Source organism: Bacillus sp. B1-b2 (assembly GCF_009183415.1).
Classification (GTDB): domain Bacteria; phylum Bacillota; class Bacilli; order Bacillales; family Cytobacillaceae; genus Niallia.
Window position 1 is genome coordinate 1 of the sequence record NZ_WEHU01000025.1, and the last position, 57671, is coordinate 57671.

The following is a 57671-nucleotide window of genomic DNA, read 5'->3' on the forward strand; positions in this document are numbered from 1 at the left end:
GACGAACTTTATCGAGGATAAAAGAAAAATCAATATGCTTATCTATTTTTCGTAAGAGATGATTAGCAGGAACAAGTTCATCTAAAAGAACAAATTCTACTTCATTTTGAGTATGAGAACGGGTATTTAACATCTAAATCACCAACCTATGTTTGATAATTATATTATATCAAATTAACGCGGTGAATAGATGTAGTTATCATTAAAAAGAATAGCTGTCGAGACTTTCTCGACAGCCTGAGGAGCCCTTTATAAAAGGACTCCTCCATCTAAGTTTCATTTGAATGATATTTATTATAGATAGTTACTTAATTTGGTAACTGTTCTTAATTGGCCAAAGCAATTATTTTTAATGAGGGTTCTTTTCGTAAATCAATATAAGAATCGTCAACTCGTATTAAAGGCAAGTGAGGTTCATTTTGATGGATGAAAATTATTTCCGCTGTTTGGCTATTATTTAATTGTACTTTTTGAAATAGTTGTTTTCTCATAATGTAATTAGTAAAAGGTATAACAATGGCTGGATTTAGGGAATTACTATATGCTTCGCCCACTAGTTCATAGATAGCTTCATAATAGGTTTTTTTCTTCTTGTATGTATAAGAGGTGCACATGCTGTTAAATGTATCAGCTACTGAAATAATCTGGATTAAAAATGGTATATCCTTTTCTGTTCGATTAGAGGGATACCCTTTTCCATTAATTTTTTCATGATGTAAAAGAGCGGTTCGGGACACTAATAAATCCAACTGTGATAGGCGGAATAAAATGCTTTTCCCGTAGGATGTATGTTTTTGAATTTCTTTATATTCATGATGAGTCAGTCTACTATCTTTTTGTAGTATTTCTGGGTCAATTTTTAACATTCCAATATCATGAAATAACCCCATTTGACTAAGTAGATGACATTGTTTATTGGTAAGACCTAAAATTTTTCCGATAATGGCAGAAAGAATTCCTACATTGATGCTATGTTGATATAGATAATCTTCTTGATCTATTTTCTGATGAATAATATCCATAATAGATATTTCATTTATCGAAGAGTCTATAACGCGTTTATAGTTTTGCAAAAGAATATCTACATCACTATCTTCTTCCTGGACTAATTGTTGAAACGTCTCTCTGACTTCATCTATTAAACTAGTATATTGTTTTTCTACAGGTATATTTACTTCTTTCTCTTCTTCTGTGTTCATAACTATTACGTCAAAAGGATTGATTTGATGCTTCATTAGTAACTCGATATTCTTCTTTGAGAGAATAGCTCCTTTTTTCATTAATAATAAGCCGTCCGTTATATTAGAATAAACATCTTCCTTTAATTGGTATCCACTTAGATTCATATTGATTTGCTCTGTTTTCATAACATTAGCTCCTTTACAAATGGTGAATACTATTATCTACATCTCTATAATAGTAAATATTACCTTATATTTAGAATTGGTAAAACCTACTTTAAGACCAGTTGTTATCCTGCAAATGACCTATTTTAATCTTTGGGTGGAAAATATCCTTGGGAATTAAGCCTATATAATGGAGAAATTTATTTATACTCTTTCATGATTATTACTTTTGGTAGAAGCTATTACTGAGAGCTTATTGCTCCATACCTGTAGGATCTCAATATGACTATATTCTAGAAACCAGTAGCTCTATGTCTTACTTGTATAGAAATTACTGCCACTATATAATAGTAGATAATCTTCTTACCTAAAATGATGAAATTGGTTTTATATTGGAGGAGTTACTATGGCAGAATGCATGAGAAAACTATATACATATTTAGATAACCATCTAGACGAAATGAGTAAAGATTGGATTGAGACTATAGATAATAGTTCTTCTAAATTTTATTCAACAAATGTAGCTGAATCTAGCTTTGATGAAATTATTAAGAGTCATAGAATTCTATTAACAAATGTTTTAAAAGTGTTTATAGAGGAAGAGTCCGTTTATATTACAAATATTAAAGACTGGGCCAATGCTGTGGCGGAAAAAAGAGCAAATGCTTTAGTTCCGATAACAGAGTCAATCCAACAACTCAATGCGGTGGAAGGGATACTACTACGATATGTAGAAAAATTTTCAGAAGAAACGACTGAAAAATTAACAGTATCAGAAATGTTTCAGTGGGTAAGACATACACATGATGCTTTTGACTTGTTTGTAGATATTTTTATTGAATCCTATGATAATTATAAACATAAGCAGTTATTAGCACAGCAGGAAACCATTTATGAATTAAGTAGTCCTATTATTCCTATTACAAAAAGGATTGGAGTTCTTCCCCTCGTTGGAGATATTGATACGAAAAGAGCTTATCTTATAATGGAGAATACGCTAAATGAGTGTAATGATAAGCATTTTAATCACATATTTATTGATTTATCTGGTGTATCGCTTATTGATACAATGGTGGCACATCAGCTATTTCAAGTTATCCATGCCTTAAAATTAATAGGGGTTAATGGCTATCTTTCAGGGTTAAGACCTGAGGTAGCTCAAACTGCTATACAGTTAGGGGTAGATTTTAGCAAAATACCAATCTATAATAACTTAGCAAGTGCATTAGAAAGACTAGGATTAGCGATAGATGAAGCAAAATATGTTTAATAGAAGTAAGGGGTAGGTGTTAATTGGATGCTAAAATATATAGCTGCACTATGTTTTCCATGTATATTGGTCATGCTATTTTCTAGAGTAACTTATTATCCAATTATTGGTCTGCTACTAACCATTGCATTAATAGCTGCTTCTGTTTACAAGGGGTATACTGATACATACTTACTCATTGTTATTGACTCTTTTTCGATGACACTAGGCTACTTTATAAGTAATCAACTGAAAATCAGAGCGAGTAATGCTCAAGAATAGATAAAACAAAAGAATAAAGGATAAAAATAATGACTAAACGAAACCTACATTTTTAAAGAGTTTTGTTTAGTCATTTTTTCTTTCGTTCTTTAAAGGTAATTAGGTAAGAATATATAAATTATGTAAAAACAGTCTTTCTTAACAAGAAATAGCTACAACATGATAATAAACGAATGTTTGTTCTCTTTTTTCTGGTTTGAAACAGAGTGTTTGTGGTAGAATGAAGGAAGAAGATTACATAGAATCGTTTTGTCCCATACTTATGTAAGATAGGATTGTAAGCAAAGAACGGAGGATGCTTTGGTGAATCATGAATTTGAGTTAGTTTCTAAATATACTCCTCAAGGAGATCAGCCAGCAGCGATAAAGGAACTAGTTGAAGGAATTAATTCGGGTAAAAGAATTCAAACTTTACTTGGAGCTACTGGAACTGGTAAGACATTTACAGTCAGTAATGTGATCAAGCAAATAAAAAAACCAACTTTAATTATTGCTCATAATAAAACATTAGCAGGACAATTATATAGTGAATTTAAAGAATTTTTTCCAAATAATTCAGTAGAGTATTTTGTAAGCTACTATGATTATTATCAACCAGAAGCTTATGTTCCACAAACGGATACTTTTATTGAGAAAGATGCAAGTATAAATGATGAAATTGATAAACTACGCCACTCCGCAACCTCTTCACTATTTGAAAGAGATGACGTTATCATCATAGCGAGTGTTTCTTGTATATATGGTTTAGGTTCGCCAGAAGAATACGGTGAAATGGTATTGTCGCTAAGAGTAGGCATGGAGCTAGAGAGAAATCAATTGCTCAGAAAATTAGTAGATATACAATATGATCGAAACGATATTGATTTTAAAAGGGGAACATTTCGAGTTAGAGGAGATGTAGTAGAAATCTTTCCAGCTTCTCGTGATGAACACTGTATTAGAGTAGAGTTTTTTGGTGATGAAATTGATCGAATTCGAGAAGTGGATGCTTTAACTGGAGAAATACTAGGAGATCGTAATCATATTGCCATATTCCCTGCTTCTCACTTTGTTACAAGAGAAGAAAAAATGCGCGTTGCCATTCAAAATATAGAAAAAGAATTGGAAGAACAGTTAGAAAAGTTGCGTGAAAATAATAAATTGCTAGAAGCTCAAAGGCTAGAGCAGCGATCACGATATGATTTAGAAATGATGAGAGAAATGGGCTTTTGTTCGGGAATAGAGAATTACTCTAGGCATTTAACCTTAAGACCAGCTGGATCAACTCCTTATACCTTACTAGATTATTTTCCGGAAGATTTCTTACTTGTTATAGATGAGTCTCATGTTACACTCCCTCAAATTAGAGGAATGTACAATGGGGACCAAGCTCGTAAAAATGTGTTGGTTGATCATGGTTTCCGTCTGCCATCTGCATTAGACAATAGACCATTAACTTTTGGTGAATTCGAGAAGCATATTCATCAAATGATTTGTGTATCAGCAACTCCTGGGCCATATGAAATAGAGCATACACCAAAAATGATTGAACAAATTATTCGTCCTACTGGTCTATTAGATCCTACAATTGATGTTAGACCAATTCAAGGGCAAATTGATGACATGATTGGGGAAATTCAGGAACGAATCAAACGCAATGAGAGAGTTCTAGTGACCACTTTAACGAAGAAAATGTCAGAGGACTTAACAGATTATTTAAAAGAGATTGGAATAAAGGTTCAATATTTACATTCAGAAGTAAAGACATTAGAGCGAATTGAGATAATAAGAGAACTTCGTCTTGGTAAGTATGACGTTTTAGTCGGAATAAATTTATTAAGAGAAGGTCTAGATATTCCCGAGGTTTCTCTTGTAACTATTTTAGATGCGGATAAAGAAGGATTTCTGCGTTCTGAGAGATCACTTATTCAAACAATTGGCCGTGCAGCGAGAAATGCCAATGGTCATGTTATTATGTATGCAGATAAAATGACTAAGTCTATGGAAATTGCCATAAGCGAAACAAAAAGACGGAGAGAAATGCAAGAAAAATATAATGAGGAGCATGGAATCACTCCTCAAACGATCCAAAAAGGAATACGTGATTCAATTCGAGCTACACAAGCTGCGGAGGACACTGAGGAATATAATACAACTGCTAAATTAGATAAACTAACGAAGAAAGAAAAAGAATCAATGATTGCTCAAATGGAAAATGAAATGAAAGAAGCAGCGAAAGCACTTAATTTCGAAAGAGCAGCGGAGCTTCGTGACTTATTACTAGAATTAAAAGCCGAGGGGTGAGGAGTACAGTGGCAAATGATAAGCTAATCGTTAAAGGAGCAAGAGCAAATAATTTAAAGAATATTGATATTACTATTCCAAGAGATCAATTAGTAGTGATTACAGGTTTATCAGGATCAGGAAAATCATCTCTTGCATTTGATACTATTTACGCAGAAGGACAAAGAAGATATGTAGAATCACTATCTGCATATGCACGACAATTCTTAGGTCAAATGGATAAGCCAGACGTGGACTCTATTGAGGGCTTATCACCAGCAATATCTATTGACCAAAAAACAACAAGCAAAAATCCACGATCAACCGTTGGAACAGTAACAGAAATATATGATTATTTAAGGTTACTATTTGCAAGAGTAGGAAGACCAACATGCCCAGAACATGGAATAGAAATTTCTTCTCAAACGATTGAACAAATGGTAGACAGAATCCTTGAATATCCTGAAAGAACAAAGATACAGGTGTTGGCTCCAGTAGTTTCGGGAAGAAAAGGTACCCATGTTAAGGTTTTAGAAGATGTTAAGAAACAAGGATATGTTCGAGTTCGAATTGATGGCGATATGCATGAAATAGATGAAGATATTTCTTTAGAAAAGAATAAAAAGCATAATATAGAATTAGTTATTGACCGTTTAGTAGTTAAAGAGGGAATAGAGTCTCGTTTAGCAGATTCTTTAGAATCTGCTCTTCAATTCGGAGATGGCAAAGTTATTATTGATGTAATTGGACAGGAAGAATTGTTATTTAGTGAGCATCATGCATGTCCAATTTGTGGTTTTTCCATCGGAGAGCTTGAGCCAAGACTGTTCTCCTTTAATAGCCCTTTTGGAGCTTGTCCAGATTGTGATGGATTGGGAAGTAAGTTAGAAGTGGATGTTGATTTAGTTATTCCAAATTGGGATTTATCACTGAAAGAAAATGCAATCGCTCCATGGGAATCCATTAGCTCCCAATATTACCCGCAATTATTGGAAAGTGTGTGTAATCATTATGGAATAGATATGAATATACCAGTAAAGGATATTCCTAAGAATTTAATGGATAAGATTTTGTATGGTTCTGGGAAAGAGAAGATTCATTTCAGATATGAAAATGATTTTGGACAAGTTAGGGAAAATGATATCCAATTTGAAGGTGTCATTCGAAATGTCGAAAGAAGATATAAAGAGACAAGTTCTGATTTTATAAGAGAACAAATGGAAAAGTATATGGCTCAACAGGATTGTCCAACATGTGATGGATACCGTTTGAAAAAAGAAGCATTAGCTGTACTTATAAATGGGAAGCATATTGGTAAAATTACTGAAAAATCCATTATTGAATCTCATCGATTTGCAGAAGATATTATCTTAACTGAAAAAGAGAGACAAATTGCTAATTTAATTCTTCGCGAAATTAAAGAGAGACTAGGCTTCTTAGTTAATGTAGGTTTAGACTATCTAACCTTAAGTAGAGCAGCCGGTACTCTTTCTGGTGGAGAGGCACAAAGAATTCGATTAGCTACTCAAATTGGTTCAAGATTAACAGGTGTATTATACATTCTTGATGAACCTTCTATCGGCCTTCATCAACGAGATAATGATAAATTAATTGATACATTGAAACATATGCGTGATATTGGAAACACTTTGATTGTTGTAGAGCATGATGAAGATACGATGATGGAAGCGGATTATCTCATTGATGTAGGGCCAGGCGCAGGTATTCATGGTGGAGAAATTATTTCTGTAGGATCTCCAGAAGAAGTCATGAATGATCCTAAGTCTATAACTGGACAATATTTGTCGGGTAAGAAGTTTATTCCGCTACCTTTAGAAAGAAAGCAAAGTGATGGTAGATTTGTTGAAATTATAGGAGCAAAGGCAAATAACCTGAAGAATGTAAGTGTAAAATTCCCATTAGGTATGTTTATTGCTGTTACTGGTGTATCAGGTTCAGGAAAGAGTACATTAATCAATGAAATCCTTCATAAAGCATTAGCTCAAAAGCTAAATCGTGCAAAAGCAAAGCCAGGAGAACATAAAGAGATTAAGGGAATAGAGCAATTAGAAAAAGTAATTGATATAGATCAATCACCAATTGGTCGAACTCCGAGATCCAATCCTGCTACATATACTGGTGTCTTTGATGATATAAGAGATGTATTTGCAACAACAAATGAAGCCAAGGTAAGAGGATACAAAAAAGGCCGCTTTAGTTTTAATGTGAAAGGCGGTAGATGTGAAGCTTGTAGAGGCGATGGTATCATTAAAATCGAAATGCATTTTCTTCCAGATGTGTATGTTCCTTGCGAGGTTTGTCATGGCAAACGCTATAATAGAGAAACATTAGAAGTGAAATATAAGGGGAAGAATATTTCAGATATTCTTGAAATGACTGTTGAGGATGGAGTTGCATTCTTCGAAAATATACCAAAGATACACCGAAAGCTACAAACAATTGTTGATGTTGGCTTAGGTTATGTAAAACTTGGACAACCAGCTACTACATTATCTGGTGGAGAAGCACAAAGAGTGAAGCTAGCTTCTGAATTGCATAAACGCTCATCAGGAAAAACTTTCTATATACTGGATGAGCCTACAACTGGTTTACATGTAGATGATATTTCAAGGCTACTGGTTGTTTTACAAAGATTGGTGGAAAATGGAGATACGGTTCTTGTTATAGAGCATAACCTTGATGTTATTAAAGCAACGGATTATATTATTGATATAGGTCCAGAGGGTGGAGACAAGGGTGGAACTATATTAGGTACTGGAACACCAGAAAAAATTGCAAATCTTAAAGGCTCCTATACAGGGAAGTACTTAAAGGGAATATTAGATAGAGATAAAAAAAGAATGAAAAGTATTATAGATCAAGCAGCTAAAATAGCAACAACGTAAGAGCATAAAAGGGTGGGATACTTTTAGAAGATAGTTTTTCAAAAAGTATTCCATCCTTTTTTACCTTTTTCTTTTTACATAACTTCTTCTGAATAGCAATAAAGATACATATGATTAATAGGAGTGTTTTAGAATAAATGTATATGCTGAAACTTTTTCAACTTGTTTAACGTATAGAAATATAGAACAAGATATTAATTATTCTAGATTAACTTTTGCGTATAAAAACTGAAAATGCTACTGCCATTAATTTAATTAGGGAATAAAGAAATGGAATTGTCTTTTGAAATCATAAACTATTGTTTACTATTCGGATGGAGGAATGAAAGATGGCTGATGAGAAAAAAAGAATTTTAAAATTAGTAGAGAGTGGCAAACTAAGTGTAGATGAAGCGTTAAAGCTAATGGAGAAGGTAGACGAGGAACATAGTAAACAACCAATTAAAGAATTTGAAAAAGTACAGTTTAATGAGAAAAAGAAAGAGCCTAATTTTAACTTTCAATCAGCGAAAGGTAAGCTTTTTGATTTAATGGATAGCACCATAAAAAAAGTAAAAGAAGTTGATCTTGATTTTAATTTCGGTCATTTTGAAGAAGTATCACATATTTTTCAATATAGTAGTATTGTCCCGAAGAAAATCGATATTGATATACCGAATGGGGAAGTAGAGTTAATACCATGGGATCAAGAAGAAGTAAGTATTGAATGTAAAGCTAAAGTGTATCGAGTGAATTCTGTAGAGGAAGCAAAGAACGTATTCTTGAAAGAAGTGCTTGTTAATGTGACAGAGGAATTATTAGAAGTTCAAACAAATCACAAGTGGATGAAAGTAATGACAAAAGTGTATATTCCTAAAACATCCTATTCCTCTGTTATTGTAAGACTTTTTAATGGTCCTATCACGACGTTTGACTTACATGCAGAAAAGCTCTATGCGAAAACGGCAAACGGCAAAATCTTGCTAAAGGCAGGTAATAATACAATGGTTGAAGCAGATGCTGCCAATGGAAGTATTACAATAGAGAACAGCAATATGAAAAAACTAGATGCCGAAACGATAAATGGTGCCATAACAGTGGATGGATATTTCCAAATAGTAGACTTACAATCTTTCAATGGTAACATAACATGTACAAATTATTCCGAGGAATGTGAAATACTTGATTTTCAAGCAACAACAGGTAGTATAGATGCCTTCTTACCACAAGCTTTATCAGTGAATGGGGCATTAAGAAGCAATTTTGGTGGATTTAATGTCGAATTAGAGGGTATACAAATAATTGACGAGAAAAATGATGTTTTGCAAAAAACATTGAATTTTAAATCGATTTTAGAAAGTGAGCAAAATACAAAGATTGAAGCAAACACAAAAACAGGTACCATTACTATTAAAAAGTTAGAAGAAAGAAGTGAATCATAATTGAAGCAATTAATACGTTCAAAGCACAATAGAAAACTAGCGGGTGTAATAGGTGGAATAGCACAACGAGTTAATATTAATGCTAACTTATTAAGACTTATCTTTATCATTGGGCTGTTTGCTACAGGTTTCTTCCCGTTAGTATTTATCTATCTCTTATTAATTTATGTAATGCCTAATGAGGTGTAATGATAAATGAGATGGATAATAGGTATACTTATCAATGCAGTGTTTTTTATAGCATTATCAGGGCTCTTTCAAGAATCCTTTTATATTTCAGGAGTAGAAGCAGCTATAGGAGCAAGTATTGTACTATCATTGTTAAATATTATAGTAAAGCCAATCTTGATTCTATTGACATTACCTGTCACAATCTTATCTCTAGGTCTGTTTCTCTTTGTAATCAATGCACTTACACTATCCTTAACCGACCACTTAATGGGAAATAATTTTGAGATTTCAAGTTTTGGCATGAGTTTATTCTTTAGTATACTACTATCACTTTGCAATCTAGTCATTCAAAGTACGCTACTTAAAAGTGATAAAAGATAATTTTGTATATAAGAAGTAAAACAGCTGTAACTCTTGTGTATTAAACTCCTGCTGTGGAGAATAACTCATATTGAGAGAAGCAATTAAAAAATACTATGACGAACTTCCAAGATACTATTTGAAGGTTATAGACAAAAATGATTTAGGAAGAATAAAAAAGATTTTTTACTGCTGATTGGAGTGGAAAGCGAACCCCTGTAACGGAAATCATCCTCCCATTCAGTGGAGTGTTTAAATATGCTACATTATATTCCCCCTCAACTCCATTGAGGGGTTTCTCGACAAGCTGAGGCTACCTATTTAGGTAGCCTTTTTACACTGTTTCTATAGTTATCGTATATTTTAAGATGGTTATATGGCATATATTAATCGAAAAATGCTAAAATAAGGTGAATGTGCAATTTTTTAAACAATTGCAACTTAAACAGCAGTGAACCTTGAAGGAGGAGCTCCATGGCTAAAGTATTAATCAAAGATGTTATTGAAGAATTCGAATTAGAAATTATAAGTGGTGAAGAGGGTATTAACAGACCGATAACGGTTAGTGATATATCAAGACCAGGATTAGAAATGGCTGGTTATTTTAATTTTTATCCAGCAGAGCGTGTTCAAGTATTAGGAAAAACCGAATTAACCTTTGCTGAAAGATTAACAGATGAAGATAGAAAAGAGAGATTGTATAAACTATGTAGTGATACTACACCAGGAATAATCATTACAAGAAATATGGAAGTACCTGCGGAATTATTAGAAGCATCAGAAGAGCTAGCAGTACCAGTGTTGCGTGCTAAGCACAAAACTTCCTTATTCTCTAGTCGATTAACTAATTTTCTTGAGAGAAAGCTAGCACCAACTACAGCCGTTCATGGTGTACTCGTAGATATTTATGGAGTAGGCGTTTTAATAACTGGTAAAAGCGGTGTAGGTAAAAGTGAAACAGCATTAGAATTAGTAAAGCGAGGACACCGATTAGTTGCTGACGATTGTGTAGAGATTCGCCAAGAGGATGAGGGACTAATAGTAGGAAGCTCTCCACAATTAATAGAACACTTACTAGAGATTCGTGGTTTAGGAATTATTAATGTTATGACTTTATTTGGTGCGGGAGCAGTACGAAGCCATAAGAAAATTTCAATGGTCATGTCGCTTGAATTATGGGAGCAAAATAAACAATATGACCGCTTAGGCTTAGATGAAGAAAAAATGAAAATTATTGATACAGAAGTAACAAAGCTGACAATACCTGTTCGACCTGGAAGAAACTTAGCCGTTATCATTGAAGTAGCAGCTATGAATTTCCGACTAAAACGAATGGGAGTAAATGCAGCAGAACAATTTACAAACAAATTAGCTAATGTAATTTCAGATGACAAACGGTAAATTATTTTTGAAAGCTACTTGAGCAAATAGAAACATTAGATAATAAAGGGTTGGCTACACGACTAGAGGGGACAGCCCTTTAATAAGGGAGGATAAATGAATGGGAGATGTTAAACCAATTGATCCAATAGCATTTTCGCTTGGACCAATTGATGTTCGTTGGTATGGAATTATTATTGGATCTGGACTTATTCTAGCGTTAATTCTTGCAATTAGAGAAGGTAATAGAAGAGGTCTAGGAAAAGATGATTTCCCTGACCTAATGCTTTGGGCTATTCCAATAGCCATCATAAGTGCAAGGATTTATTATGTATTATTTGAATGGTCTTATTATAAAGATCATTTAGGGGAAATTCCACAAATTTGGAATGGTGGGATTGCTATACACGGTGCTTTAATCGGTTCTGTCCTAACTGCATACATATTTACACAGAAAAAAGGGATTTCTTTTTGGAAAGTGGCAGATATAGCTGCACCAAGTATTATATTAGGTCAAGCAATTGGACGCTGGGGCAATTTTATGAACCAAGAAGCCCATGGTGGAGAAGTAACACGTTCATTCTTAGAAGGGTTACATTTACCAGATTTCATTATTAATCAAATGTATATTAACGGAACATACTATCATCCGACTTTTCTTTATGAATCGCTATGGAATATAGTAGGATTCATTATCCTTCTAGCTTTACGTAAGGTGAACTTGCGCAATGGTGAAATATTCTTATCCTATGTTATTTGGTATTCTATCGGGCGTTTCTTTATCGAAGGGATGAGAACAGATAGTTTAATGATAGGCGATCTTCGAATGGCTCAATTAATATCACTTGCTCTTATTATTATAGCTATTGTAGCAATGGTCTTTAGAAGAAAAAGTGGGATGGCTAATACTCATTATTTAGATACCAATACGGTCAAAAATAAATAGTCAGATTTATAAAATAGCAACTATACTAGATTTACCAATGATTAGTACGTTTGGGGAAATAGGAAAGGGATGTAGTCAAGTGAAGCAATCTATTAATACCGTATTGTTTGATTTAGATGGGACACTAATAGATACGAACGAATTAATTATCTCATCTTATTTACATACATTAAATCATTACTTTCCTGAAAAGTATGGAAGAGAAGATATTATTCCTTTTATGGGCCCAACACTGAGGGAAGTATTTGAATCGGTGGATCCATTAAAAGTCGATGATATGATAACAATGTATAGAACGTATAACCGTGCACAGCATGACAAAATGGTGACAATCTTTAATGGAGTATACGAGACAGTTAAGGAATTAAAGCAAAGAGGCTATAAATTAGGTATTGTAACTACAAAACGATTAGATGCTGTTCAGATGGGGTTAAAGCTAACCAAGTTAGATGAGTTCTTTTCTGTAATTGTGGCATTAGATCATGTGAAGAAAGCGAAGCCTGATCCAGAACCAGTATTCCTTGCTTTGAAAGAATTGGGAGCTTCTGCTAGTGAATCCATCATGGTAGGAGATAACAAACATGATATTCTAGCTGGGAAAAATGCTGGAACTTTAACTGCAGGAGTTTCATGGTCGCTTAAAGGGAGAGAATACTTAAAAGGATATAATCCAGATTATATTTTTGATAGTATGCTTGATTTACTTTCCATTCCGGAATTGAAGCCAGAATGAGAAAAACAGTAAGATTTCCTGTAAGTGGAGCAAACTCTTTATGGCATATTTATAAAACAGTACCTTTCTTAAAAGTCATGAAGAATTTTTCGGTTATTCAAATAGCAAGATATATGCCATTTCTTAAAATGAAAAACTGGATGTATAGAAAGCTACTTAAAATGAAGGTTGGAGAACAAACTTCTTTTGCCTTAATGGTGATGGTTGATATTATGTTTCCTGAGAAAATTAAAGTAGGAAAAAATAGTGTTATCGGATATAACACAACGATATTAGCACATGAATATTTAATTACGGAATACCGAATCGGTGAGATTGTTATCGGTGATGAAGTAATGATAGGAGCTAATTCAACTATCTTGCCTGGTATTACAATAGGAGATGGAGCAATTGTATCTGCATGTACACTAGTCCATAAGGATGTTCCAGCAGGAAGTTTTGTTGGAGGAAATCCAATGAGAGTTATTTATACAGCAGAAGAAATGGAACAAAGAAAGAAAAAGGAACCAGTATTTATTATAGACCAATAATCATTAGACCTATCATAATTAAATATGGATTTATGGTAGGTTCTTTTTATATACTCTTTTATCAGAAAATATAGAATGTTTATCTTTTTTCTTGACCTATTTAAGGTGGAAGAGTACACTAAAAACAACTTCTTTAATTTGTTAGCATATTAGCGAACTAAAGCATTTCGGAAAATTCAACTATTGAGGTGTAAAGATGAGTAGCCTATTTATGTTTGAAAAGCCACTAGGTATGAGAGATACTTTACCTGCAATATATGAGCAGAAAAATAGAGTAAAGCAAAAAATGGATACAGAAATAAAAAAGTGGGGTTATCAATTTATGGAGACCCCAACATTAGAATATTATGAAACTGTCGGATCTGCATCTGCAATCTTAGACCAGCAACTTTTCAAATTATTAGATCAGCAAGGACAGACATTGGTATTAAGACCAGATATGACAGCACCAATTGCTAGAGTTGCAGCATCCAAATTACTAACAGAAGAAATGCCTTTGCGTCTTGCTTATAATGCTTCTGTGTTTCGTGCACAGCAAAGAGAGGGCGGAAGACCAGCAGAGTTTGAACAGATTGGTGTGGAGTATATTGGAGATAAGACAATTAGTGCAGATGGAGAAGGTATATCTTTATTAATTTCTTCTTTAGGAGAAGCTGGTGTTCAACATTTTCAAGTTTCTGTTGGACATATTGGATTTGTACGAAATTTTTTTCATCAAGTATTAGGAACGCAAGAAAGAGTGGAAAGTCTAACAAAATATTTATATGAGAAAAACTATGTAGGATATCGAAATCATGTAGAACAATTAGCGTTATCTAGTATTGATAAACAGCGATTAAATGATTTCTTGAAGCTTAGAGGAACGAAAGAAATTATCTCTCTTGCTTCTCAGCTACTAGAAGGTGTGGAGGGTTCTGAAGCCATTGAAGAACTAAAACAGCTGTGGGATATACTGGTTGATTATGGAGTAGAAGACAAAGTGAAATTTGACCTTTCTCTTGTGAGCCATATGAGTTATTACACTGGTATTGTTTATGAGGTTTATGCAGAAAGAGTTGGATTCCCTCTAGGAAGTGGTGGAAGATATGATCTTTTACTAGAAAAATTCGGAAAAAAAACAGGTGCAACTGGCTTTGCCATACGTATGGACCGACTTTTAGAAGCGTTAGGAAGAGTAGAAGAATCTCAAGATATTCAATGTATTTTATTTAGTATGGAAAGAAGAAAAGAAGCCTTCCAATTAGCAGCAAAAATGAGATCAGCAGGTAAACAAGTTATTACACAAGATATTAATGGTGTAAAAGATGTAGATGCTTGTACAAAACAATATAATGAAATTATTTTATTAGTAGGTAAAGCAGGAATGGAGGTTGTCAAATGAGTAATATGTTAACAATCGCTATGCCAAAGGGAAGAATATTTGATGAAGCCGCTGACCTTTTACGAGAAGCTGGTTTTCAGTTACCTGCAGAATTTGATGATTCTAGAAAATTAATTATAAATGTAGAAGAGGAAAATTTTCGATTCATTTTAGCTAAGCCAATGGATGTTCCCACTTATGTGGAACACGGTGTAGCTGATTTAGGTATCGCTGGTAAGGACGTTATGTTAGAGGAAGAAAGAGATGTTTATGAGCTACTAGATTTGCATATTAGTGCTTGTTATTTAGCAGTGGCAGGTCTTCCGAATACTGAGTTGAATGAAATTGCACCAAGAATTGCAACCAAATATCCGAATCTAGCAGCAGCGTATTTCCGTGAGCAAGGATCACAAGTAGAAATTATTAAGTTAAATGGTTCTATTGAGCTTGCTCCTATTATTGGTTTATCAGACCGTATTGTAGATATTGTTTCTACAGGAAAAACACTTGTAGAAAATGGCTTAGTAGAATATGAAAGAATAGTAGACATCACTTCCAGATTAATTGTTAATCCAGCTAGCTATCGAATGAAAGATCAAAGAATTAGTGAGATAGTGGAGCGTTTGAATGAAGTGGTAAAGGATAAACAGTTTATAAAATGAGAGCACTAAAAAGATAATTATCGATTTCAATTTAGAAGATTTTGTAACTATTACTAATCATGTGGTGAGGCGTCTGGTCGACTCCTACGGGATTAAGAGATCGCTTGTAGATGAGTCCCTGGTTTGATATACATTCCAATAGTATTGCTTTTTTCAATCACTTCAAAATAATACGAAAGGAGTATTCTAATGAAGATAGTAACAGATATAAAAGGTGTTAATTTAAAACGCTCCGTTGATGCTGGCACAGCAGAGCAAAGAAATGCCGTGTTGGAAATTATTAGAAACGTTCAAAAAAATGGAGATATAGCATTAAAGGAATATACAGAGAAGTGGGATGGAGCAAAGCTTTCCACTCTTACTGTCAAGGAAGAAGAAATTAGGGAAGCTTATAAAGAAGTGGAAGAAGAAATGATTTCTATTTTAAAGGAAGCAGCAGAAAATATTAGAAATTATCACATCAAGCAGTTGAAAAGTTCTTGGAGTTTTTCTCAAGAAAATGGTTCCATACTTGGCCAAAGGATATTGCCTTTAGATTCAGTAGGCGTTTATGTACCAGGTGGCACTGCTGCTTATCCGTCCTCTGTTTTAATGAATGTTATTCCAGCAAAAGTTGCAGGTGTGGAGAGAATTGTAATGGTATCTCCTCCAAATGAAGATGGAAAATTACCAAGCGCTGTACTAGTAGCAGCAGACATTGCAGGTGTAAAGGAAATATATAAAGTTGGTGGAGCTCAGGCTGTTGCTGCTTTAGCATATGGTACGGAATCGATTAAAAGTGTAGATAAGATTGTTGGACCTGGAAATATTTTTGTTGCTCTTGCAAAAAGAGAAGTATTTGGAGATGTGGCAATTGATATGATTGCAGGTCCAAGTGAAATTGCTATTTTAGCAGATAGCACTGCTTTTACCCACGAAATAGCAGCAGATTTACTATCACAGGCTGAGCACGATGAAAGAGCTTCTTCTATCTTAGTAACGACCTCTAGCAAGTTAGCAGAAGAGGTATCAGAGGAAGTGGAGAAGCAATTACAGACTCTCCCTCGAAAAGAAATAGCTACAAAGTCTATTAATAACTATGGAATGATTCTAGTTGCTGAGACATTAGAAGAAGCAGCTGAAGCAATTAATGCAATGGCTCCAGAACATTTAGAAATTATGACAGAAGATCCTGAAGCGTTATTACCATTTATACGTCATGCAGGTTCTATCTTTCTAGGAAGATATAGTTCAGAGCCAGTTGGCGATTATTTTGCTGGGACCAACCATGTCTTGCCAACGAATGGAACAGCCAAATTTTCGAACCCTTTAAATGTGGATGATTTCCAAAAGAAATCAAGTGTTATTCATTATAGTAAAACTGCATTCGAGGAAAATGCCCATAAAATTGCGAAATTCGCCAGATTAGAAGGATTAGAAGCACATGCACGGGCAATTGAAGCAAGAAAAAATTAAATCTAACGCAAAAAGGAGGAGTACCCTATGGGAAGAACAGCAGCAATTAATCGTAAAACAGGAGAAACAAATATTCAGCTTTCCTTCAATGTAGACGGAGAAGGGGTTTCAGAAATAGATACAGGCGTGCCGTTTATGAATCACATGCTTGATCTTTTTACCAAGCACGGACAATTCAATTTAACTGTTCAAGCAAATGGTGATATAGAGGTAGATGATCATCATACAACAGAAGATATTGGGATTTGTTTAGGACTTGCATTAAAGGATGCATTAGGAGATAAAAGAGGGATTAAAAGATACGGAAATAGCTTTGTTCCAATGGACGAAACATTAGCACAAGTTGTTATTGATTTAAGCAATCGACCTCATTTAGAGTTTCGAGCAGAGTTCCCTAGTGATAAGGTGGGGACATTTGATACAGAGCTTGTTCATGAATTTTTATGGAAATTTGCATTAGAAGCGAGAATGAATTTACATGTGATTTTACACTATGGTAAAAATACGCATCATATGATTGAAGCCATTTTTAAAGCATTAGCACGTGCATTAGATGAAGCAACTACTATTGATCCTAGAATAAAAGGTATTCCTTCTACGAAAGGAATGCTATAAATGATCGGTATCATTGACTATGGAATGGGAAATTTATTCAGCGTTAGCAAGGCTTTGGAGCGTTTAGATGCAGCTTATTTTATTTCGGAGAATAAAGAAGAGCTTCTTCAAGCAGATGCACTAATTCTGCCTGGAGTGGGAGCATTTAAGGATGCAATGGAAAGACTAAATGAAACGGGTTTAACACAAATGATTCATGCTTTTGTAGAGAGTGGCAGGCCATTGTTAGGTATTTGCTTAGGAATGCAGCTTTTATTTGATGAAAGTGAAGAACATGGAATTAATCAAGGCTTAAAGCTACTTCCAGGAAAAATAGTGCGATTTTCTGGTATCTCTGAAGAGGGAGAGTCCTATAAAGTTCCTCATATGGGATGGAATAAGCTTTCCTTTAAGCAAAGTTCTTTCCTTACAGATAACCTAGTAGAAGATTATGCCTATTTTGTTCATTCTTACTATGCAGATACAGAAGATGAAATGATAATAGCGAGCTGTTCTTATTATAAAGAAGTACCTGCAGTTGTTGGAGCAGGGAATGTATATGGTATGCAATTTCACCCTGAAAAGAGTAGTAAATTGGGGATGCAATTATTAAGTAATTTTACAGATTTGATCAAGAAAGGATGAACAACATGGGGTTCACTTTATATCCAGCCATTGATATGAGAGGCGGAAAATGTGTTAGATTGCTACAAGGAGACTATGATAAAGAAACCGTTTATGGAGATTCTCCTTTTGAAATGGCAAAGAGCTTTGCAAGTCAAGGAGCAAGTTGGATTCATATGGTTGATCTTGATGGAGCGAAGGATGGAAGAAGGGTGAACGACGCATTTGTTATTAAGGCAGCAAAAGAGCTTGATGTTCCTATTCAGATAGGTGGAGGAATTAGAACAGAAGAAGATATTGCTCATTATTTAGATAACGGTGTATCAAGAGTTATTATTGGAAGCATTGCTGTTTCTCAACCAGAGTTTGCGATGGACATGATTAAAAAATACGGAAAAGCTATTGCTATAGGAATTGACGCGAAAAATGGGTTTGTAGCAACACATGGATGGATTTCCACTTCGGAAATAAAAGCAATTGAATTAGGAAAGAGATTCGCTGATGCTGGGTGTGAAACGTTTATTTTCACTGATATAGCAACAGATGGCATGTTAAGTGGTCCAAACCTTACTGCTATAGAAGAGATGGCAATTGTTACACAGAAAGAAGTAATTGCGTCTGGTGGAGTAAGTAGTATTAATGACCTTCAACTTCTTAAAGAGAAGCATGTTAATGGTGTCGTAGGTGCAATAATAGGTAAAGCCCTGTATGAAGGGCGTTTTAGTCTACAAGAAGCTTTATTACATATGTAATGATGTCGGCATACTAGGGGGATCAAGAAATGTTAACGAAAAGGATTATTCCATGTCTAGATGTGAAAGATGGCCGAGTGGTTAAAGGAATACAATTTGTTCAGTTAAGAGATGCAGGAGATCCAGTCGAATTAGCAAGATTTTATGATGAGCAAGGAGTGGATGAATTAGTATTTCTTGATATCTCTGCTTCTCATGAAGGTAGGAAGACAATGACAGATGTTGTTAAAGCCGTTGCATCTGAATTGGCTATTCCTTTTACCGTTGGTGGGGGAATCAATACATTAGAAGATATGAAGAGAATCTTAAGAGCTGGTGCCGATAAGGTATCCTTAAATACAGCCGCTGTATTGAACCCAGCTCTTATTCAAGAAGGATCCAACTTTTTTGGGGCACAATGTATTGTTGTTGCTATTGATGCTAAATATGATGAAGCATTAGGATCTTGGCGTGTCTACACACATGGTGGTAGAACGCCAGTGGATAAAGAAGTAGTGGAGTGGGCGAAAGAAGTGGTTTCATTAGGTGCAGGTGAAATCCTATTAACAAGCATGGATTCAGATGGAGAAAAACAAGGCTTTAATATAGCTCTTACAAAAGCTGTAAGTGAGGCTGTATCTGTACCAGTAATTGCTTCTGGTGGAGCAGGTAGTCATGAGCATTTTGAGGAAGCATTTCGAGAAGGAAAAGCAGATGCTGCACTTGCTGCTTCTATATTTCACTATAAAGAAACTTCAGTTCATGAAGTAAAGGAATACTTGAAAGAAAAGGGAGTGCCTGTTCGATGAATATAGATGACTTGAAGTTTGATGAAAAAGGACTAATTCCAGCGATAGTACAAGATGCTTCTACTAAAGAAGTACTTACTTTAGCATATATGAACAAGGAATCTTTAAAGAAAACATTAGATTCTGGTGAAACATGGTTTTTTAGCCGTTCTAGACAAGAGCTTTGGCATAAAGGAGCAACTAGTGGAAATACCCAATCAGTTCTCGAAATGAAGTATGATTGTGATCAAGACGCATTAGTGGTGATAGTTTCACCAACAGGTCCTGCTTGTCATAATGGGACTTCTAGTTGTTTTGTCGAAAGTATTTACGTAAATAAAGACAAGAGCTTAACAGAAAGCACGGATTATCAAATACTGGCTAATCTAGAGAGAGTCATTGCTGATAGAGAAATAAATCGCCCAGAAGGAGCTTATACTACGTATTTATTTGAGAATGGAGTAGATAAGATCTTGAAGAAAGTTGGGGAGGAAGCAGCAGAAGTTATTATTGCTGCTAAGAACAGAGATACAGAAGAGTTAAAATGGGAAGCATCTGATCTTATTTATCATTTATTCGTTCTTCTAAGAGAGCAAAAGCTTCCATTCACAGAAATATTAAAGGTTTTAGAAACAAGACACCAAGAAAAAGATACAAAATAATAAGTAGATGTCTATAAGCACGGTTCAGACCTTCTATATAGTAATCGGTGAAATTAAATTTTTCCCGGTTGTTAATAGATAAATGGTCAAGAAAAACCATTGCTTGAGACATCTTTTCTTATTATAATGAGAAATTATAAATGGATTTATATTTACATTTTTCTAAGTATCTTCACTGAAACCTTTACATTATGGTATACTAGTTTGGTTGAAGATATAATTTATCACTAACTAACATATTAATGGTTAAGAAGCTTATAAAGCTTATAGATTTTGGAGGATTTATGAATAATAACTCAAGAATAGTACAACCAGTGGGTAAACTTATTCCATTTAATCCTACAGGCGAATATTATTTTTCTAAAGGAATTAAAGCATATCATCAAAGAGATTACTATAAATCTCTAAAATATTTAAAAAGGGCACTCGCTTTAGAGCCAGGAGAGCCAATGATTGCTTGTCAACTTGCTATTGTCTATGCAGATATTGGAGAGTATCAAAAATCAAATGAATTGCTTCATCTGATCATAGAAGAATTAGATGAAAACATGGAAGAGTGTTATTATTTCTTAGCAAATAATTACGCTCATTTAGGCTTCTTTAAAGATGCCTATTATCATGCGAAATTATATTTGAGCCTAACGGAAGAAGATGGCGAATTTGTGGAAGAGACAGAAGATTTGATGGAAATCTTATCTTTAGAATCAGATGAGCTAGAAGAAGAGGATTATCATGAAGAGGATTTGATATCTAGACAAGATCAAGCAAGAACATTACTAGAATCAGGTAATTTTTCAGAAGCAGCAGATGCTTTAACTCGAGTAGTAAAGGATTACCCAGAATATTGGTCTGCTCATAATAATTTAGCTCTTGCTTATTTTTACTTAGGGGATACCAAAAAGGCAAATGATATACTAGACCAAGTATTACAAAAAAACATGGGGAATTTACATGCATTATGTAATAAGCTAGTATTTGCTTATTATGAAAATAATGTTACCTACCGAGATGAATTAGTGGGAATACTACGTAAGATTAATCCTATATCCATTGATCATCAATTTAAATTAGGTACCACTTTTGCTTTAATAAAAGAATATGATCTTGCTTATCATTGGTTAGGGAAGATTTATAAGCATGGATTTCAAGGCGATGGTTCTTTCTACTATTGGTTAGCATATTCTGCGTATTTCACTGGGAAAGAACAAACGGCAAAGAGAGCTTGGAAAATGGTTCTTCAGCATAATCCAGAAAAAGATGGGCAAGAGCCTTGGAGTGACCAAAAGAACCAGTTGGATGGATTTGAAAATCATCTATCTTCTATCCTAAAAAGGTTGGAGAGTGAGCATTTAGAAGAAAGATTATTTGCTGCTTTTCTAACCTATATTTCTAGTAAGAAGGAAGATATCCTTTCGTCTCTTAAGGAAAAAAACCTTAAACCACAATCTGGTCTAGAAAAGGAATATTTAGCGTATGTTCTGAACGGAGAAGAAATAAGTAATCCATATCTAGTTGCTGCACATCATACTGCTATGAATCTATATCATAATAATCAACCTATTGGAATCCAACAGGCGAGTATGTATTTAACTTTGTTCTCTGTTTTCACAGAGATGCAAGATAAAGGGATACTGATAAAAAACTATGATGCTAGTGCTGCAGCGATAGAATATCTTTGGTATCAATACAGACAGAAGAGAAAATCTCAACAGCAGCTTGCAAATCAATATGGTGTATCTACATCGACCATACAAAAATACGTGAAAATGATGAAGCCGTTCTTAACATCTGCACACTTGTAGTATTTTATACATTATCAAATAAGCCATTGGTTGAAGAATCATCCGATGGTTTTGTTACATATATGATTTATTTGAGCATAATTTTGGACGAAATTATTGGTCTCTTATAGGATAGTAATAGAAGGTCATACTTATAATACAGGAATAGGTAGTTTTTAATCAGTAACTAAAAGAATGGAATATTAGGGAGATGAAATAGATGTCAGAAGAAAAAATTTATGATGTGATTATTATTGGAGCAGGTCCTGCTGGAATGACGGCTGCAGTGTATACCTCTCGTGCAAATCTTTCTACATTAATGATTGAAAGAGGAATTCCTGGTGGACAAATGGCTAACACAGAGGAAGTAGAAAATTTCCCAGGGTTTGAAAGTATTTTAGGACCAGATTTATCGAATAAAATGTTTAACCATGCTAAGAAATTTGGCGCTGAATATGCGTATGGAGATATTAAAGAGATTATCGATGGTAAGGAATATAAAACGGTAAAAGCTGGTTCAAAGGAATACAAAGGAAGAGCTATCATTATTTCTACAGGTGCAGAATACAAGAAAGTAGGAGTTCCTGGGGAGAAAGAATTAGGCGGTAGAGGAGTATCTTATTGTGCCGTGTGTGATGGAGCATTCTTTAAGAATAAACGACTATTTGTAATTGGTGGGGGAGATTCTGCTGTAGAAGAAGGGGTTTATTTAACAAGATTTGCATCACAAGTTACGATTGTGCATAGAAGAGATGAATTACGTGCACAGAAAATTCTTCAACAAAGAGCATTTGACAATGAAAAAGTAGATTTTATATGGAATCATACGATTAAGGCAATTAATGACAAAGAAGGTAAGGTAGGAAGTGTTACGCTTGTTTCTACTGTGGATGACACAGAGCAAGAATTAGAGGCAGATGGAGTATTTATCTATATTGGAATGTTACCATTATCTAAGCCTTTCGGGAACTTAGGGATTACGAATGAAAATGGTTATATTGAGACTAATGATCAAATGGAAACAAAAGTGCCTGGTATTTTTGCAGCAGGAGATATTCGTGAGAAAACTTTACGCCAAATTGTCACAGCAACTGGTGATGGAAGTATCGCTGCTCAAAGTGCTCAACATTATATAGAAGAGCTAGCAGAATCTTTAAAGAAATAGTCGTTAAAGTGTCATTCGGTTTTAACTGGAATGTAACAGTAGTGAAACATATTTGGGGTATGATATAAGTAGAAATTGACCCCCTTTTAAGATATATATTTTTATCTCACATAGGCTGTTTATAGCCTATGTTTTTTTTTTGTTTGTGGTGAGAATTTTATTATCGCGAATACCCCTTTTATTTTCGAAAAATATCATTATTCTTTATATGGGTAATAAACTCTACCCCTTTTTCTCCTGAATAAGGTAAGTTCCTGGAATGAAGTAGCCTAGATGCAACATCTTTAAAAGAAGTTAGAAGGAAAGAACGAAACTCCTGATTGGTGATAGATGGTTTTATAAGAAGGAAATAATCTTTAAAGGCTTTTATATGTGCGAGGAGATTATAGATAGAGCAAGTGGGGCAGTATTATTGATGTATCTGTATAATCATGGAAAAACAGCTGCAGTTTGGATATTGTACATTAGTAATGATATCCTCTTCTTTTATGCCTAAGTAAAAATCTTTTTCTTCTTTATAGCCATTTAAATAGATATTGGTTCCTTGCATTAGTGATGGATAACTGGCATGTGATACTCTTAAAGAAGCAACTTCTAATTTTTGAAGTGTAATACTCTTTTTAACCTCATTTACATACACTAATAACACATCCCTTCTCTAAATAACTAATTCCACTTAACCTAATGAGACTCCTCTATAATTGGAAATGGCATTTTATTGTGGGGAATTCACAATAATAGTATAATAAAAGGAATGAATAAAGGATCAACCATACATAGAGTTCTAACATGGGGGTGAAAAGGTTTGCAACGTGTAACAAATTGTTTATTACTGAAAGATAATAAAGTATTACTTTTACAAAAACCAAGACGCGGATGGTGGGTAGCACCAGGAGGGAAAATGGAACCAGGTGAATCTGTCCGTGATTCTTGTATTAGAGAATATAGAGAAGAAACTGGGATTTATTTAAGAAATCCGAATATTAAAGGGATATTTACCTTTATTATTAAAGACGGAGATAAAATTACTTCAGAGTGGATGATGTTTACCTTTTTTGCAACAAATGCTGACGGAATAAATGTAGATGAATCAGAAGAAGGTAAATTATGTTGGCATGATCTTCAGGATATTAGGAATTTACCGATGGCAGAAGGAGATTATCACATATTAGATTATATGATCCATGGAAATGGCATTATATATGGAACCTTTACTTATACACCTGATTTTGAGTTAATTAGTTATCGATTAGATCCAAGCTAATAGGAGGAATAGAAAATGAGTACAAGTAGTACGGTGGTAGAGCCGCAGGTAGTAATTATCACAGGAATGTCTGGAGCAGGAAAAACGGTTGTGATTCAAAGCTTTGAGGACTTAGGATTTTTTTGTGTCGATAACTTGCCGCCGACACTTTTACCAAAGTTTCTCGAACTCATGAAAGAGTCAGAGAATAAGATGAATAAAGTAGCTCTTGGGATGGATCTGCGAGGTAGAGAATTTTTTGATGATTTGGTTGCTGCACTAGATAGTCTAGCTCAATCTTGGGTGGTCCCTAAGATTCTATTTCTTGATGCAGATGATAATGCTTTAGTAAGAAGATATAAAGAGACAAGAAGAGCTCATCCTCTAGCACCTTCTGGTTTACCACTTGAAGGAATTAAGTTAGAAAGAGAACTTTTAGAAGAATTAAAAGGTAGAGCGCAAATTATGTATAATACCTCCCAAAGCTCGCCAAGAGAACTTAGAGAGAAAATCCTAAAGGAGTTCTCAGAAGACAAAAAAACTATTTTTAATGTAAATGTAATGAGTTTTGGATTTAAACACGGAATTCCAATTGATGCAGATTTAGTTTTTGATGTACGCTTTTTACCAAACCCTCATTACGTTGAGCATATGAGACCAAAAACAGGACTGGACGTTGAGGTGTCTAGCTATGTATTGAAATGGACGGAGACAAGTCAATTCTTAGAAAAAGTCATAGACTTACTAGCATTTATGCTACCTCAATATAAACGTGAAGGAAAATCACAGCTTGTTGTTGCAATAGGCTGTACTGGTGGTCAACATCGCTCGGTAGCTTTATCAGAGTATATTGGTCATCACTTTGAAAAGGATTATAGTGTCGTCATAACTCATCGTGATATGGAGAGGAGAAAGGAAAACAAAGCATGAGTGAAGATATACAGCAAAAGATTGTCATCATTGGTGGGGGAACAGGACTTTCTGTACTGTTAAGAGGGTTAAAGAAATATCCTGTTGATATAACGGCTATAGTTACCGTTGCAGATGATGGAGGAAGTTCTGGTAGATTAAGAAATGCCCTCGATATTCCTGCACCAGGTGATATTCGTAATGTGTTAGCGGCATTATCGGATGTAGAACCACTTGTGGAGGAAATGTTTCAGCATCGCTTCTCCAATAGTAAGGATTTAGATGGTCATTCATTAGGAAATTTAATTCTAGCAGCAATGACTTCAATTACAGGAAGTTTTCCGTATGCCATTCAAGAAATGAGTAAAGTACTGAATGTAAGAGGAAAGGTTTTACCTGCAACAAGTCATAATGTTATATTGAATGCATTAATGGAGGATGGATCAATCGTTGTTGGAGAATCAAGTATTCCTGAAGCAGGGAAAAGGATAAAAGAGGTTTTTCTCACACCAAGAGATGCAACTCCTCTGCCAGAGACTATTCATGCAATCGAACAAGCGGATTTGATTGTAATTGGACCGGGAAGTTTATATACAAGTATTTTACCTAATTTAGTGGTTCCTCCAATAAGGGAGGCAGTTCGCCAAGCAAAAGCTAGAAAAATTTATGTGTGTAATATAATGACACAAGCTGGTGAAACTTCTAATTACACAGCTAGTGACCATGTAAAGGCACTATACCATCACATGAATAATGATCCGTTTATTGATACCATCTTAGTGAATAAAAAGAACATACCAGCAAATGTTCAAGAAAGATATGATGAAGAAAAGGCAAAACCAGTATACTTTGATTTTGAGAAGCTTCAATCATTAGGACTTGATGTAATAGCTGGAGATATTCTTCAACTAGATGAAGGGGCTATTCGCCACAATACATTAGAAGTTGCAAAAATTCTCTATTCCATTCTAGACTCTTCTTTTAAGGTTAAATAGATGGGTCCTTAGATTCTCTTGGAAAAGAGAATTTTTTCTCTGTTTAAAGTACAAACAATTTGTAAAGGGGGTGAGGGGTAATGTCGTTTGCTTCGGAGACAAAAAAAGAACTAACCAATATTGAAGTAAAGAATTGCTGTGGAAAAGCAGAACTATCTGCACTAATTCAAATGAATGGTACGCTTTCTTTTTCTAATCAAAAATTAGTTGTGAATATTCAAACAGAAAATGCAGCTATTGCTAGAAGAATTTATACTTTAATCAAAAGGTATTTTGATATATCAGTGGAATTACTAGTACGTAAAAAAATGCGCTTGAAAAAAAATAATGTATATATTGTTCGTATATCTAATTATGGAAAAGAAGTGCTTCAGGAACTTAGTATTCTTACAGAGGGATTTGTGTTTACTCATGAAATTTCCCCTGAATTAGTAAAGAAGAAGTGCTGTAAAAGATCGTATTTAAGAGGTGCTTTTTTAGCTGGAGGTTCTGTTAATAATCCAGAGACCTCTTCTTATCATTTGGAAATATCCTCTTTATATAAAGAGCATATACATGCACTAAGCGAGCTAATGAATACCTTTGGTTTAAATAGTAAAATTTTAGAACGTAAAAAAGGGTTTATCACGTACTTAAAAGAAGCAGAAAAAATTACAGAGTTTTTAAATATCATCGGAGCTCATTCAGCACTATTGCGCTTTGAAGATATAAGGATTGTAAGAGATATGCGAAATTCTGTTAATAGACTCGTAAATTGTGAAACCGCCAACTTAAATAAAACGATTGGCGCAGCACTGAGACAAGTGGAGAATATTCGCTTTATTGATAGGACGGTAGGGTTAGAAATATTACCAGACAAACTGAGAGAAATTGCAGAGCTTAGAGTAGCATATCAAGATGTTACTTTAAAAGAGTTAGGGGAAATGGTTTCCTCAGGAAATATAAGTAAATCTGGAATTAATCATCGATTAAGAAAAATAGATGAAATTGCAGAATCTCTTCGCCATGGCGAAGAGGCAAGATAAAGAAGATGGGTCGAATATTGATCCATCTTCTTTTGTTATCAGAAATTTTTTGGAATTCGAAAATTAATCCTTGTTGCTTACAGCCAAATGAACATTTTCCTTGTATAATAGAAGAATGACTACTTTGGTGAAGGGATGGATGACTGATGGTCGAAAAAGAGGTTACAGTAACACTAAAATCAGGATTGCAAGCTAGACCTGCGGCTCTCTTTGTACAAGAAGCTAGTAATTTTTCAGCAGAAGTATTTATTGAGAAAGATGGAAGAACTGTAAACGCGAAAAGTATTATGGGGATTATGGGATTAGCCATAAATTCAGGGAGCACGATTAAATTGCTTGTTGAAGGCAGTGATGAAGTGGAAGCGCTTGAATTATTGAGTGGTCTATTAGAATCATGATTTATTATCGTTCAATATCTTTTACGTAAAAAAGCACCTGGCGCTATTATTAGCCAGGTGCTTCTTGTGGATTATTTATTCTTAGGATCTACAGAATTACGACTGATAACATGATCTACTAAACCATATTCTTTCGCTCTGTCTGCAGTCATAAAGTTATCGCGTTCTGTATCTCTTGCAATTACTTCGATTGGTTGACCAGTACGCTCAGATAGAATACCGTTTAACTTTTCGCGTAAGAAGAGAATTCTTTTTGCAGCAATTTCAATTTCTGTTGCTTGACCTTGAGCACCACCTAATGGTTGGTGAATCATTACTTCACTGTTCGGAAGTGCATAACGTTTACCCTTTGTACCAGCAGCTAATAAGAAAGCACCCATTGATGCTGCCATACCGATACAAATTGTTTGTACATTTGGTTTAATGTATTGCATTGTATCATAAATCGCCATACCAGCTGTAATGCTTCCGCCAGGGCTGTTGATATAAATAGATACATCTTTTTCTGGGTTCTCTGTTTCTAGGAATAAAAGCTGCGATACGATAGAATTTGCTACATTATCGTCGATTGCACTTCCTAACATAATAATACGATCTTTTAATAGACGAGAATAAATATCGTAAGCACGCTCTCCTCTATTTGTTTGTTCAATAACTGTAGGAATTAAATTCATGTAAAATCCTCCTTTTAAGTTCCTTATAAAAATTAAGTATTTTCCTGCTTCAGTATAAATACTCTATACTGTATGTAATCCTAATGATACACGGAAAAGTCAATTAAGGTCAAACATTAACACTTGAAAATAAGAAATATCATTCGACAATCTTATGTAGATAAGATAATGCTTGATTCACATACTTCCATCTTATGTTTTCCTTCTTCCATGATTCCCATTTCTTTTCTTTTTAAACCTTTAGTTGCAATAGAGTAGAACATAGAATATAATATGTAGGCATAACTTTATGTTTTGTCCTTGTGGTGTAACGGATAGCACGTAAGATTCCGGTTCTTAAAATGGGGGTTCGATTCCCTCCAAGGGCGTTAAAAGATGCTAGCAATTCCCAATAGGATGCTAGCATCTTTTTTTATAGAATATAAAAATGATCAAATTTACACAGTCAATACAGTGACAATTATGTAAATAGCTTATGATAGCCACTAATTCGTCAAATTCCACAAAAAATAGACGTTTATTAGTTGAATTCATCGTTTACTGGTGTTAGAATGAGTCTGTAGCAAGAAGTTCTTTTTTTGATTCACCCGGGACGTAAAATGTCTATGTGGGACTTATATTGACCACTGTAAGTGAAGGAGCTTTCATCACATGATTTCTTTGATAGAGATACAAAAAAGATTATTACCTGATTTACTTACAGTTATGCAAAAAAGGTACTATATTCTTCAGTATATAAAAAATATGCAACCTGTAGGAAGAAGGAGCTTGTCTGTAAGCCTTGGTTTGACAGAAAGAGTCCTTCGTAGTGAAGTCGAAGTTTTAAAGGATCAACAGCTTATACATATTACAAACATCGGCATGACAGTCACAGCTATAGGAGAAGAGGTACTGGAAAGTCTTACTAGTGTTATGAGAGATGTAACGGGTATTAACGAAATGGAGACTAATTTGCAACATAAGTTAGGCATTAATAGGGTTATTATTGTCGCAGGTGATAGTGATACTTCTCCATGGGTTAAAAAAGAATTAGGACTTGCAACAGCATCTTGTATGAAATCTCTCCTTATAGGAAATAATATCATCGCAGTTAATGGTGGCACCACTATGTCTTCTGTTGCTGAAGTACTTACACCTGATATTGCAACGGGCGAATTACTATTCGTTCCTGCGAGAGGTGGAATAGGAGAAGATGTAAAAAATCAAGCTAATACTATTTGTTCTAGGATGGCAGACCAAACCAAAAGTAAGCACCGTGTATTATATGCACCTGATGAGGTAAGTAAAGAAGTGTATAAAAGCATACTTACAGATCCTCAGATTAGCGATGTGCTTAAATTGATACGTTCTGCAAATCTTTTATTACATGGTATTGGTGAGGCACTTAGTATGGCAAAACGTAGAAATACGAGTGCAAGTGACCTTGAAAAACTAGTTCAAGTAGAAGCGGTAGGCGAAGCTTTTGGGTATTATTTTAATGAAGACGGGGAAGTAGTTCATAAGGTTCAAACAATTGGATTACGGCTTGATGAGCTTCCAAATGTACCAAATATTATAGCAGTAGCTGGTGGCGCTTCTAAATCAAAGGCTATTCGTGCTTATTTAAAACAAGCACCAACTTCAACGATATTGATTACCGATGAAGGAGCCGCACAAAACTTGATATAATGGGGAATTCCCTTTTATATATTCAATACTCTTAAAATTAGAGGAGGAAATTATAATGACAGTAAAAGTTGGTATTAACGGTTTTGGACGTATCGGACGTTTAGCATTCAGAAAAATCATGGAAAACCCAGAATTAGAAGTGGTTGCAATCAATGATTTAACTGATACTAAAATGCTAGCACACCTTTTAAAATATGATTCATCTCAAGGAACTTTCCAAGGTGAAGTAGAAGTACACGAAGGTTACTTCTTAGTAAACGGTAAAAAAGTAGTTACAACTGCTGAAAGAAACCCAGCTGACCTTAAATGGGGAGAGCTTGGAGTAGATACAGTTATCGAATCTACTGGTTTCTTCACTACAAAAGAAAGTGCAGAAGCTCATCTTACAGCAGGAGCTAAAAACGTAGTTATTTCTGCTCCAGCTACTGGTGAAATGAAAACGATCGTTTACAACGTAAACCATGAAATCCTTGATGGAACTGAAACAGTTATCTCTGGTGCTTCTTGTACTACTAACTGTCTTGCTCCTATGGCTAAAGCTTTACAAGACAACTTTGGTATCGTAGAAGGTTTAATGACTACAATTCACGCTTACACTGGTGACCAAAATACGCTTGATGCTCCACATCCAAAAGGTGATTTCCGTCGTGCTCGTGCAGCTGCTGAAAACATCATTCCTAACTCAACTGGTGCTGCTAAAGCAATCGGTCTAGTATTACCAGAACTTAATGGTAAATTAGATGGTGCTGCTCAACGTGTACCTGTTAAAACTGGTTCTTTAACTGAGCTTGTAGTAGTTCTTGAGAAAAACGTAACTGTTGAAGAAGTTAACGCAGCTATGAAAGCAGCTTCTGATGAGTCTTTCGGTTATACTGAAGACGAAATCGTTTCTTCTGATGTTATCGGAATTAGCTATGGTTCATTATTCGATGCTACTCAAACTAAAGTATTAACTGTTGGTGACAAACAACTTGTTAAAGCAGTTTCTTGGTATGACAACGAAATGTCTTACACTAACCAATTAATCAGAACTGTTAAACACTTTGCACAATTAGCTACAAAATAATTGTAGATATTTGTTAAAGCAAAACCCTTAATCAAACAGCGGAAACATCTATGTTTCCGCTATTTTAAAAATGAAACAGTGGAGGGTATCGAACATGAACAAGAAAACAATCCATGATATCGATTTAAAAGGAAAAAAAACATTCGTTCGTGTGGACTTCAACGTACCAATGAAGGATCAAACGATTACAGATGAAACAAGAATTCAAGCTGCACTTCCAACTATTAAAGAACTAATTGGAGCAGGAGCAATTGTTATTCTTGCAAGTCATTTAGGCCGTCCAAATGGAGAAGTAGTTGAAGAATTACGTTTAACTCCAGTTGCAAATCGCCTTTCTGAGCTTCTTGGTAAAGAAGTAGTGAAAGCAGATGAGTCTTTCGGAAATGCTGTTAAAGAACAAATCAGCAAGCTTTCTGAAGGAGATGTTATTCTTCTTGAAAACGTACGTTTCAATGCTGGTGAAGAGAAAAACGATGCAGAACTTGCTAAAAGCTATGCAGAACTAGCAGATGTATTCGTAAATGATGCATTTGGTGCAGCTCACCGTGCACATGCTTCAACTGAAGGAATTGCACACCATATTCCTGCTGTATCTGGTTTATTAATGCAAAAAGAATTAGATGTTCTTGGAAAAGCATTATCAAATCCAGAGCGCCCATTCACAGCTATCATTGGTGGAGCGAAAGTTAAGGATAAAATCGGTGTTATCGATAATCTTTTAGATAAAGTAGATAACCTAATCATCGGTGGAGGGCTTGCTTACACATTCGTTAAAGCACTAGGCCACGAAATTGGTTTATCACTATTAGAAAAAGATAAAATTGACCTTGCTAAATCTTATATGGAAAAAGCAAAAGAAAAAGGCGTTAAATTCTATATGCCTGTTGATGTTACGATTGCAGACGATTTTTCTGAATCTGCTAACATTAAACAAGTATCAATTGAAGAAATACCAGCGGATTGGGAAGCTCTTGATATTGGACCAAAAACAGCTGAAATTTATGCAGATGTTATCAAAAACTCTAAATTAGTTATCTGGAATGGACCAATGGGAGTGTTTGAACTTGACACATTTGCTAAAGGTACAAAAGCTGTAGCTCAAGCACTAGCTGATTCTTCAGATACATATTCTGTAATCGGTGGTGGAGACTCTGCAGCAGCTGTAGAGAAATTTGACTTAGCAGATAAAATGAGTCATATTTCTACAGGTGGCGGTGCTTCACTTGAATTCATGGAAGGTAAAGAACTTCCAGGTGTAGTTGCATTAAACGATAAATAATATCTTTAAAGATAGGCATGAAAGGATGTTTACCCATGCGCAAACCAATTATTGCAGGAAACTGGAAAATGAACAAAACTCTTCCAGAAGCTGTAGATTTCATCCAAGAAGTTAAAGCTTCTGTTCCTTCAAGTGAAAATGTAGACACAGTAGTATGTGCACCTGCATTATTCATTGGACAATTAGTAGAGTTAACAGACGGTACTGATGTGAAAATCGCAGCACAAAATATGCATTATGAGAAAAATGGTGCATTTACTGGAGAAATCAGTCCAGTTGCATTAGAAAATATTGGTGCAAAATATGTAGTATTAGGCCATTCAGAGCGCCGTGAATTCTTTAATGAAACAGATGAGTCTGTTAATAAAAAGACTTTAGCAGCTTTTGAAAATGGTTTAACACCTATCGTTTGTTGTGGTGAAACGTTAGAGCAAAGAGAAAATGGCGAAACAAATGATTTCGTTGCTTCTCAAGTAACAAAAGCTTTAACTGGCTTAACTGCAGATCAAGCAAAAGCAACTGTTGTTGCATATGAGCCAATTTGGGCTATTGGAACTGGTAAATCTTCTACTTCTGCTGATGCAAATGAAGTATGTGCACACATCCGTAAAGTAGTGAGTGAACAATTCTCACCTGAAGTTGCAGAAAGTATTCGCATTCAGTACGGTGGAAGTGTAAAACCAGAAAACATTAAAGAATATATGGCACAGCCAGATATTGACGGAGCATTAGTAGGTGGAGCTAGCCTAGAAGCTCAAAGCTTTATAGCTTTATTGGAGGCAGGCAAGAATGAGTAAATCTCCAGTAGCTTTAATCATTTTAGATGGCTTTGCTTTAAGAGACGAACGTATGGGTAATGCGGTTGCTCAAGCGAAAAAACCTAATTTTGATAAATATTGGAACTCTTATCCTCACGCAACTTTAGTTGCTAGTGGAGAAGAAGTAGGTCTTCCAGTAGGACAAATGGGTAACTCAGAAGTTGGACATTTGAATATAGGTGCCGGCCGGATCGTATATCAAAGTTTAACAAGAGTAAATGTTGCAATTAGAGAAGGTGAGTTTTCCAAAAATGAAACCTTTGTTAATGCAATAAACCATGTAAAACAAAAAGGAAAAAATCTTCATCTTTTTGGACTTTTATCAGATGGTGGAGTACACAGTCATATTGAACACATGTTTGCTCTTCTTCATTTAGCTAAAGAAGAAGGTGTAGAAAATGTATATGTTCACGGTATTCTAGATGGTCGAGACGTCGGTCAAAAGACTGCTGAAAAATACATTAAAGCAACACAAGAGAAAATGGCTGAGTATGGAGTAGGAGAATTTGCTACTATTTCTGGTCGTTACTATTCTATGGATAGAGACAAGCGTTGGGATCGTGTAGAAAAGTCATACAGAGCAATGGTGTATGGTGAAGGTCCTTCTTACTCTAACCCATTAGATGTAGTAAGTGATAATTATAATAATGGAATCTTTGATGAATTCGTATTACCATCTGTTATTACTAAGGATAACGGTGAACCAGTTGCGACTATTCAAGATGAAGATGCAGTTATTTTCTATAACTTCCGTCCAGATCGTGCAATTCAAATCTCAAACACATTCACAAATGGGGACTTCCGTTCTTTCGATCGTGGAGAAAAACATCCTAAAGATCTTTACTTTGTATGTTTAACTCACTTTAGTGAAACAGTAAATGGGTATGTTGCATTTAAACCAACTAACCTAGATAATACGCTTGGTGAAGTACTTGCTCAAAATGGGAAAACGCAACTGCGTATCGCGGAAACAGAAAAGTATCCTCATGTTACTTTCTTTATGAGCGGTGGTCGTGAAGCAGAATTCCCAGGTGAAAAACGCATTTTAATCAATTCACCAAAAGTAGCAACTTATGACCTACAACCTGAAATGAGTGCATATGAAGTAACAGATGCACTATTGAAGGAAATTGAAGCTGATAACTTTGATGCTATCATTCTAAACTTTGCAAACCCTGATATGGTAGGGCACTCCGGAATGCTTGAACCAACAATCAAGGCGATTGAAACAGTGGATGAATGTTTAGGTAAAATTATCACTTTAATTGAGCAAAAAGGTGGTAAGGCAATTATCACTGCTGACCATGGAAACTCTGATGAAGTGGTAACACTTGATGGAAATCCAATGACAGCACATACAACTAATCCTGTACCAGTAATCGTAACAGATGCTAATGTAGAATTACGTACAGATGGTATTTTAGGAGATCTTGCTCCGACAATGTTAGATTTACTAGGACTTGATAAACCAGTTGAAATGACTGGAACTACTATTATTAAAAAATAATTTAACTTAAAAGGAGAGAATGAATATGCCATACATTCAACAAGTATATGCTCGTGAAGTATTAGACTCACGTGGTAACCCAACAGTAGAAGTAGAAGTTTTAACAGAATCAGGATTCTTCGGACGCGCTCTTGTTCCATCTGGAGCATCAACAGGTGAATACGAAGCAGTAGAATTACGCGATGGCGATAAGTCTCGTTACCTTGGTAAAGGTGTTCTTAAAGCAGTTGAAAACGTAAATGAAGTAATTGCTGAAGCAATTATCGGCATGGACGTTACTGATCAAGTTGGAATTGATAGAACAATGATCGAATTAGATGGTACAGAAAACAAAGGTAAATTAGGAGCTAATGCTATCCTTGGTGTATCTATGGCTGTTGCTCATGCTGCTGCTGAAGTAGTAGGTCTTCCGCTATACCGTTACCTTGGTGGATTCAACGCTAAGCAATTACCAACTCCAATGATGAACATCATCAACGGTGGTTCTCATGCTGATAACAACGTTGATTTCCAAGAATTCATGATCTTACCAGTAGGAGCTCCAACTTTCAAAGAAGCTCTACGTACTGGTGCTGAAGTATTCCATGCATTAAAATCAGTTCTTTCTGCTAAAGGTTTAAACACTGCTGTAGGTGACGAAGGTGGATTCGCTCCAAACCTTGGTTCTAACCGTGAAGCATTAGAAGTAATCATCGAAGCTATTAAAAATGCTGGATATGAGCCAGGTAAAGATGTTTACCTTGGAATGGATGTTGCTTCTTCTGAATTCTTTAACAAAGAAACTAAGAGATATGATCTTGCTGGAGAAGGCCGTACTGGTTTAACTTCTGAAGAATTAGTATCATTCTACGAAGAGTTAGTAAACGAATTCCCAATCATCTCTATTGAAGATGGTTTAGATGAAAACGACTGGGAAGGTCACAAATTATTAACAGACCGTATCGGTTCTAAAGTACAATTAGTTGGTGACGATTTATTCGTAACAAACACTAAAAAGTTAGCTGAAGGAATTGAAAAAGGTATTGCTAACTCAATCCTTATCAAAGTTAACCAAATCGGTACTTTAACTGAAACTTTCGAAGCTATCGAAATGGCTAAACGTGCAGGTTACACTGCAGTAGTTTCTCACCGTTCTGGTGAAACAGAAGATGCTACAATTGCTGACATCGCTGTTGCTACAAACGCTGGTCAAATCAAAACTGGTTCATTATCTCGTACAGACCGTATTGCTAAGTACAACCAACTTCTTCGCATTGAAGACGAGCTTGGCGAGTTAGCAGTATATGATGGTCTTAAATCTTTCTACAACTTAAAGAAATAATTAACTTTCTATAAGTGATAGACTGTAGCAAAGCCTCCTATTATTTTGATAGGAGGTTTTGTTTTTTCCAAGGATATAGCTAGAGTATATCTTGTAAATTCTGGTGAGCTTTTTGTCAAAAAAATAGACATACTATTGTGACATAGCTTAAAATATGATACATTTAGGATAAGTAGGTTCGTTTTAATGGAGGTGTTTAGATGTTACACACAGTATTGATTACGTTACTAATTATCGTTGCAATTGCATTAATCGTTGTTGTACTTCTTCAAAATGGTAAGAGTGCTGGTTTATCAGGTGCTATCTCCGGTGGGGCAGAACAGTTATTTGGTAAACAAAAAGCAAGAGGCTTAGAATTAATCCTTCACAATGCAACAATTGTGTTAGCGATATTATTTTTCGTTTTAACCGTTGCGGTTAGTTATTTCGACATTTAATATTATTTGGTATAGATGAAAAAACCTGACCAATATTGGTCAGGTTTTTTTGTGAAAGTTAGATTTTTATTTCTTAGTTGGCATATTTAATACTTTTCATTGGATTCTATCCATTCCTTTTTACTACAATAGAGAGAGTTCTAATTTCTTTCATACATAAGAAATGTTTTATTAAATATGGGAAAAACTAATAAAAAAAGGAGAGGAACCAGAGTGAAATTAGTGGAACAAAAACCTTTAATATTTGAAGGAGATAATAAAAGAGCCGTTCTTTTATTACACGGATTTACAGGGAATACTTCAGATGTTAGATTATTAGGTCGTTATTTAAATACAAAAGGATATACTTGCTATATACCATTGTATAAAGGTCATGGTGTGCCACCAGAACAATTAGTGGAATCAGGACCAAAAGATTGGTGGAAGGATGTACAAGAAGGTTATCAACAATTAAAAGATATGGGTTATGAGGAAATAGCAGTAGGTGGACTTTCTTTAGGTGGGGTATTTTCGTTAAAATTAGGTTACACTGTACCTGTAAAGGGTATCGTGACTATGTGTGCACCAACGAGTATTAAAAGTGAAGAAGTAATGTATGATGGTGTTTTAGAGTATGCACGTCAATATAAACAGCGTGAAAAAAAATCAGAAGAGGTTATTGAAGAGGAAATTTCTCAATTTAAACCTATGAGTACACTTAAAGAATTACAGCAACTTATTAAAGATGTTCGCAATTCTATTGATCTTATTTATTCTCCTGTTTTTGTTATACAAGCAAGGAATGACCACATGATTGATATAAATAGTGCTAATATTATATATAATGAAGTAGAATCACTTGAAAAAGATATAAAATGGTATGAAAAATCTGGACATGTTATTACGCATGATCAAGAAAAAGAACAAGTATTTGAAGATTTTTATCAATTTTTAGAGAAGCTAGATTGGAATCATTAGAAGGAGGGAATTTTGTTTGGAAGATAAATTTACAGGAAACATAGATAGACTTCTAACATATATGAAAGACGAAGCATACAAACCTTTAACCGTGCAAGAGCTGGAAGAGGCATTTGGAATTGAAGATTCATCAGACTTTAAAGACTTTGTTAAAGCACTTGTTTTAATGGAGGAAAAGGGCTTAGTTGTTCGAACTAGAAGTAATCGTTATGGACTTCCAGAAAAAATGAACCTTGTTAGAGGGAAGTTATCTGGTCACGCAAAAGGATTTGCATTTGTCATACCTGAAGAACAAGGAATGGATGATATCTTTATACCTCCAAATGAAGTGAAAACGGCTTTAAATGGAGATATTGTTTTAGCAAGAGTTACCTCTGAAAGCTCTGGCCAAAGAAGAGAAGGAACGATTGTCCGCATTATCGAAAGAGGTGTACAACAAGTAGTAGGTACATATTCTGAAAGCAAGCACTTTGGGTTTGTTATTCCAGATGACAAAAAAATTGCTACAGATATCTTCATTCCAAAAGGAAGTACAAAAGGTGCAGTAGAAGGTCATAAAGTAGTAGTGAAATTAACTGCTTATCCAGAAGGTAGAAAGAATGCAGAGGGAGAGGTAGTGAAAATACTAGGTCATAAGAATGATCCTGGTGTTGATATTTTATCCATTATACATAAACATGGATTACCATTAACTTTTCCTGATGAAGTGCTAGAGCAAGCTAATAACACACCAGATAGTATCGATGAAAAGGAAATTGCGAACAGACGTGATTTAAGAAATGAAACAATTGTAACTATCGATGGTGCAGATGCAAAGGATTTAGATGATGCGGTAACTGTTACAAAATTAGAAAATGGTAACTACAAATTAGGTGTCCATATTGCGGATGTTTCTTATTATGTTACAGAGAAGTCACCGATTGATAAAGAGGCGGAAGAAAGAGGGACAAGTGTTTACTTGGTAGATCGTGTAATCCCAATGATTCCTCATCGACTTTCAAACGGAATCTGTTCGTTAAATCCTAAGGTTGATCGTTTAACCCTTTCTTGTCATATGGAAATTTCCTCTACCGGAGAAGTGGTAAGTCATGAAATTTTTCAAAGTGTGATTAAAACGACGGAAAGAATGACTTATGGAGATGTAAATTCTATTCTACAAGAAAAAGATGAAGAGTTAAGAAAGAAATATGAAAATCTTGTGCCGATGTTTGAACTAATGGAAGAGTTAGCTCAAGTTCTTCGTACGAAAAGAATGACACGTGGTGCGATAGATTTTGATTTTAAAGAATCAAAGGTTGTTGTGGATCAAGAAGGAAAGCCAGAAGACGTTATTTTAAGAGAGCGTTCTGTTGCAGAGAGATTGATTGAAGAATTTATGCTTGTTGCGAATGAAACAGTGGCAGAGCATTTCCATTGGCTACAAGTACCATTTATTTATCGTATACATGAGGATCCAAAGGAAGAAAAGCTAAGAAGATTCTTTGAGTTTATTACTAACTTTGGATATATTGTAAAAGGTACTGCGAATTCCGTTCATCCAAGAGCTCTACAGGAAATTATTGAAGCTGTACAAGGATCTCCAGAGGAAATGGTTATCTCTACAATCATGCTGCGATCCATGCAACAAGCAAAATATAATCCTGAAAGTTTAGGACATTTTGGGTTATCAACCGAATTTTATACACATTTTACTTCTCCAATAAGAAGATATCCTGACTTAATCGTTCACCGTTTAATTCGAACATATTTAATTGAAGGGGATATTAGTGCAGAGACTCAAGAGAAATGGAAAAACCTTTTAAGTGAAATTGCAGAGCATTCTTCGAACATGGAAAGACGTTCAGTAGAAGCTGAGAGAGAAACTGATGAATTGAAGAAAGCAGAATATATGTTAGATAAAATTGGGGAAGAGTATGATGGTATCATTAGTTCAGTAACGAACTTTGGTATGTTTGTTGAACTTACCAATACCATTGAAGGTTTAGTTCATGTGAGTTATTTGACAGATGATTATTATCGTTATGATGAACGCCATTTTGCGATGATTGGGGAAAGAACAGGTAAGGTTTTCCGAATCGGTGACGAAATAACGATTCGTGTTGTAAACGTGAATAAAGAAGAGCGTGCTATTGATTTTGAGGTAGTTGGCATGAAAGGGACTCGCCGTAGAGATCCGAAGAGTGAGGGAAGAGTATTTTCCACAGGAAGTTCCTCACGTGCTCCTAGAAAGGGTAAATCAGATCGAGGAGACGTAGGTCGTAAAGAGAAACCAGGAGAGTCTAGAAGAAAAGGGAAGAAAGATAAAAAGCATTTTGAGAATGCTCCTAAAGCAAAGCGAAATAAAAAGAAGCGTTAATTCATTTTTTCCTATTAAAGGACCATTATTAGATGATCGAATATCTAATAATGGTCCTGTAGGGAGACTATTTGTGAACAAGTAGTTATTTTGGTAAAATAGTTGGCAAGAGTAGGGGGAAGAGAGAGATGCCAAAAGGTGAAGGCAAACTAGTTGCACAAAATAAAAAAGCAAACCACGATTATTTTATTGAAGAGACGTACGAGGCTGGAGTTGTCTTACAAGGAACAGAAATTAAGGCGATTCGTGCAGGTAGAGTGAACTTAAAAGAATCATATGCACGTATTATTAATGGAGAAGTTTTCTTGGTAGGGATGCATATAAGCCCATATGAACAAGGAAATCGTTATAATCATGATCCTTTACGAACAAGAAAGCTATTACTTCATAAAAAGCAAATTAACAAATTGATTGGTGATACAAAGGAAATAGGATATTCCCTAGTACCTTTAAAAATTTATTTTAAAAATGGCTTTGCTAAGGTTTTAATTGGACTTGGTAAGGGTAAGAAAAACTATGACAAGCGAGAAACATTAAAACGTAAAGAAGCAAATCGAAATATCGAACGTGCTTTACGTGATAGGCAAAAAATATAATCCAATACTTTACAATTGCATTATGCTTTCGTTATGTTATAATTACTTATGTCGCTAAGACAACATAACTTAAAGCTCCTATTTTTAGAGCTTCCGAACGTACGCTGTAAAAAGCGGAAATCCTGTAATGTAACAATTACTTGATTTTATCCTATATGGGGACGCTACGGATTCGACAGGGATAGTTCGAGCTTAGGTTGCGAGTCGAGGGGATCGGCCTCGTTAAAACGTCAAAGCCTATAACTGGCAAACAACAAAACAACTTCGCTTTAGCTGCTTAATAGCGCTTAGCGGTTCCTCCCTCCATTGCCCATGTGGTAGGGTAAGGGACTCACTTTAAGTGGGCTACGCCGGATTCCACCGTCTGAGGAAGAAGGAAGAGAACAACCAGACTAGCTTATCGGACGCCTGTCAACAGGCAGAAGAATAAGCGAAATGCGAATATGTTGACTACACTCGTAGAAGCTTAAGTGCCGATGTTTCTGGACGTGGGTTCGATTAATTATTAGTCGCCTTGTGTGGTAACATGCAAGTGAAAATCTGGCTTTATCGGTGAAACCTAAGTCACATAAGTGATAAGGCAATGCCGAGCGGTATGTGAAGTAATTCAACAGCCGTGTATCGACTGATAGGCTACCAAGATTGGTAGTACTAAGATAAGAGATAAATACTTCTGATAAGAAGTAAATCTAGATCTCTTATAATACGCCAGAGGACCTAATCAATAGGTTCAAGATATAGTCAGTGCCATGACGAAAGCATGGAATTGCACGTCCCACCGTCTCCACCAAATATATATTTGGTGGTTTTTATTTTGTAAAAATCCTACCTTAGATAAAAACATACTTGTTAGAGCTGGAAGAAAAAATCTTCAAAATCCTTTTCTTCCTTTTTTTTCTCCAATAAGCGATTGAAGATACGTTATTAATTCTAAATCTGTCGATGTAATGGACAAACAGGGACGACGAAATTCTTCCTTATGCATTCTAGTTAGAGTTATCCTACCTTCTCCATCCATAATACCTGCTAAATATGATGCTCCCCATTTTTCCATCAGTAAAGCTCCTTTTTAATGAATATTATATCTTGAAAAAGGAATATATGTTCTGTTTTTAAGTTGTTTGTTAACCAAAAAAATTCCTCTGCTTATGTAATATTATTGGAACACTAAGTCCCAATAATATTACTTGTTTTTCTAGTTTCCATTTAATTTTACTGGGACCTTGGAAAGAGTGGGGATGATAACACTTTATCCTTGTTTTGATGCAAATCTATTAAGTAATATAGAGGTCTATCTACCCATACGAATATTCTTAACTGTTTTTCTTTCTATTAGTAGATCTTCATAAATTCTCTTTCCACCACTCCCCAATGGAGCCTGTGCAAGTAGTCCTACTTTAACAACCTCATCAACAGGCAAATGGAAAAATCTCATCATATAATAATTTTCACCATCAGTAGAATAGTGAAACGCAAAAGAAGTTCCACTTCTGCAAATTTGAAGCCATACAGTATTATCTTCAATGTTACACCCATTAGCGTCATCAGATTCTTCTTTAGTTACAACACTAACAACTGCATGTGTATCAAAATCTGTTAATTCAAAACATGCTTTTGCCCAATAGGACATATCTTTCATAACCATTATGGAAGCAGAATCGTATATGTCATTAAAATCATGGGAAACTTTCACTCGCATAACAAAATTTCCTGCCACTTCTGTATAATAAAAGGGTGCATTACATAATGACTCTGGAGTGATACCTTCTTCTCCAATTGCACCATTGTTGCAGAAAAAGTCAGTTTCTTTAGGTGCATATATTTCTATTCTATTATGTTCTTTGTTGATAACGCTCTCATTTATCCAATTGAAATTATACATCATTATTCCTCCTCATATATTAAACATAATATTACCCATAGAAATAGGTTTCTTTCTTATCTATATTCTATAATATTATATTTGAGTACATAGTTAGTAAAGACAACTCGTTTAATTACTATGATTTTTACCTTGTAATTATAATTCGTTAGAGAACCACCTATTTTTTAACATGATACTAAGGCTTTGGTAAAAAAATGATAATGTAATTAATAAATCCTAGAGATAGGTTTCTTAAAGCACTGAAGTTTTTGGAATTATGTTAGGAAGTTTATTGTCACGAACAAAATCCGTATTTATCTAGTTACTATATTGATAACCTCACTAAAATACATCTTAAATTCTATACTTAACTGTCTTTATAATTGCTATTATACTAGCAAATAAAGACAATAGAGGTTTTTATAGAAAAATGTTTACAATTACTAGAGACGAGAAAGGAAATGTGATGGCCGATGAAAGATAAAACCATGTTAATACACCACAAAGAAGACCAAACAAATTATCAAGGTGCAGTAGTTCCACCAATCTATCAGAATTCACTCTTTGTTTTTGAGGATTGGGACGCTATAAATCAGGCATTTGAAGATCCTATTAATAATAGTATCTATTCCCGAGGAAAGAATCCAGGAGTCTCGATGGTGGAAGAAAAGCTAGCGAAATTGTGTCATGGAGAAAAAGCCAAAATGTTCTCTAGTGGAATGGGAGCAATATCGGCTTCTATTCTTCATTATGTGAAGGCAAACGATCATATCATCTCCATTAATAATATTTATGGTCCTACAAATAATTTTATCCGTCACTATCTAAAAGAGAAATGTAACATAGATTCTACCTTTGTCGAGGGAAAGAATATTCAAGATTTTGAGAATGCTATCCGTCCCAATACAAAGCTAATTTATTTAGAATCACCCTCTAGTGCTATATTTTCTCTTCAAGATATAGAAGCAGTTGCAAAGCTAGCTAGAAAACATAAAATTAAAACAGTAATTGATAATACTTGGGCAAGTCCTATTTTTCAAAAGCCTCTAGATTTGGGGATAGATTTAGAGGTACATTCATGTTCAAAATATATCGGTGGTCATAGTGATATTGTAGCAGGTGTAATAGTAGGGAAAGAGAATGATCTAGATGAGATATTTACTCATGAAGCAGCGTTATTAGGGGCGAAAATGGCACCATTTGAAGCTTGGTTAATTCTTCGTAGTCTACGTACTTTATCTATTAGAATGAAAGAACATCAAAGTAATACAAGGAAAGTAATTGAATTATTACAGAATCACGAAGCAGTGGAAAAAATTTATTATCCAGGAATACCAAGTTTTGATCAATACGAACTAGCAAAGTAACAAATGACTGGTTTTTCGGGACTTTTTGCTTTTGAATTAAAGTCAGATAATCTTGATAAAATTAAGAAATTTGTGAACAGCTTACAACTTTTCAAAATTGGGGTTAGCTGGGGAGGGCATGAAAGCTTAGTATATGCCCCTGCAATAAGTTATTTAAAGGAACTATCACCAGAACAATTTAAAGCCATGAATATTTCTCTAGGAACTATAAGAATGTCGATTGGCTTAGAGGATAGTGATGATTTAGTGAGGGATTTAGAGGAATGTTTAGCGTATGTACTATAGATATAAATGGTTAAATTTTCTTTGAGTGCTTATTTTTGTAGAGAGATAAGTTAATCGACTAGGTAAATAAAAATATAAACTAGGGGCTGTTCCGATGAAAAGACCCCTAATTTATAAACTATACCTATTTAATTTTATAACCAATAAGACTCCCCAATTCTTAATTTTTTTAAATGTGAAGGATCTAATTGCAAGCTTTCCCATTCTGCTTCTAACCTTGCTATAGCTTCTGGACCAGTATCATCTGCCAAATGATAGGTCCCATAATGCATAGGAATAAAAGTGCTTCCTTTTAACTCTAAGAATGCTTTTACAGCATCTTCTGGATTTATGTGACTTACTTTCATAAACCATTCTGGCTCATAGGCTCCAATTGGCATTAGTACTGTTTGGATGTTAAACTTCTCCGCTATATCTTGAAATCCTCTGAAATATCCTGTGTCACCAACAAAATAGATAGAATGCTCCTTATCTTTACTCTCTATAATCCAACCACCCCAATGGGAAGTGTTTGTATCAGTAAGGGTTCGTTTTGTCCAATGCTGTGCAGGTACAAAAGAAAAGGTCATGTTATGCTCTTCAAATGAGTCATACCAATTACTTTCCACTACTTTTTTATAACCTCTTTTTCTAAAGGCATAACCTAACCCAATTGGAACATAATAAGTTGGATTACCTTTCAATTTCTTTAAGGTAGGGAAGTTTAAATGATCATAATGACCATGAGAGATAAATACGATATCTATCTCAGGCATGTCATTTAGGGAAATACCTGGTGCTGTTATGCGCTTTTGAAATCCCATACGATTCGCCCAAACAGGATCTGTAATCATATTCAATCCATTCATTTGAATAAAAAAGGTAGAATGTCCAATCCAAGTGATGGATGCAGTAGTTCGATTACTATTTAGTTTGTTGATCTCTTTTAGCGGAGCTTGCTCAATTTGGAAGCTAAGATCTTTTTTGTTTTTCTTACGTTCCTTTTGCCAGCGATAAAAATCAGTGAATGTTGTAGAATTCTCTATATCATCCAAGTTGTTATAACGGTGTTTCTGTGCCATGTCTACCTCCAAAAGAATGTAATTTACTTTTTAAGACCAGCTGCAAATAATGGACCATTCACATTAATAGTTGTTAAGATTCGTGCCATTTCTTGTGGAGTCTCTTTTCTACCACTATTGAGCCATTCTTGAATTACCCCTATTTTGGCATTCCCCATATAAGCGGCTAAAAATTTTCCAGGAACAAGAAGATTTTCTTCTTTCACTAATGAGTCAGGATTATTTTCATAGAGTGTTTGCCACATAAACTCTTTTAATTTCGTTTGAAAAGACAAATCACCTTTTGGACCTAGTAAAGCTCTCATAATATCACTGTTTTCATTTAAGAATTCGAACAATGAAACAGTAAGTGGAAATGGTGGAACGGAAGAAGCATTTGTTTCAAGGGAATTAATAATGCTTGGAAAGTTTTGCATGGCGATTCTTGACATTTCATGTAAAATCTCATCTTCGCATTTAGTCATTAAATCAAATTTATCTAAATAATGGGCATAGAATGTCCCTCTATTAATATTTGCTCTTGTTGTTATGTCTTTTACTGTAATGGCTTCGAAACCCTTTTCTTCTATTAATTCTATTAATGCATCTCGAATAGATTGCTTTGTCCTAATAACTCTTAAATCAGTTTTACTATTATTCACAATAAACTATCTCCTTTTGTAAAATAAACACAATGATAAAAAATGTTGGTTATCCAACACATTTTTTGTTTTTGACCATTGTAGGAAATGCAAATAAAACATATAATTTTGAACGTAATAAAACAACACGGTGTGCATTTATTATAACTTATCAACTTGGAGGATCACAAATATGTTTAAAAATAAACTACTAATATTAGCACCTATCATTGCATTGGTCATTATATTTATCTTTTCTCTAACTCTTATTCCTTCGGTTCAACCAGAACCGAAAAATCTACCTATTGCTATTGTCAATGAGGATGAAGGATTAGAAATGCCAAATCAGACTAAGTTGAATATGGGTGAAACAATCGTCGAAATGATTAAAGAAAACTCAAAAGCAACTTCTGATCAAGAAGACCCTACTGTAAGATGGGTAGAAGTTAAAAATTCTACAGAAGTTCAAAAAGGTTTAGACAATCAAGAGTACTATGCAGCATTAGTTATTCCAAAGGATTTCAGTGCTAAACAGGCTTCTTTACAAACTGCAGCTCCTGCTTCTCCTGAAATTGATATATATGTAAACCAAGGGATGAACACAATGGCGTCAACTTTGGCAGGTCAAATATTAAATGGAGTAGTAGATAATATTAACAACAATGTTCGTGCAAATATACTAGATGGGCTAGAAAAACAAGGTGCAACATTAACTTCTAAGCAAGTGGAAAGTCTAGTAACACCTATTACAAAAAAAGTGACAAATGTTAATGAAACTGGTACAAATAGTGCAAATGGAAATGCACCTGTATCCTTATTTCAACCGCTATGGATGGGTAGTATAGCAAGTGCAGCTATCATATTTATTGCTCTTAGAAAAGTAGCTGTTACTAGTCGTAAGCAAAGCTTTATAGTTAAATTCGTGCAAATTTTAATGGGAGCAATCGCTACGCTTGTAGTTGGATTTGGTTTAACATTAATAGCAGATAAGGTAGTTGACATTCATATACCTGATTTTACTAGTACAGCGTTGTTCTTATCTATCACATCTTTCAGCTTCTTTCTGATGATATCAGCTGTCCTTTCCTTAATAGGGCTAAGAGGAATGCCTATTTTCATCTTAATGCTGTTCTTTGGTGCACCATTGCTTGCAATGGCTCCAGAAATGATGTCACCATTCTATCAGGACTGGGTGTATTCTTGGTTACCAATGCGTTATATGGTAGGAGGTTTACGAGAACTTCTATTCTTTGGCAATGAATTAAGTTGGGATATTGTCTCTACTCTTGTTTGGATCGGAATAGTGGGAATGGTAGTTATACTAGCTTCTGCAAAAAGATCTCAATCAACAGATAAACAATTACAAAATTAATAAATATAACAAGCCGTTTTCCTTCATTGGATAAACGGCTTGTTTTTGTTATAAGCGTATTATTTCTTTTTTTTTACTTATTTAAAAATGCAGCCCTAAATAGATAGAGTGGTTTAATAAGATAATAAAGCGTCCGCAATAAACTAATTAAAATATTTGCCTCAAATTGAATCTATTCCGAAATAGGTTCTAAATCCATCCTTTCCTAAGGGGGTAATTATAATCTCACGTGAATTAGGTTTAGATTCTATCCACTTCCATTCTAAATATTTTTCAAATAATGCATTACCTAATGCACCACCCAAATGATGGGTGCGTTCACTCCAATCGAGACATGCATGGGAGAAGGAACGGCGCTTTTTTGATAAGGCTACTAGGTCAATTTCTAAATCCTTAAAGAATAATTCTCCTTTAGAGGTAACGTTAAAATTTTTATCTTTTTTCTCTATGTATTCTAAGCTTTGCATCTTTTTTGTTAATGTAATACTAATTTGCCCAGCTAAATGATCATAACAGGTTCTTGCATGTTCTAGTCTTTTTAATTGACTAGATTGTTTTAGTGATCTAATTTCAGGTGGTGGTGAAATAGCCATTAATAATTCAAGTGTATGAGCAACTTCTTGATTTGCTAATTGAAAATATCGGAACCTACCACTGCTTTCGGTTTTTACAAGATTGTTATCGACTAATTTGCCAAGATGAAAGCTAGCAGTTTGAGGCGTAATGGCTGCCATATAGGCTAATTCACTCGCTGTATGAAATTTGCCGTCCATTAATCCAGCTAGAATAGTGACTCTTGATTTTTCACCTAATAAAGATGTAAGTGCAGATATATTGGGATTCATTCTAATCTTCCCCTCCTTGTAATCCACATTTCGATGAGCATCGTATCATCAAACGTTTAAACTAATTTTAAAGGATGTTTAGATGTATTCTCAAGAGAGAAGTAGTGTCTCTCCTTTCTATTAAATGAGTCATTTGAACAAATTTATCCATATTCATTTAAACTGGAGGAATAAAGGTGAAATCTTACATGTATTTTTTATTAATCATTTTAACAACGGCACTAATGGGCTCTTCTTTTGCAATCGGGAAAATAGGGTTACAATATTCTTCCCCACTTTTATTGGCGGGTTTACGTTTCTTATTGGCTGGTGTTATCATGGCTATTTTAGTAAAGATAACAAACCAACCTCACCCAGCTAGTAAGGAACAGTGGAGCAAAGTACTTATTATCGGATCCTTACAAACAGCAACTGTAATGGGATGTATTTTTATAAGCTTAAGAACAATAACTGCAAGCGAGTCATCCATTCTAACATTCATGAATCCACTATTAGTTATTATATTTGGTACGGTCTTTATGCAAATTCGTTATAAATGGTATCAATGGAGTGGCGTTCTTTTAGGGTTTATTGGTGTAGCAACAACATTAGGAGGTATAAAGGACATGAAGATAGGCATTCTCTTTGGTGCACTTTCTTCTGTGTTTTGGGCTATTTCTACTTTATTAGTAAATAAGTGGGGAAGCAATTTTAACACATGGGTACTTTCAGCGTATCAAATGCTGTTTGGTGGGTTAATTCTTATCATTTTAAGTTTATTGATTGAAAAACCTTTTTTCGACTTAAACATGAAGTCCGTTTCTCTACTACTATGGTTAAGCATCATGTCCTCTATTGTGCAATTTGCTTTGTGGTATTTTCTTTTACAGAAAGGAGAACCAGGAAAAACTAGCTCTTATCTGTTTTTAGCTCCTTTCTTTGGCGTATTAACTGGTAGTGTTCTATTAAATGAAACTATTTCACTAGAATTTTTAGGTGGTGGTCTTCTAATAATAATAGGTATTTTCTTAGTGAATAGTAAATTTAATAAAAAAGAAGAACTATCTACTAGACATATGTAAGAAATTTAGCAAATGTAGTTGCATATCTATAGTCATTTACAAAAAGATTTGTAGATTGGAAGGAGAAAATTTATTTGAAAAGAAGTAGTTTTTATACTATTGTTTTAGAAAAAGCAGGATATATCAGATGTGATTTTTACGTATGTACCTTAAACTATTAGTTACATACAATGTTAATTTCATTTAAACGGAGGTGACTAAGTAAAGATGTTAAACCAAGATTCTCAATACATTAGAGCGGTTAAACTTAAAAGTGAGCATACTTTAGCACGTGATAGTTTCCCACTTAATCTTCCAGTTATTCAGAACTTAGAAGAAATAATATTTCATCCTAACGTTACTTATATTATTGGAGAAAATGGAATGGGGAAATCAACTTTACTAGAGGGCATTGCTATTGCTTATGGATTTAATCCAGAAGGTGGCACATTAAACTTTAACTTTTCTAGTTATGACTCCCACTCAGATTTAGATAAGTACCTTCGTTTAATTAAGGGAGTGAATAGAGCGGAGGATCATTTTTTCCTTAGAGCAGAAACCTTTTATAACTTAGCAAGCAATATAGAAGATTTAGATAGGGAGGATGATCCAATATCTGGTCCTAAAATTATTAATTCCTATGGAGGAAGATCCCTACATGAACAATCACACGGTGAATCTTTTTTCGCAGCCTTTACAGAACGCTTTAAAGGAAAAGGTTTATATATTTTAGATGAACCTGAAGCAGCATTATCGCCATTAAGACAAATGTCGATGTTAGCAAGAATTAATGATCTTGTTAAAGAAGGGTCTCAATTTATTATTGCTACTCATTCTCCCATTATTATGGCTTATCCGAATGCTAAAATCATTCAGCTTTCAGAAGATGAGATATATGAATCAACATTAGAAGATACTCAACATTATTCCATTATGAAGCAGTTTTTTGAAAATAAAGATCGGATGCTGCACCATCTTTTTCAATAAAAAAATAAACGTAGGGACTTTCTCTAATTAAAGAGAAAGTCCTTTTATCAAGAATATAGTGTGAACTTAATAATCATATCATGTATAAGCTATTAAATTAAAGAAACCATAGTATTCCATATATCATCTTTGTTCTTTAAGTCAGCTTTTTTCATTCTAGGTATCAAATATACGCTACCTAATGATTGAATTAGTAATCAGCATTCTTTATATATTTACTTAATGTATAAGCAATTCCATCTTCTTCATTAGAACGAGTCACTTCATCAGCGGCAGCCTTTAAATCATCTACTGCGTTAGCCATTGCAACTCCAAGTCCTGCATATTCGACCATTGTTGCATCGTTATGTCCATCTCCAAAAGCAATCATTTCTTCCCTCTTGTAGCCTCTAGGAATTAATACAGTATCCAAAGCCTTAGCCTTATCAATACCCTTAGCTGTAAACTCAAAGTAAAAAGGAGCGGTAAACATACAACTTAAAGTATCTTTAAAAGGTTCCATCATTTCTTTATAATGATTCAGAAGATAATCAGGAGATCCAGCTGTTAGAATTTTATTCAATGGATAATCAGCGAAAGCCGCCAAATCATCTACTTCACATAACTTAAACTTTCCACCACGAGATTCATATTGAATGATGTTAATAGGATTCCCATCATAAATAACTTCATTGTTAAAAACATCTGTTACAAACATGTAGTCATCTTTATTGATCATAGGCATTACATTAAATTTTTTCATATGCTCCAGAACTGCCTGTCCATGTTCCACGCTCATTGTTTCGTTGAATAATACTTCATTCGTTTCACAATCCACTACCATTGATCCATTAAAAGAAACTAAAAGCCCATGGTGTTCTTCCATTTTTAATTCTTTAGCAAAATCCATTAATCCAGATGTAGGTCTTCCAGATGCAAGAACTAAGATTGCTCCAGCTTCTTGTGCTTTCATTAAAACTTCTTTTGTTTTTGCAGAAATCTTTTTTTCCTTATTGGTCAAGGTGCCATCTACATCCATAATAATGACTTTAATATCATCCATTTTTTAGTTCCCCCTTCAATTGTTTAAGGATATGAGTATGGAGAGTTGATTTTCTTTCATCATATAATACATTTGCCTAAATTAACTACTTAAATAAAAAATTAGATGGAAACAAATTCTTGGAGTTGATAATAAGTGAGGGAAGGAAAATGCAATGTAATAGGTTTATTCATGTGATATCTGAATTCAAGTTCTTTTGCAGAGGGAGCAACATTTTATCCTTTCCGTTATTGGTTTCCGTTTTTATGGTAATGTTTTCCGTTGCGCAAAGGAAAGACTTTAAATTAACTTAAAGGTAAATCTGTTATAAGATTTAATCAAGCAGTTAAATAGTAAATGAAAACGTTATCAAATAAACTAGAACTATTCCATATTGTATAAGCAACCATACACATAATACTTAAGAGACATCGAAGAAAAGCTACTAGTTTATTATTTACTGCCAAATGTAAAAATATGAACTTATCTATTTAAACTTAAGGGTGATTGTGATGAACTTAGAAGAAATCAGTTTTCAAATTATTCTAAATGGAGGAAATGCTCGAGGTTTAGCAATGGAAGCTATTAATGATGCTAGAATCGGAGAGTTTGACTTAGCTGAACAAAAACTAGAAGACGCAAATGAAGCAATGAGAGTCGCTCATCGTTATCAGACAGATCTTATTCAAGGTGAAGCTCGTGGAGAAAAATTTGAGATTCGTTTATTACTCATCCATGCACAAGATCATTTAATGAATGCAATGACAGTTATTGATTTAGCGAAAGAAATCATTGCACTTCATAAGAAAACGAATTGAGTAGAATTTATCAATATGTTAAAAGTCAAAAAAACTCATATCTAACTGGAGGAATATAAAATGAAAAAAGTATTAATTATTTGTGCAGCTGGAATGTCATCTTCTTTAATGGCAAAAAAGACAACTGAATACTTTAAATCAAAGGGTCAAGATATTGTATTAGATGCTATTTCCGCTAACGAAGGTGGAAAACTGATTGAAAAAGGTGAATTTGATCTCTATCTAGTAAGCCCTCAAACAAAAATGTATTTTAATAAGCTGAAAGAAACTGGTGATCGTGCAGGAAAACCTGTAGTGAATATTCCACCACAAGCATATGTTCCAATTCCAATGGGCATTGAAAAACTTGGTAATGTAATTTTACAAGAGTTACCGAATTAATCTATTTCTAGAGCTATATTCCATGAATGTTGCGCGCAAGCAAAAGTGGTTTTTATTAGAAACATTTGGTTCTTCGCTTTCTAATTGTTTAATATGCCTATCTCTTTTTCAATTACTTTAAGAAGGTAATAGAATGGTTCGAGTTTCAAGAATAATGAAAGCGTTATCTAAATCTAGTTTTACAAATATATCAAAATGATACACTTGGCGAAAAGGGAACAAGGCATATAGGTGAAGAGCCAGATGATGAAAAATGAGGGATGAATATGAATAACAATGATAGAGCACTGTTAGAAAAGAACAGAAAAAAGCAAAGTTTAAAATCGATGTACTTTAATCGCTATTTGCTTGTTAGATATGTAACGGCATTATTCTTTTTTTCAAACTTGTACTGGTTAATTTCATTGGTATTAAGTGATTCTATACTTTATGTAATTCCATTAGTATTAATACTATTTTTATTAGCTAGTTTTGCAGAGCAAGTGAAGATTTATAGTAGCCCAACTAATAATGCCAGATACACTAAGTACTGTTTTACAGCATTGCTTGTAACAAACGTTATTTGTATACTACCTGTTTGTTTTTCTTCGTCTTTTGCTCATTTATATCCATTCCTAGTTAATCAGGATAAATCAAGAATATTAGTATTAACGATTTTAATTTTTGGATTGTTATTAGCTGCTTTCATTCTTAGACGTTTGGATAAGATTAGACACAACGATGATAAGCATTATGCACGCATTAAATCATATGAAAAGGTTATTAATTAAGAAGAAAAGAGGAGTTTATATGTCAGGAGAAAACAAGGTATTTGCTCTTTTTGAAAAGTATTTAATGGGTCCGATGGGGAAAGTTGCATCCTTACGTTTCGTCCGTGCCGTAATGGCTGCAGGGATGGCTTCCATTCCATTTACTATTGTAGGATCTATGTTCCTTGTACTCAATGTATTACCACAAACACTTACCTTTTTAGAAGGATTCTTCAATAGTACATTCTTTAAAATTAGTGACTTATATATGTTAGCAAATAAATCTACAATGGGAATTCTAGCCTTATATTTTAATCTTGTAATAGGATATGAGTATACAAAAATCATTGCGGATGAGGATAACTTAAATCTTAATCCTTTAAATGGTGCATTACTTTCCATGTTTGCGTTCTTTATGACTATTCCAATGCTAGTGATAGATAGTGGGAAAATTGCACTTGTTCAACAGATCGATGATTCAACAACAATTGTTAGTGGCTGGCAAATGGTTAGTGATGGTGTGAGTCGTTTAGGTACAACAGGGATTTTCGCTGCCATTATTGTAGGAGTTATAGCCGTACAGTTATATAGATTATGTGTGAAACAAAATTGGGTTATTAAAATGCCAGAAGCAGTACCAGAAGGTGTTTCAAGATCATTCACAGCATTAATACCAGCATTTTTAGTAGCATTTGTTATCTTGATTATTAATGGGATATTAGTGGCTGTAGGTACAGATTTATTTAAGGTTGTAGCTGTTCCATTTAGCTTTGTTACTAACTTAACAAACAGTTGGTTAGGTATTATGGTAATTTACTTCTTAATCCATGCACTTTGGATCGTAGGTATTCATGGAGCGAATATTGTAGGAGCATTTTTAACACCAATTCTGTTAACTAACATGGCAACTAACTTAGACGGTGGGAATATTCCATTTGCAGGGGAGTTTCCAAACTCATTCGTTATTATGGGTGGTTCAGGAGCGACTTTAGGTTTAGTATTATTCATTGCATTTTTAGCTAAATCACAACAATTAAAAATTCTAGGTAAAGCTTCTCTAGCACCTGGTATTTTCAATATTAATGAACCAATCCTATTTGGATTACCGATTGTTTACAATCCATATTTAGCTATCCCATTCTTCTTAGCTCCTATGGCATCAGCATCTATTGGTTATTGGGCAATTAAGTTGAAATTTGTTGAACCAATCATTGCACAAGTACCTTGGCCATCTCCTATCGGTATCGGAGCATTTATTGGAACAGCAGGAGACTTTATGGCAGTTATTGTTGCATTAATCTGTGGTGTAGTAGCTTTCCTAATTTGGTTCCCGTTCATTAAAATGTATGATAATAAACTAGTAGAACAAGAAAAAGGTGGAGAAACAGTAATCTAATTTAAACGAAAAAAATGCAGATTACTATGCTATACAGTTAAGGTAAAAAAGTTAGTTCCCTATTAACTTAATATCCTAACATGATAAAAGAAGACGGTTCTCTGTGGGAATAAGCCGTCTTCTTCATCTTTTACAAAGTAAAATATAGAAGATAGAATAGATGGTAAAAGCGTGTTATTGATACGAGTGGGGAAGAGCTTTAATACATGTATAATTGTAAATACTATTAGTACAATAATATTTACAATTATACATGTATCTGGAAAAATGGAGTTGTAGTGAAAACTCCATTTTTTCCTATATTTTGCTTTTTGACTTTTTCATTATAGAGGTAGGCAGGTTATTCTAAACAAGGCAGAAACTGTTTAGATGATGAAAATATCATGGAAAGGGGAGCTGAATGCTTTGACTTTACTATCAAAACGACAAAAGGATATATTAATCCTATTATCAAAGTCAAAAGAGCCCGTTACTTCCAACTGGATGGCAAAGGAATTAGGCGTTAGTGACCGTACCATAAGAAATGAAATCAAAGTAATGCAGGATAATCAAATAAATGGATCAATAGTGGAAATTGATTCTATTAGAGGGAAAGGGTATATGCTGAGAATAGTAGACTCTGAACGATTCTCTCATGCACTCTATGAGAAAACAGCAGAAGATAATACAATAGCAAATGATTTTGCTGATAAGGATGCTAGAGTTCTCTATATCCTAAAGCGTTTATTCTTAGAGAAGGGATTTATTAAACTAGAGAACTTCTCGGATGAGATGTATGTTTCTATGTCAACCCTTCAAAATGATCTGAAAATCGTGAAAGAGGTTCTAGATAAGTATAAATTAAGATTAATAAATCGACCTCACTATGGATCAAAGGTAGAAGGCGATGAATATATGAAACGGTTATGTTTATCTAATCTACTATTAAATCGAAACCATGAGACATTTCTTAAAGAAGACTCTTTACAATTAATTGATCCAGTCCTTTTAAAAAAATTGAAAGAAATTATTATTCATAAGGTCAATAAATACAAAATGGATATATCTGACATCTCGCTAGAGAATTTAGCAACACACATAGCCATTGCTTGTAGAAGAATAAAAGAAGGCTTTGTGATGGAAGAATTAACAGAAGTAATAGTAGACGATCATCCATTTGAAAAAATTGTAGCCAAAGAAATTATACATAAAATAGAAGGATTAACTGGACTAGTTTTCCCAGAAGCAGAAATTCATTATATTATTGTGCATCTAGTAGGTACCAAATTGTTACATAAAAAAGAACTAGTGGAATTTGGAAAGTTTGATGAAGCAGGAACTATTATTAACAGGATGTTAGAGCGATTAAAGTCTGAATTAAATTGGGATTTTAGTCAGGATCGTGAATTTGTTCAAGCATTAACACTGCATATACGACCTGCAATGAATAGATTACGAAATAGAATGAACATCCGTAATCCACTATTACATGATATAAAGAAGAAATATCCAGCTGCATTTGAAGGTGCTATTATAGCGAGTAAGTGTATAGAAGAATATTTAGAAATAGAGGTCATTGAAGATGAGATTGCTTATATTTCTCTGCACATCGGGGTTGCACTTGAACGGATAAAGTTAGAAAAGAAAAAAAGAAAAAAAGTACTGATTGTTTGTGCTTCAGGGGTAGGTAGTGCTAGATTACTATACTATCGGTTGCAAAATTTATTTGATCAAGAATTAGAAATTGTAGATACCATTAATTATTATAATTTATCTTCTTACAATTTATCGTTTATTGATTTAATCATTAGTACTATTCCAATAACAGAAGAGATAGGGATACCCATACAAGTGGTTAACACTTTTTTAGAAGATAAAGATATAAACTCCATTAAAAGTTATTTATCCATTTCTACACATAAGGTAGAGAATCATTTACATCCATCTAGAATCTTTCTTCAACAAGAATTACAATCAAAAGAGGGTATTATTCAATTTTTATGTGATGAATTATATAAGCAAGAGCTTGTACCAAAGAATTATGTAGACCTTGTATTAGAGAGAGAATCTATTGCACCTACTAGTTATGGAAATTTAGTAGCAGTTCCTCATCCAATGGTGCCAGTGACAGAAGAGACATTTTGGACAGTATGTACATTAACAAGTCCTGTACAGTGGCATGATCAACAGATGGTTCAATTTGTTTGTTTGCTAAATATTAAAGAAGGTACTCAAACAGAGTTAGATGGTATGTTTAAGAAATTGATTTCCATTATTGAGAATAAGACAATTGTCCAAAAAATTATTAAAAGTAAAAATGCTAATGAGTTAATAGACTTATTAACTTAATAACAAAAATAGAATCTAATTTAATACTAGAAAATGAGTAGATGATGTGGTTGATTTATCTAAAAAGTTCCGTTGGCATAGGAAAATATTCATGTTAAACATGATAGTGAAATCCCTTACTATAAGGATAGTTCAGTAGAATTTATTTATATTTCCTTGTAGAAAGGCGGAAAAGCATGGATCATTTGTTTTCATTTTTTGGATACATTGCCTCCATTTTAACAACCTTATCATTTTTACCTCAAGCAATTAAGACAATTAAGGAAAGAAACACGGACGGTATTTCCTTATTAATGTACACTATGTTCACTTTAGGTGTATTTTTATGGGCAATCTATGGATTTTATATTCAGGATATCGCAATACTTCTTGGGAATTCAGTTACTCTATTATTTGCTTTGACTATTTTGAGTGTGAAAATTAAAAATATGAAAAGGGAAACATATTAGTTTTACGTTTATTATCCATGTAATAAATGAATAAAAATTGTGCATCCTTGTCCGAATGATGACCTTTCTTTACTATGTTTAAATTGTATTAGGAAAAGAATAGATATCAAGAAATATTATAAATTAAAATTTTGTTCGGTGTTAATATCATTGTAATAGCTAGAAGTAGTGCTTGAATTAGTAGTTAAAACACAGTGAATTTTCGAATGATTGGTTTTAAATATTTCTGATATTGATGTAAAAACTAATTAAATAATGAATAATAAATAATAAAAAGCTAGTGTGAAAACACTAGCTTTTTCACTTTGTTGAAAAAGGATTATGTCTATTCTAATCCGAATAATTTATGTGGCATTAGTATGTCGAGAACTTGCATAGGAATGGGGAGATGATTTCCGTTACAGGTGTTCCTGCCCATGGCCTGCAGGGTC

The 57671-nt window shown here is 34.3% G+C and carries 54 protein-coding genes, 1 tRNA gene, 1 other RNA gene and 1 pseudogene; 48 read left to right on the forward strand and 9 right to left on the reverse strand.

Translation table 11 applies throughout. The features are described 5' to 3' along the window. Window positions 1-326: 326 nt before the first annotated feature. Window positions 327-1367: an HD-GYP domain-containing protein gene (locus F9279_RS19185; RefSeq protein WP_152115912.1), complete on the reverse strand. Its 1041-nt coding sequence runs from the start codon at window positions 1365-1367 to the stop codon at window positions 327-329. 385 nt (window positions 1368-1752) lie between these two features. On the opposite strand from F9279_RS19185, the gene F9279_RS26095 reads away from it, so the two are divergent. From F9279_RS26095 to trxB, 21 genes are all read left to right on the forward strand, one after another. Further along, window positions 1753-2616: an STAS domain-containing protein gene (locus F9279_RS26095; protein WP_152115913.1), complete on the forward strand. Its 864-nt coding sequence runs from the start codon at window positions 1753-1755 to the stop codon at window positions 2614-2616. A gap of 27 nt (window positions 2617-2643) precedes the next feature. After that, window positions 2644-2877, forward strand: a complete 234-nt coding sequence (locus F9279_RS19195; RefSeq protein WP_152115914.1) for a CsbA family protein — start codon at window positions 2644-2646, stop codon at window positions 2875-2877. Between the two features lie 303 nt (window positions 2878-3180). Further along, complete coding sequence (uvrB, locus tag F9279_RS19200; protein ID WP_152115915.1) at window positions 3181-5160, forward strand: excinuclease ABC subunit UvrB; 1980 nt, start codon at window positions 3181-3183, stop codon at window positions 5158-5160. A gap of 8 nt (window positions 5161-5168) precedes the next feature. Beyond that, complete coding sequence (uvrA, locus tag F9279_RS19205) at window positions 5169-8045, forward strand: excinuclease ABC subunit UvrA (protein WP_152115916.1); 2877 nt, start codon at window positions 5169-5171, stop codon at window positions 8043-8045. A 329-nt stretch (window positions 8046-8374) separates the two neighbouring features. Then, window positions 8375-9466: a DUF4097 family beta strand repeat-containing protein gene (locus F9279_RS19210; RefSeq protein ID WP_152115917.1), complete on the forward strand. Its 1092-nt coding sequence runs from the start codon at window positions 8375-8377 to the stop codon at window positions 9464-9466. Then, a complete protein-coding gene (locus F9279_RS19215; protein WP_152115918.1) occupies window positions 9467-9655 on the forward strand; it encodes a PspC domain-containing protein in 189 nt (62 codons plus the stop codon). It begins immediately after the preceding gene. Between the two features lie 6 nt (window positions 9656-9661). Further along, on the forward strand, window positions 9662-10018 hold the full coding sequence (locus F9279_RS19220; RefSeq protein ID WP_152115919.1) for a phage holin family protein: 357 nt from the start codon (window positions 9662-9664) through the stop codon (window positions 10016-10018). Between the two features lie 453 nt (window positions 10019-10471). Then, window positions 10472-11398, forward strand: a complete 927-nt coding sequence (gene hprK, locus F9279_RS19225; protein ID WP_152115920.1) for an HPr(Ser) kinase/phosphatase — start codon at window positions 10472-10474, stop codon at window positions 11396-11398. Window positions 11399-11498: 100 nt separating this feature from the next. Further along, on the forward strand, window positions 11499-12323 hold the full coding sequence (gene lgt, locus F9279_RS19230) for a prolipoprotein diacylglyceryl transferase (protein ID WP_152115921.1): 825 nt from the start codon (window positions 11499-11501) through the stop codon (window positions 12321-12323). A 37-nt stretch (window positions 12324-12360) separates the two neighbouring features. Next, the gene (gene ppaX / locus F9279_RS19235; RefSeq protein ID WP_226793715.1) at window positions 12361-13056 is read left to right on the forward strand and encodes a pyrophosphatase PpaX; all 696 of its coding nucleotides are present in this window, start codon (window positions 12361-12363) and stop codon (window positions 13054-13056) included. Further along, window positions 13053-13586: an acyltransferase gene (locus tag F9279_RS19240; RefSeq protein WP_152115923.1), complete on the forward strand. Its 534-nt coding sequence runs from the start codon at window positions 13053-13055 to the stop codon at window positions 13584-13586. Before ppaX ends, F9279_RS19240 begins: the two co-directional genes overlap by 4 nt. 196 nt (window positions 13587-13782) lie before the next feature. Further along, window positions 13783-14967: an ATP phosphoribosyltransferase regulatory subunit gene (locus F9279_RS19245; RefSeq protein WP_152115924.1), complete on the forward strand. Its 1185-nt coding sequence runs from the start codon at window positions 13783-13785 to the stop codon at window positions 14965-14967. Continuing rightward, window positions 14964-15608 (forward strand): ATP phosphoribosyltransferase, encoded by a 645-nt coding sequence (gene hisG / locus F9279_RS19250; RefSeq protein WP_152115925.1) that lies wholly within the window; start codon window positions 14964-14966, stop codon window positions 15606-15608. The genes F9279_RS19245 and hisG overlap by 4 nt, the downstream gene beginning before the upstream one ends. Before the next feature lie 189 nt (window positions 15609-15797). Next, a complete protein-coding gene (gene hisD, locus F9279_RS19255; protein WP_152115926.1) occupies window positions 15798-17063 on the forward strand; it encodes a histidinol dehydrogenase in 1266 nt (421 codons plus the stop codon). Window positions 17064-17090: 27 nt separating this feature from the next. Continuing rightward, entirely contained in the window at window positions 17091-17678 is a 588-nt protein-coding gene (hisB, locus tag F9279_RS19260; RefSeq protein WP_152115927.1) for an imidazoleglycerol-phosphate dehydratase HisB, read from the forward strand. Further along, window positions 17679-18302: an imidazole glycerol phosphate synthase subunit HisH gene (gene hisH, locus F9279_RS19265; protein ID WP_152115928.1), complete on the forward strand. Its 624-nt coding sequence runs from the start codon at window positions 17679-17681 to the stop codon at window positions 18300-18302. 5 nt (window positions 18303-18307) lie between these two features. Next, window positions 18308-19033 (forward strand): 1-(5-phosphoribosyl)-5-[(5-phosphoribosylamino)methylideneamino]imidazole-4-carboxamide isomerase, encoded by a 726-nt coding sequence (hisA, locus tag F9279_RS19270; RefSeq protein ID WP_152115929.1) that lies wholly within the window; start codon window positions 18308-18310, stop codon window positions 19031-19033. Between the two features lie 29 nt (window positions 19034-19062). Beyond that, window positions 19063-19821: an imidazole glycerol phosphate synthase subunit HisF gene (gene hisF, locus F9279_RS19275; RefSeq protein WP_152115930.1), complete on the forward strand. Its 759-nt coding sequence runs from the start codon at window positions 19063-19065 to the stop codon at window positions 19819-19821. Beyond that, window positions 19818-20462: a bifunctional phosphoribosyl-AMP cyclohydrolase/phosphoribosyl-ATP diphosphatase HisIE gene (gene hisIE / locus F9279_RS19280; RefSeq protein WP_152115931.1), complete on the forward strand. Its 645-nt coding sequence runs from the start codon at window positions 19818-19820 to the stop codon at window positions 20460-20462. The genes hisF and hisIE overlap by 4 nt, the downstream gene beginning before the upstream one ends. A gap of 242 nt (window positions 20463-20704) precedes the next feature. Then, window positions 20705-22264, forward strand: a complete 1560-nt coding sequence (locus tag F9279_RS19285; RefSeq protein WP_319020777.1) for a tetratricopeptide repeat protein — start codon at window positions 20705-20707, stop codon at window positions 22262-22264. 199 nt (window positions 22265-22463) lie between these two features. Next, window positions 22464-23408 (forward strand): thioredoxin-disulfide reductase, encoded by a 945-nt coding sequence (trxB, locus tag F9279_RS19290; RefSeq protein WP_152115933.1) that lies wholly within the window; start codon window positions 22464-22466, stop codon window positions 23406-23408. 409 nt (window positions 23409-23817) lie between these two features. Here trxB and F9279_RS19295 read toward each other — a convergent pair whose 3' ends face one another. After that, on the reverse strand, window positions 23818-24057 hold the full coding sequence (locus F9279_RS19295; RefSeq protein WP_226793718.1) for a hypothetical protein: 240 nt from the start codon (window positions 24055-24057) through the stop codon (window positions 23818-23820). 156 nt (window positions 24058-24213) lie between these two features. Between F9279_RS19295 and F9279_RS19300 the strand changes: the two genes are divergently transcribed. The 5 genes from F9279_RS19300 to F9279_RS19320 all read left to right on the forward strand — a co-directional run bounded on the left by F9279_RS19300 (window position 24214) and on the right by F9279_RS19320 (window position 27978). Further along, entirely contained in the window at window positions 24214-24672 is a 459-nt protein-coding gene (locus F9279_RS19300; protein ID WP_152115935.1) for an NUDIX hydrolase, read from the forward strand. Window positions 24673-24687: 15 nt separating this feature from the next. Further along, entirely contained in the window at window positions 24688-25581 is an 894-nt protein-coding gene (gene rapZ, locus F9279_RS19305) for an RNase adapter RapZ (RefSeq protein ID WP_152115936.1), read from the forward strand. Beyond that, window positions 25578-26555 carry a gluconeogenesis factor YvcK family protein gene (locus F9279_RS19310; protein WP_152115937.1) on the forward strand — a complete coding sequence of 326 codons (978 nt, stop codon included), beginning with the start codon at window positions 25578-25580 and terminating at the stop codon, window positions 26553-26555. Before rapZ ends, F9279_RS19310 begins: the two co-directional genes overlap by 4 nt. An 80-nt stretch (window positions 26556-26635) precedes the next feature. After that, window positions 26636-27580 carry a DNA-binding protein WhiA gene (gene whiA / locus F9279_RS19315; RefSeq protein WP_152115938.1) on the forward strand — a complete coding sequence of 315 codons (945 nt, stop codon included), beginning with the start codon at window positions 26636-26638 and terminating at the stop codon, window positions 27578-27580. Between the two features lie 146 nt (window positions 27581-27726). Further along, window positions 27727-27978 carry an HPr family phosphocarrier protein gene (locus F9279_RS19320; RefSeq protein WP_152115939.1) on the forward strand — a complete coding sequence of 84 codons (252 nt, stop codon included), beginning with the start codon at window positions 27727-27729 and terminating at the stop codon, window positions 27976-27978. A 71-nt stretch (window positions 27979-28049) separates the two neighbouring features. Here the strand turns inward: F9279_RS19320 and clpP are convergent, their stop codons facing one another. Continuing rightward, entirely contained in the window at window positions 28050-28652 is a 603-nt protein-coding gene (gene clpP, locus F9279_RS19325; RefSeq protein ID WP_152115940.1) for an ATP-dependent Clp endopeptidase proteolytic subunit ClpP, read from the reverse strand. A 296-nt stretch (window positions 28653-28948) separates the two neighbouring features. On the opposite strand from clpP, the gene F9279_RS19330 reads away from it, so the two are divergent. The 12 genes from F9279_RS19330 to ssrA all read left to right on the forward strand — a co-directional run bounded on the left by F9279_RS19330 (window position 28949) and on the right by ssrA (window position 41158). Then, window positions 28949-29020, forward strand: a tRNA-Arg gene (locus tag F9279_RS19330). A 283-nt stretch (window positions 29021-29303) separates the two neighbouring features. Next, window positions 29304-30320, forward strand: coding sequence for a sugar-binding transcriptional regulator (locus F9279_RS19335; RefSeq protein ID WP_152115941.1), 1017 nt, complete (start codon window positions 29304-29306; stop codon window positions 30318-30320). Window positions 30321-30375: 55 nt separating this feature from the next. Then, window positions 30376-31386: a type I glyceraldehyde-3-phosphate dehydrogenase gene (gene gap / locus F9279_RS19340; protein ID WP_152115942.1), complete on the forward strand. Its 1011-nt coding sequence runs from the start codon at window positions 30376-30378 to the stop codon at window positions 31384-31386. Between the two features lie 94 nt (window positions 31387-31480). Further along, the gene (locus tag F9279_RS19345; RefSeq protein ID WP_152115943.1) at window positions 31481-32665 is read left to right on the forward strand and encodes a phosphoglycerate kinase; all 1185 of its coding nucleotides are present in this window, start codon (window positions 31481-31483) and stop codon (window positions 32663-32665) included. A 35-nt stretch (window positions 32666-32700) separates the two neighbouring features. After that, window positions 32701-33462, forward strand: coding sequence for a triose-phosphate isomerase (tpiA, locus tag F9279_RS19350; protein WP_152115944.1), 762 nt, complete (start codon window positions 32701-32703; stop codon window positions 33460-33462). Next, complete coding sequence (gene gpmI, locus F9279_RS19355) at window positions 33455-34990, forward strand: 2,3-bisphosphoglycerate-independent phosphoglycerate mutase (RefSeq protein WP_152115945.1); 1536 nt, start codon at window positions 33455-33457, stop codon at window positions 34988-34990. Before tpiA ends, gpmI begins: the two co-directional genes overlap by 8 nt. Before the next feature lie 25 nt (window positions 34991-35015). Beyond that, on the forward strand, window positions 35016-36311 hold the full coding sequence (eno, locus tag F9279_RS19360; protein WP_152115946.1) for a phosphopyruvate hydratase: 1296 nt from the start codon (window positions 35016-35018) through the stop codon (window positions 36309-36311). Window positions 36312-36511: 200 nt separating this feature from the next. After that, window positions 36512-36748 (forward strand): preprotein translocase subunit SecG, encoded by a 237-nt coding sequence (gene secG, locus F9279_RS19365; protein WP_152115947.1) that lies wholly within the window; start codon window positions 36512-36514, stop codon window positions 36746-36748. A 213-nt stretch (window positions 36749-36961) separates the two neighbouring features. Continuing rightward, a complete protein-coding gene (locus F9279_RS19370) occupies window positions 36962-37705 on the forward strand; it encodes an alpha/beta hydrolase (protein ID WP_226793722.1) in 744 nt (247 codons plus the stop codon). 61 nt (window positions 37706-37766) lie between these two features. Further along, complete coding sequence (rnr, locus tag F9279_RS19375) at window positions 37767-40061, forward strand: ribonuclease R (protein WP_152115966.1); 2295 nt, start codon at window positions 37767-37769, stop codon at window positions 40059-40061. 128 nt (window positions 40062-40189) lie between these two features. Then, the gene (gene smpB, locus F9279_RS19380) at window positions 40190-40657 is read left to right on the forward strand and encodes an SsrA-binding protein SmpB (RefSeq protein ID WP_152115949.1); all 468 of its coding nucleotides are present in this window, start codon (window positions 40190-40192) and stop codon (window positions 40655-40657) included. 165 nt (window positions 40658-40822) lie between these two features. Then, window positions 40823-41158: a transfer-messenger RNA gene (gene ssrA / locus F9279_RS19385) on the forward strand. A gap of 370 nt (window positions 41159-41528) precedes the next feature. Here ssrA and F9279_RS19390 read toward each other — a convergent pair. Beyond that, window positions 41529-41711, reverse strand: a complete 183-nt coding sequence (locus tag F9279_RS19390; protein ID WP_152115950.1) for a hypothetical protein — start codon at window positions 41709-41711, stop codon at window positions 41529-41531. Window positions 41712-41948: 237 nt separating this feature from the next. Next, on the reverse strand, window positions 41949-42539 hold the full coding sequence (locus tag F9279_RS19395) for a DUF1349 domain-containing protein (protein WP_152115967.1): 591 nt from the start codon (window positions 42537-42539) through the stop codon (window positions 41949-41951). A gap of 470 nt (window positions 42540-43009) precedes the next feature. Between F9279_RS19395 and F9279_RS19400 the strand changes: the two are divergent. Continuing rightward, window positions 43010-44173: pseudogene (locus F9279_RS19400) on the forward strand (trans-sulfuration enzyme family protein). A 134-nt stretch (window positions 44174-44307) separates the two neighbouring features. Here F9279_RS19400 and F9279_RS19405 read toward each other — a convergent pair. After that, on the reverse strand, window positions 44308-45234 hold the full coding sequence (locus tag F9279_RS19405) for an MBL fold metallo-hydrolase (RefSeq protein ID WP_152115951.1): 927 nt from the start codon (window positions 45232-45234) through the stop codon (window positions 44308-44310). Window positions 45235-45257: 23 nt separating this feature from the next. After that, entirely contained in the window at window positions 45258-45875 is a 618-nt protein-coding gene (locus F9279_RS19410) for a TetR/AcrR family transcriptional regulator (protein WP_152115952.1), read from the reverse strand. A gap of 172 nt (window positions 45876-46047) precedes the next feature. Between F9279_RS19410 and F9279_RS19415 the strand changes: the two genes are divergently transcribed. After that, on the forward strand, window positions 46048-47226 hold the full coding sequence (locus F9279_RS19415; RefSeq protein ID WP_152115953.1) for a YhgE/Pip domain-containing protein: 1179 nt from the start codon (window positions 46048-46050) through the stop codon (window positions 47224-47226). Between the two features lie 161 nt (window positions 47227-47387). Here F9279_RS19415 and F9279_RS19420 read toward each other — a convergent pair whose 3' ends face one another. After that, a complete protein-coding gene (locus tag F9279_RS19420) occupies window positions 47388-48077 on the reverse strand; it encodes an ArsR/SmtB family transcription factor (RefSeq protein ID WP_152115968.1) in 690 nt (229 codons plus the stop codon). Window positions 48078-48247: 170 nt separating this feature from the next. Here F9279_RS19420 and F9279_RS19425 point away from each other — a divergent pair, with 170 nt between their 5' ends. Together F9279_RS19425 and F9279_RS19430 are read left to right on the forward strand one after the other, a co-directional pair. Next, entirely contained in the window at window positions 48248-49132 is an 885-nt protein-coding gene (locus F9279_RS19425) for a DMT family transporter (RefSeq protein ID WP_152115954.1), read from the forward strand. A 207-nt stretch (window positions 49133-49339) separates the two neighbouring features. After that, window positions 49340-50098, forward strand: coding sequence for an AAA family ATPase (locus F9279_RS19430; protein ID WP_152115955.1), 759 nt, complete (start codon window positions 49340-49342; stop codon window positions 50096-50098). 190 nt (window positions 50099-50288) lie between these two features. On the opposite strand, the gene F9279_RS19435 is transcribed toward F9279_RS19430, so the two are convergent. Further along, window positions 50289-51140, reverse strand: coding sequence for a Cof-type HAD-IIB family hydrolase (locus tag F9279_RS19435; RefSeq protein WP_152115956.1), 852 nt, complete (start codon window positions 51138-51140; stop codon window positions 50289-50291). A gap of 491 nt (window positions 51141-51631) precedes the next feature. On the opposite strand from F9279_RS19435, the gene F9279_RS19440 reads away from it, so the two are divergent. The 6 genes from F9279_RS19440 to F9279_RS19465 all read left to right on the forward strand — a co-directional run bounded on the left by F9279_RS19440 (window position 51632) and on the right by F9279_RS19465 (window position 57240). Then, window positions 51632-51937: a PTS lactose/cellobiose transporter subunit IIA gene (locus F9279_RS19440; RefSeq protein ID WP_193224631.1), complete on the forward strand. Its 306-nt coding sequence runs from the start codon at window positions 51632-51634 to the stop codon at window positions 51935-51937. A gap of 60 nt (window positions 51938-51997) precedes the next feature. Then, a complete protein-coding gene (locus tag F9279_RS19445; protein ID WP_152115958.1) occupies window positions 51998-52318 on the forward strand; it encodes a PTS cellobiose transporter subunit IIB in 321 nt (106 codons plus the stop codon). Between the two features lie 266 nt (window positions 52319-52584). Next, the gene (locus F9279_RS19450) at window positions 52585-53088 is read left to right on the forward strand and encodes a hypothetical protein (RefSeq protein WP_152115959.1); all 504 of its coding nucleotides are present in this window, start codon (window positions 52585-52587) and stop codon (window positions 53086-53088) included. Between the two features lie 19 nt (window positions 53089-53107). Beyond that, window positions 53108-54463 carry a PTS cellobiose transporter subunit IIC gene (celB, locus tag F9279_RS19455; protein ID WP_152115960.1) on the forward strand — a complete coding sequence of 452 codons (1356 nt, stop codon included), beginning with the start codon at window positions 53108-53110 and terminating at the stop codon, window positions 54461-54463. 405 nt (window positions 54464-54868) lie between these two features. Next, window positions 54869-56791 carry a BglG family transcription antiterminator gene (locus F9279_RS19460; RefSeq protein WP_152115961.1) on the forward strand — a complete coding sequence of 641 codons (1923 nt, stop codon included), beginning with the start codon at window positions 54869-54871 and terminating at the stop codon, window positions 56789-56791. Between the two features lie 176 nt (window positions 56792-56967). Next, complete coding sequence (locus F9279_RS19465) at window positions 56968-57240, forward strand: SemiSWEET transporter (RefSeq protein ID WP_152115962.1); 273 nt, start codon at window positions 56968-56970, stop codon at window positions 57238-57240. The last annotated feature ends 431 nt before the right edge of the window (window positions 57241-57671 follow it).

Bases quoted from the DNA above. Each gene is read 5' to 3' on its own strand.
- eno (WP_152115946.1), top strand. From the start codon at position 35,016: ATGCCATACATTCAACAAGTATATGCTCGTGAAGTATTAGACTCACGT.
- F9279_RS19220 (WP_152115919.1), top strand. From the start codon at position 9,662: ATGAGATGGATAATAGGTATACTTATCAATGCAGTGTTTTTTATAGCA.
- F9279_RS19245 (WP_152115924.1), top strand. From the start codon at position 13,783: ATGAGTAGCCTATTTATGTTTGAAAAGCCACTAGGTATGAGAGATACT.
- F9279_RS19415 (WP_152115953.1), top strand. From the start codon at position 46,048: ATGTTTAAAAATAAACTACTAATATTAGCACCTATCATTGCATTGGTC.
- F9279_RS19310 (WP_152115937.1), top strand. From the start codon at position 25,578: ATGAGTGAAGATATACAGCAAAAGATTGTCATCATTGGTGGGGGAACA.
- F9279_RS19445 (WP_152115958.1), top strand. From the start codon at position 51,998: ATGAAAAAAGTATTAATTATTTGTGCAGCTGGAATGTCATCTTCTTTA.
- F9279_RS19450 (WP_152115959.1), top strand. From the start codon at position 52,585: ATGAATAACAATGATAGAGCACTGTTAGAAAAGAACAGAAAAAAGCAA.
- gap (WP_152115942.1), top strand. From the start codon at position 30,376: ATGACAGTAAAAGTTGGTATTAACGGTTTTGGACGTATCGGACGTTTA.
- ppaX (WP_226793715.1), top strand. From the start codon at position 12,361: ATGATTAGTACGTTTGGGGAAATAGGAAAGGGATGTAGTCAAGTGAAG.
- F9279_RS26095 (WP_152115913.1), top strand. From the start codon at position 1,753: ATGGCAGAATGCATGAGAAAACTATATACATATTTAGATAACCATCTA.
- hisH (WP_152115928.1), top strand. From the start codon at position 17,679: ATGATCGGTATCATTGACTATGGAATGGGAAATTTATTCAGCGTTAGC.
- F9279_RS19430 (WP_152115955.1), top strand. From the start codon at position 49,340: ATGTTAAACCAAGATTCTCAATACATTAGAGCGGTTAAACTTAAAAGT.
- hisB (WP_152115927.1), top strand. From the start codon at position 17,091: ATGGGAAGAACAGCAGCAATTAATCGTAAAACAGGAGAAACAAATATT.
- celB (WP_152115960.1), top strand. From the start codon at position 53,108: ATGTCAGGAGAAAACAAGGTATTTGCTCTTTTTGAAAAGTATTTAATG.
- hisG (WP_152115925.1), top strand. From the start codon at position 14,964: ATGAGTAATATGTTAACAATCGCTATGCCAAAGGGAAGAATATTTGAT.
- F9279_RS19195 (WP_152115914.1), top strand. From the start codon at position 2,644: ATGCTAAAATATATAGCTGCACTATGTTTTCCATGTATATTGGTCATG.
- whiA (WP_152115938.1), top strand. From the start codon at position 26,636: ATGTCGTTTGCTTCGGAGACAAAAAAAGAACTAACCAATATTGAAGTA.
- smpB (WP_152115949.1), top strand. From the start codon at position 40,190: ATGCCAAAAGGTGAAGGCAAACTAGTTGCACAAAATAAAAAAGCAAAC.
- F9279_RS19395 (WP_152115967.1), bottom strand. From the start codon at position 42,539: ATGTATAATTTCAATTGGATAAATGAGAGCGTTATCAACAAAGAACAT.
- F9279_RS19465 (WP_152115962.1), top strand. From the start codon at position 56,968: ATGGATCATTTGTTTTCATTTTTTGGATACATTGCCTCCATTTTAACA.
- F9279_RS19405 (WP_152115951.1), bottom strand. From the start codon at position 45,234: ATGGCACAGAAACACCGTTATAACAACTTGGATGATATAGAGAATTCT.
- F9279_RS19285 (WP_319020777.1), top strand. From the start codon at position 20,705: ATGGTTAAGAAGCTTATAAAGCTTATAGATTTTGGAGGATTTATGAAT.
- hprK (WP_152115920.1), top strand. From the start codon at position 10,472: ATGGCTAAAGTATTAATCAAAGATGTTATTGAAGAATTCGAATTAGAA.
- rnr (WP_152115966.1), top strand. From the start codon at position 37,767: ATGAAAGACGAAGCATACAAACCTTTAACCGTGCAAGAGCTGGAAGAG.
- F9279_RS19185 (WP_152115912.1), bottom strand. From the start codon at position 1,367: ATGAAAACAGAGCAAATCAATATGAATCTAAGTGGATACCAATTAAAG.
- F9279_RS19210 (WP_152115917.1), top strand. From the start codon at position 8,375: ATGGCTGATGAGAAAAAAAGAATTTTAAAATTAGTAGAGAGTGGCAAA.
- F9279_RS19240 (WP_152115923.1), top strand. From the start codon at position 13,053: ATGAGAAAAACAGTAAGATTTCCTGTAAGTGGAGCAAACTCTTTATGG.
- hisD (WP_152115926.1), top strand. From the start codon at position 15,798: ATGAAGATAGTAACAGATATAAAAGGTGTTAATTTAAAACGCTCCGTT.
- F9279_RS19335 (WP_152115941.1), top strand. From the start codon at position 29,304: ATGATTTCTTTGATAGAGATACAAAAAAGATTATTACCTGATTTACTT.
- hisIE (WP_152115931.1), top strand. From the start codon at position 19,818: ATGAATATAGATGACTTGAAGTTTGATGAAAAAGGACTAATTCCAGCG.
- F9279_RS19440 (WP_193224631.1), top strand. From the start codon at position 51,632: ATGAACTTAGAAGAAATCAGTTTTCAAATTATTCTAAATGGAGGAAAT.
- trxB (WP_152115933.1), top strand. From the start codon at position 22,464: ATGTCAGAAGAAAAAATTTATGATGTGATTATTATTGGAGCAGGTCCT.
- lgt (WP_152115921.1), top strand. From the start codon at position 11,499: ATGGGAGATGTTAAACCAATTGATCCAATAGCATTTTCGCTTGGACCA.
- F9279_RS19435 (WP_152115956.1), bottom strand. From the start codon at position 51,140: ATGGATGATATTAAAGTCATTATTATGGATGTAGATGGCACCTTGACC.
- clpP (WP_152115940.1), bottom strand. From the start codon at position 28,652: ATGAATTTAATTCCTACAGTTATTGAACAAACAAATAGAGGAGAGCGT.
- hisA (WP_152115929.1), top strand. From the start codon at position 18,308: ATGGGGTTCACTTTATATCCAGCCATTGATATGAGAGGCGGAAAATGT.
- rapZ (WP_152115936.1), top strand. From the start codon at position 24,688: ATGAGTACAAGTAGTACGGTGGTAGAGCCGCAGGTAGTAATTATCACA.
- tpiA (WP_152115944.1), top strand. From the start codon at position 32,701: ATGCGCAAACCAATTATTGCAGGAAACTGGAAAATGAACAAAACTCTT.
- F9279_RS19345 (WP_152115943.1), top strand. From the start codon at position 31,481: ATGAACAAGAAAACAATCCATGATATCGATTTAAAAGGAAAAAAAACA.
- hisF (WP_152115930.1), top strand. From the start codon at position 19,063: ATGTTAACGAAAAGGATTATTCCATGTCTAGATGTGAAAGATGGCCGA.
- F9279_RS19320 (WP_152115939.1), top strand. From the start codon at position 27,727: ATGGTCGAAAAAGAGGTTACAGTAACACTAAAATCAGGATTGCAAGCT.
- secG (WP_152115947.1), top strand. From the start codon at position 36,512: ATGTTACACACAGTATTGATTACGTTACTAATTATCGTTGCAATTGCA.
- F9279_RS19390 (WP_152115950.1), bottom strand. From the start codon at position 41,711: ATGGAAAAATGGGGAGCATCATATTTAGCAGGTATTATGGATGGAGAA.
- gpmI (WP_152115945.1), top strand. From the start codon at position 33,455: ATGAGTAAATCTCCAGTAGCTTTAATCATTTTAGATGGCTTTGCTTTA.